We start from the raw sequence: 56,687 nt of genomic DNA, 5'->3' as shown, positions 1-56,687 counted from the left end.
ATCTAACTCATGTTCTAATAGTTCATAGCCAATAAGTTCACTGATTGTAGCAGTCAGTTTGTCTATCATTGATTTCACTTCAGGCTTTTCACTTAACTGTAGTTCTAAATCAGCATAAATTAGCTTCAGTACTGCAGCGGAGTTAATGTCATAACCAAGTATATCTGAAACTACCATGATTTCAGCTGCTTTTAGATTTTTTTGGTTATCACCAAAAAATTTCAGCTCACTCATTTCATTATATTGATAGACCATCTTGATAAGATCCGCAAAAGCGCGAATCTCTTCCACGACAAAAATCGTGTTTTTATCAATCTCAATTGCTTTATCTAATAAATCATAATTAAGAAAGATCATAGGCGTCACCTAAAAAAACCAATCGCTCATCTTGATTTGCCACACATTCATCCTTAGTTCCGCTTAGATATACCATTCGAGAAAACTGTTTTTCTGTAACGGTTAAAATATTTATTAACCCTTTTCGGGGATTATTCTGCTTTAAACGAGCTATCATCGCCGTCTTTGCGGTACCATTCAATAATATCTTACTATAAACTGAAAACTGGTGCATGATGAAACCTTCACTAATTAGAAATTTCCGGAATTTTCGATAAGCTTTTTTATCATCACTTGTATCAGTGGGCATGTCGAACATTACAAGCATTCTCATATAACGATAACTCATATCCTAAAGTCAGGAACTCCTTCCGCTTTATTATTTAACACACGAATCACTTTCTTCGTATAATCACTAATGATATTAGTCAAAAACATTGCTTGTTTATTATAGGAATAATTCTCCGTAAAAAGAGTAAATAGCATCCGTTTTATCACTGGAAAATCTTCCGTGCGATGTTGATAGACGATTTGATCCACCAGGGGCCGAAAAGGCTCCATCAAATCACTGGCAAGATTAAAGTCGTTGAATTGGTTTGAATGTTTAAGCCCTAACTGGGTTAGGCAGCCTGATTTTGCGATTTCTCTAGCAAACATGCTCATTATCAAGGTGTAACCGTAGTCTAATCCCGCATTCACCGCATTACTAGATTCACGAGTAAAGTCATTCCCAAAGAGTGTATTAAAATAGATGCGCGCTGCATGTCCTTCTCGATTTGTTGGATCAAATATTTCCAATCCTTCCAACAAGTTCTTTAAGGAATTCGCTTTTTCTTCAAAACCGCATGCCCTCAAATAGATCATTTGGTTACTGATTTTTTGAGCAATGATATTGGTCCATACGCTTCCTTGCAGCTTCTTATCCCATTCAATCTGCTTCTGCAATTGTAAAGTACTATCATGGCGACCATAAAACGAGGAGATTCTTCCGATAGGCAAACGCTTATCATCGCAGAAAATTAGATCGATATTTTCATCTGTTAGTCGTTTGATTAGCATGGTTGTGATTGAGATATCGGTTGTCTCCAACAACAAAATATCTATTTCCGACAAATGGATCATCTCACTCTGACTAACTGTTTTATAAATTAGATGATTATTTTTGTACGACAATTTCGAATGTTTATTAACCACCACCGTTCGCCAACCCATTTACTCACCTAGCTTTCTTCTAGTCTCATAGAGACCTGTAATAGAGTAATCAATAAGAATAGATTCACCAATTCGCAAAATATCTTTTTTAGCTCTATATCTCGTTCGAGGAATAAGTGTAATCTTTTTTTCATGCTCATTCTGATACGTTCCTGCCTCTGTTGTTCCCTTACTAGCGATATTGAATAGCACAAATAATATATCTCTTTCTTGAATAACTGTCCGATTGATAGGGATAGACAATTTAGAAATATCCGCTAATTGGTTTAATTGAATAAACGTATAGATTTTTTCTCGAATTAAATCAAAGTAGGAACGATTATTGTCAATAAAAGCTTTCTCATCCTCGATAAGCTTCTCGTACTGTTTTATAAAGTAAACGTATTTCACTAAATACTCTTCCAAAAAGAACTGATTCCATTTACCTGAATCAGTTAAACTGGAAACACTTCTATAATGTCCTTCCGGTTGATAGAAGATCTGATTACGTAAAATTCTAAAATCATATAACTCTTTGTCTAAGCTCGTTCTTTTTATAGAAAATAGTTCATTGTTTTTCAACGTAATAAATGCTTCCTTTTCTTCAGTATAGCCACCATAATTCTTGATAGCTAAAGGAATAATACTGCCATCACTTCTTTTGAACCTTGACTTAATTTGATTCTTTCCTGTACCGCCTCTACCACTAATAGTCTCCTTATATAGCAGTTTTCCTTCTTCATTTGAGGCTCTGTTTTCCAATTTTTTTGTAAAATTCATTTGACGATAGTTTAGGACATGTCTAATTTTCTTGATCATATCCGGTGACCACAGAATCTCCCCTGTTTCTGTGTCTGTAATGATTTCACCTGAGGCGAAGAAACGCATCAGGTTTGTCATGAATTGCTTGCGCGCTGTTGCTTTATTTTCTTTAAAGGAATTGTATTTACGATACTCTCCATAAACAAACTCTGGCTTTAACTGCGGGTAAACTTTAAGTAAGGATAGTGCCACTACCCCATTCAAGTATGCATCATGGGCATGATGGTAATCATTCACTTCACGAACTTTATAAATCTCAAATTCTCGTCTAAACTGACTTGTTAAAGCGGATTTTAGAGTGACAATGGAGACTTTTTCTTCGCCATTATTAAATCTCTGATTCAATATTTGTGCAACGTGTTTCGTAATCTGTCTGGTCTCAACTAGTTGCCGATGAATAAAGCCAGCTTTGTCTTCTTCCGTCAAAGAAAGACGAGTTAGGTTATCGAATTTTCTTTGACTAATTAGTCCTGATTTCAATAATGATTCCCACATTCTGCGCATGCGATTGACCACTTGTTCGCTAGGAACATCGTCTTTCTTACCACGATTCACAGCAGAACTTGTCAAAACGCGATTATCAATTGAATTATCTGTGGTAAAACTCCGAGGAATAATATGATCAATATCGTAATTAACAAGATTATTGATGTCCAGTGGTTGACCAGTATACATATCCTTGCCGTTTTGCAAATAGTACAAATAAATCCGGTCATTACGCAATTCTTGATTATCAGTAGGATATTCTGTCAGAATTTTACTTCCTAATTCGCGCATGGCAGTTTCCAAATTTCGTAACCGAGTATTTGAATTTCTGCGCCCTTGATCAGTCGTCTGATTTTCTCGAGCCATTTCCACTACAATATTTTTCGGTCGATATCCCATGATTTTAACTAATTCATCTACTATCATAAGGCTTTGTAGAATTCCCTTTTTAATAGCCGGACTACCTGGTATTTTTTGCACTAATTCATGTAGGCTGCCATGATCTTCTTTTTCCTGTGCCCTTTGAATAGACTCTTTAAAAGAAAGGCGCTCATCGTTGATTAGCTGCATAAAATTCCGATTGCGATTTTTAGGGATATCATCATCGTCCATCAGGTAGTCGAGAATAGTCTTGCCACTATGACTATCACGAAGCCCGTTAATCAGCTGACTTGATAAGCGACCCCATCCCGTATAATGACGTCTTTCTAGTTTCTTCATTGTCTTTTCCAAAAAATAATCATGATATTTTTCCAGCTGTTTACGAATCATCTGACGGTCCTCAAAAACAGTTAAAATTTTTACAATATCTTCCAGAATTTCCTCATTTGACTGCTCATCTAAAAATTGTGAATCGATACCAATCTTTAGGAAATCATGATAGGTATTATATTTCGCATTGAATTCTCGCTCAACGCCTACTATTTCAGCCGTCTCAATATTGTAATGATTACGTAAGAAGTGTTCTAAGTCAGCCTTGGTTACGCGTCGCTTTTTCTTAAATAAAGTTGCGAAAATTTGCTGCTTTTCTTCACTTGAGAAATTAGCTTCCACTCCACGATCATCGATATATTTCACTTTCGTTAGTTCGTTAAAAATTGCATATTTTTCATACAGCATACTGTGTTTGGGTAAGACTTTTTCATTTGGGAGATAGCTATCAAAATTTGTCATACGTTCAATAAAGTCGATTGCAGATTGGTCTGCATCAACAACCTCCGCAAAATTCCATGGTCTGATAGCTTCATCTGAATTTCTTGTAACCCAAGCAAACTTACCCTTTCCAGTACCCAAAGGACCGACATAGTATGGAATTCTAAAAGTTAAAAGCGATTCAATTTGTGCTTGAAACTCTTGCAAAAATGGATAGTACTTTTGTTGATTATGGATAATCGCTTTTAATTCTTCCAAATGAATCTGATGTGGAATTACGCCATTATCAAATGTCCGTTGTTTTCGAAGAAAATCTTCCTGTTCAATTTTTGCTAAGAAGTAATCCGCATTTGGTGTTTTTTCTATCAAATTTTTAACATATTTATAGAATTCTTCTTGTTTTACATTATTTCCATCAATATATCCAGCATAGCCTTTTTTACCAGAGTCATTAAATACTTCTGCGTATTTATCTGGCAAATTTTGTTTGACAAACAGCTTAAATCTTTTCAAATCTTCTTGATGCTGTTCATAACGTTCAATCATGCTGGCTGAAAGTTTTGCTTTCGTAGAGCGATCATTTACAGTTAAGATTCCTGCCAACTCTACTGCGTCATAAGCATTCTTAGCAGCGGCGAATACATCACTATACTCGTCTCCCACGAGGCTTAATAGATTTTCCAGATCCTCTTCATATTCTTCCTTAGAGAATTGCAGTTTTGCATCCTCCTCCAAGTTGAATGTACGTTTAAAATTCGCCTGGTTTCCTGCAATCAGTTTAAGAAATAACATGAAAGTACCATTGCTTTTTTCATTAGGGAATAATTTAAGTACATTCTCAGCTTTTTTGGATCTAGAAACTTTTTCCGTAAATGGAAATTCCACCTCTGTTGTTTCATCAAGATGATTAATAAAACTGCCATCATTTTGATAGGTAAAAGTCTGGTTATAGACTTGTAAAAATAGTTTGAATGTTTCGTTGATTGAAGAATTTTCAGTATTCAATTTACCTTCGATTAAGAAATTCCCACGATACTTAATGAGATGAGCAAGGGCCAGATATACTATCCTTAAGTCTCTTTTTTCGTCACTATCTGCTAATGTTTTCCGAAGATGATAAATGGTCGGGAACTCTTGATGATAAGCTATTTCCTCTTCAACTGTGGTGAAAATAGGATGTCGTTCATGTAACTTATCTTCGAGAACTAAAAAACTTTCATCTAATCGATAGAAAAAATTAGGATCTACTTTCACCATCTCTTCGGCAAAAAAAGCACGCAGATACTCAATACGATTTCTTCTCCGTCGTAACCGTCTTCTAGTGGTACGACTGCCTCGACGTTTTTCAGCTGTTTTGCCTTCATCAAAGAGACGAACTCCCCAGAAATTCTTCTTTATGTATGGTTTATCACTGGCACCTTTGATTTTCATTCTCTTTCTTACTAAACTGTAGTCATCTGTTAGTACCGCTCAACCTACGCTGTTCGTCCCGATGTCTAAGCCGATGGTATAATCTTTTCTCAATACTATCATCTCCTCGTACAATGTTTTTAATTGCAAAATCCTCATTTTCTGATATACTTTAGTTGTTGGTGACATTCAAATCAACATAGCAAGTTAAAATAAGGCTTTGACCGTAATAACCTTTTAAGTGGCGCTGTTTCGGCGCTTTTTTTGTGTTCTGTTTTATTAATCACAAAAATGCAACCGCTTTATATCTATCTTACCATATCAAGTTGTTTTTAATAAAATTTTAATAGTTCTAATATAGATGTTTTTCAAGTAATTTGCTGATACACTCTTACAAAGTCGTCTAGATTCAAACTTATGCTATAATTCTTCAAGAACGGAGGCGTGAAATGAATAAAAAAGAATATTTCGGTGCAGACGGAGATCTGCTTTGGATCAATTTTGATACAGATGAAACAAAAAATATTACTTTTCTGCAAGAGTTTGGTGTGGATGAAGAGATACTGGCTTATTCATTGGATATCAATGAACGAGCACGGGTGGAATATGATGATTTGAGTGATACGTTTATTTTGATTTTTAACGTGCCTAAGTTAGAAAAAATCGACAATCACTATGAAACGATTCCGATTACCTTCCTAATTCGTAATAGTCAGTTGGTGACGATATCTAACAGCAAGAATGTCTATGTAGTTGATTTAATGACTCGCTATTTAGAGAGTCACCGCAGTAATTCGCTGTTTCAATTTTTATTCTCTACCTTGTTTCTGATTGCTGACAGCTACTTCCCTTTAGTAGAGGAAATGAATAGCGAGCGTAATCGAACGAATGATAAGTTGAAGGAAAAAACAACCAAGCAAAACTTGTTAGGTCTGTCTGACTTAGAAACTGGACTTGTCTATTTCGTTTCTGCCTCTAAGCAAAATGCGATTTTATTGGAGCAAGTCAAAACGCTCTCAATTTACCGACAATTGGACCAAATAGAAAAGGAACAGTTAGAAGATGCGATTATCGAGGCGAAACAGCTAGTGGAAATGACACAATTAGCCACACAAATTTTAAAACAGCTATCCGCTACTTATAATAATGTTCTAAACAACAACCTGAATGACACTATGAAAATTTTGACTACCTTGTCCATTCTTTTAACAGTCCCCACGATTGTTACAGGCTTTTTTGGAATGAATATGCCCTTGCCGCTTGAACATAATGTTACGGGTTGGCTCATTACGATTGCTATCAGTATTTGCGGTTGGTTAGGATTATCTTTTGTTTTAAGTAAAATCATGAAATGAAAAAACGGATTGGCTGTTATGCCGATCCGTTTTTCTTAGGTATTATGCTCATCTTGTGGAATTTCACCATGGGCATGGTAGATTTTCGTCGCTTTTGCTGCAGCCAAGGCTTGCCAGCTTGCTTGGCCAGCATAGTCCTCCGTCGTAAGCCATTCTTTTTTATATAAATCGCCGACAAACGCAGTACCATCCTTGAAAACGATAGATATGCTGTCTTCTGAATGACCCTTTGTAGGTATTACTTGGGCAGGGATGCCTTGATCCAACAAAAAATCATTCAGGTCTTGCAGTGAGAAAATTTTAGAAGTCTCTAAATCAATGGGCTGATAACCTGGGCACGTACCACTGCGTGCGATTTGTTCTTCCATTGGTTGGATGAAAGGCACTTGATCAGCCAAGACGAGAAATTCAGTACCCAGATTTTTCAATTCTTCTACTAGGCCGGCATGATCCATATGAAAATGAGTGACCAGTAAATAACGAATTTTCTTCGGCTCTAGTCCGGTTCTTTTCATTTCTCGCAAATAATCGTATAGATGGCATGGCCATGAGGCATCAATAGCAAAATAAAAATCATTTATTTCTACTAAAAAACTATGGGCTTGCTTAATGGTGATAGGATAAACCTTCATGCTTTGCTCCTTCCGACTATTCTCCTGCGGGAAGTTTCTCAACTGCGATTATTTCTTGAAACTGCATAGGATAAGACTCCATAATAGCGCCGCGATAAGTTACTTGTACATAATCACCGTTCTCAAGTTGATCAGAAGGTAATTGATACCATTCATAGGATGCTATTTGTTGTCCTAAATCGTTAGTTTGAGAAGTCAGGCGTGGGCCAGCCGCAAGCTTTTGATCCCAAAAATAACCAGTTATTTCATGGGTATCATGTTTTTGACAAAGAACCACTATGGTAAGCAAAAGAACGGTTACGATGATTGCGAGTAGTCGTTTAAAAGATTTTGTCATAATGCCCTCCTTTGAGATAATTCTAGTATACCATCTCTCGCCAAAGTGGAAGAGAACCGGTACAATAAAATCGAGGAGGTCTTATGAATAAATTATTGATTATTATTTATTTTGTTTTTATCAGTTTGGGATTACCCGACTCTGTTTTAGGGACTGCGTGGCCCACCATGCATCAAGAACTGCATTTAGTCACTAGCGCAGCCGGTTTGATTGCGATGGTCGTTTCCGTTTGTACCATTCTTTCCAGCCTACAAACGATTCCCTTGATTGAGCGTTTTGGTATCGGTAAATTGGTTCTGTTCAGTGTACTAGCAACGGCAATTGGTTTGCTGGGGTATAGCACCGCAAATTATTACTGGATGCTGTTACTATTTGCGATTCCGTTAGGATTAGGGGCTGGGGCGATTGATACTTCAGTCAATGATTATGTGGATCTTCATTACAAAGCGCACCACATGAATTGGCTCCATGCCTTTTGGGGAATTGGTGCGACAGTTGGTCCCATCATTATGGGTATTCTATTAAGTAATAGCTTAAGCTGGCGGATGGGCTATCTGGTATTGGGTATTATTCAGCTACTACTGGTTCTATTGCTGACTCGTTCAATTCCACTTTGGAAAAAGGTTCACGTTCCTGTCGCAGAGACAGGGAAACGTACCACTACCTTACGTCAAGTGATAACTAAACCTGGCGTCATATTTAGTTTATTAGCGTTCATTTTCTACGTAGGAACTGAGGCTAGTATTGGGCTTTGGGGTAGTACCTTTTTGGTGAATGCGAAAGGAATTCATGTAAATACAGCGGCCTTTATTACTTCAACTTATTATGCCAGTATCACGATCGGACGTTTGATAGCAGGTTTTATGACCTTCCGTTTTGGCAATCGCTTTATCCTATATGTTAGTGAAACTTTACTTGTTATCGGAGTCGTTCTGTTGATGATCCTTCCCGGTCAATACTCTTTAGTTGGATTTGCGTTAACGGGGCTTGGTTCTGCGGCTATTTTCCCCACGATGTTACAGGAGACGCCGCGCCGTTTTGGTACTGACGTTTCTACTCAAGTAATGAGTTTACAAGTTGGTTTAGCTTATGTAGGTACTACCTGCTTACCACCCTTGTTAGGTGTCATTTCACAATACTTTGGTATGGCTATTTTCCCTTATATTCTGGGCATTTTTAGCTTCATTTTATTCGCAGCAACGATTCTCTTGGAAAAAGGCGTTAGACAAACACATACTAGTTAATAATTACGAAAATCTTTTAAAAGACTGCTAGATAAAGCGGTCTTTTAAAAGGTTTTTTCGATAAGCCGATTATTTCTCGTTAACTCGCAGCTGAGTTGCGGAGACCACATAGGTTAAAGATTCTTCGCTACCAATATCTACAACATTGTTGGTGGTTATTGTCACACTTTCCCCGATGGAAACTTGATGTGCCATCCCTGACACAATCAGTTTGTCTCCACCGAATACATACAACGCTTCGATGTTTCGCGAATTTGCTTTGTTCTCAATTTTAATATAGTGATCATCTATTTCGCTGACTGTGCCGCTATAAGCAAAGGTCGCGCTGCGGGGTCTTGATTTCATAAAAAGAACACTCACACTAATAAGTAGCGTTAAGCAAAGTAATGAGAAAAATACTAGATAACCTTTTTTGATATACATATTGCCTCCTATAAAACCGTCTTTAAAAAGCGTTGTTTCTCTTATACTTATTATTAGTATAACATGGCAATGTTCTATTTCAATTACTAAAAATCAGCGTCATGAAACTGTCATAAAGGTATCTATCATGATAAAACGTAGATATTTCCATCTTATTAAATAACGATTGTGAAAAATGGATGGTCATGTAACGAGACAGTCCTTTTCAGAGATGTTTTTATTGATAAAAATCAAACAAAAAAGCTGTGAGGTATCTTCTCACAGCTTTTGCGCATTATGCAGTTTATGCCTTTTACGAAACTAACTTTTAACCGTTTGGTAGAACTGATGCAAATATTCTAAATCATATAAGTGATGGTTGCAGTTCTGACTATCCACACAAATGTAATTTCCTTTTTTAGTATAGGTTCCGTCGGCCGACGCCTTGGTCGTTGCTAGGAACAAGGCAACATTTTGCGTGGAGTGACAAATAGAACAAATACCTTTTTGTGTACCAGTAGCCAACTTGCCGTAGACGCCTACTAGTTTACCTTCCTCCCGTAACAGGAGATATTTTCGCTGGGTTGCTGGATCGTTCCAACCTAAATAGCTGGTTTCCTGCAAATCCATCTCTTCCGTAGGCAATTTCAATTTTTTAACCTTTTTAAACGTTTTTTCCAACTGTTTAGCGGTTGGCATCTCAAACGGGGTCACATACTTTTTAAAAGATTCAAAGTAATCTTGGGCTTTTGCTTTAGTTAAACTGGTATTTAATGCGAAATCGATTAAGTCTTTTAAAGGTTCAAACTCTGTTGAGACTGCCTGTGTCATTTTTTCTACAATCTGCGCTTGAAAGGTCGCAATTGTTTCCTTATCATTGACTGATTGATACGCGTTGATTAATTGTGCAACATTTTTCTTCAAATAAAAGTATTGGTGTGGTGCGATGTTTGTCATGGTGATTTCCTCTCTTTTTTGCGAATCGCTTTGAAGGAAATCCTTACAAAGCGTAGTTACTGAGCAACACCAATCGGTACTAATGATACGAAACGTATCATACTATCATCCCCTTAAAATCAAGTACTGCTATAATAGAACGCTAGCCGTAAGAAGTCAACTGCTTTTTATATCAATCATAATTTTATTATGTAAACTGAATAATTAGTCAAAAAGAAAAACCTGAAGCTAGTTTTCAGGTTTTTGCATTTTATTCCGGTGTAATGGCAAAGCCAATCGCCTTTTCACCTAAATGCGTTCCGATAACCGGACCAAAATAGCCGACTTCAATGGTTGCATTAGGGTAACGTTCTGCAAGTTTGGCTTTTTCTGCTTCTGCTACTTCAAGATTGTTTGCATGGATAACCCATAATTTACCAGGAATGCCGATTTCTTCTTGTCGCATGCCCAGTAGTTCTTCACAGCGGTTAAAGGCCTTCTTAGTGGAACGAATTTTTTCGTATAAAACGATCTTTCCTTCTTCAAAAGTCAATACCGGTTTGATTTTTAGCAAACCGCCAATCAAAGCTGCACCATTCGTCAAGCGACCACCTCGCACAAGATTATTCAAATCTTCGACTACTAAGTAAGCATAGGTGTTGTCACGAATCTCATCTAGTTTAGCAAAAATCTCTTCCAATGATTTGCCGCCTTCTGACATGTTTAGCGCGGTTTCTACCATGTGTCCCATCGGTGTACTTGTGATTTTAGAATCATACGGATAAATCGCAACACCAGGAACAGCATCCGTCAAAGCGTGTAAAGTATTGACGAAGCCCGAAATACCTGAAGATAGATGGATGCTAATAATCGCTTCATAACCATCTTTTGCCAGTTGTTCATATAATGCCAAAACCTCGCCCACTGCTGGTTGTGAAGTGGTAGGAAATTCTTGACTACTATTCAATAGAGTGTAGTATTCGTCAGCCTCGATATCAATGCCTTCATTGTAAATTTTACCATCTAAAATAACAGGAATCGGAATAATAAATAAATCTTTATGTTCTTTCACGCGTTCAGGAAGAAACGCTGTACTATCGGTTACAATCGCGGTTTTCATACTTACTTCCTCTCGTTTCGCTTTTTTACACGTACCATAACTATACCATAAATCATAAGGCTGTGAAATGTTTCAATGAAAAATGACAATGAAAACCTGTCTCGCAAGAGTCTCCGAGACAGGTTAGGGTTGTTATTCAGATAAAAACTTAGTAATCGCTTGTTGGTTCATCGCCATATCCAGCTCCAATACACTACCAGCATAATCAGAGGTGCCATATGCCCAGCTATCCTTGACCGGCACCGTCAGCCGATCAATACCATTAGCCGCTTTTAATAACGTGCCCACACTATTTTTTACCATGTAGCTTGTTGGGACATCCGTTGATAAATACCCCATTAAAGTTCCCGCACCTTCTGGCAAATGAATTAGATTCAGCGGATTCTTCATTTGAGATAAAACGGCATTCATAACTTGCTGCTGCCGGCGCACGCGACCAAAGTCACCCTCTTCATCCATCCGGAAACGTGCATACTGCAACAGTGTATGACCATCCATCTTTCGTTCCCCTTTTTTGATATCAGCATCAATGTTTTTACTCATATCTTTTTCAGCATCAATTTGCACACCACCAGGGAACATCGTGTCGATGACCTTTTCAAAGGATTGGAAGTCTACTTTGACGTAATAGCGGCATTCAATACCAAAGTTTTGTTTCAGGGTTCTTCGGACTAAATCCGCTCCGCCGTATGCATAAGCTGAATTGATTTTATTCATACCTACATCGGGAATATCTACAAAGCTATCCCGCATAAATGAGATCAATTTAGCTTTCTTAGTCTTGCCATCTAATTGCAACACCATAATCGTATCTGCACGACCTGCATCCTCGCCGCGACTATCACTACCCAATATCAAAATATTTGACGAGCCATCCGAATTTTTAAAGCCGTTGAAGGTTTCCTCCGGTTCAGGGACAAGCTCCTTATCATTTTTAGCCGTCAAATGACCTTTATAAAACATGCCCACAGCCAAAGCAAGCAATAAAAGCAGGACCAGCAGGATACGGCGCAGCCAAGATTTTTTTCGTCTTTTCTTCGGCTTAGGCGTTTTCTTTTTCTTAGGTGGTTGTTGCCCGCCGCGACCGTTACCACCGCCTGGGCCCCGTGGCTCACGATTATCATAATCTGGATATTCTGGCGCATCTTGTAGCGGTACCTGGTCTTCTTGATAGGCATGTTCCGTATTTGGTCGTTTGATTGTTTTTCGTATTTGTGGTGCTTTTTCTGGTTTCGCTTGTTTATGAATCTCTTTATAACGTTCCACTCGACTCATTTGATTTCCTCATTTCATACGTAATCCTTTATAAGGATACCGCAGATTGACACTTTTGTCCGCTACTTTATGGAATTCTTAAAGCTCTCAAAAAAATACCAATGGACTAGTAGTTACTACATAATCCATTGGTGTTCGGTTTTAGCTTTAAATCAAATGATTATCCCGCAGTAAATCACCAATATAGGTATGCTCAATCTTCTTCACGAAACGTTCCACGATTTTCCGCTCCACAAACGGCATATCCATTTCAGTCAGTTTCTTCTTATCTGATAAGTAATAAACCGCATTTGCTAGCGAACGCAGGTCATAGGCAGAAGCATAGACTTCGGGTACGCCCCGTTCTAAATCTAGGAAGCGATAAACAGCCTCCATCGCGGTACGGACCGAGTATTCGGTAGTGAAGACTGTATCCCGTTCTGTTTCCGCAAAGTTGCCAATAAAGGCTAGATTCTGGGAGCCGTTAGGAATCACTAACGGGCGATCACCAGGTTCTCGCAACATAAAGTAAGAGGTGATAAACGGCATATAAACGGGAATCACGACACATAATTCTTCCGACATTCGCTTAATTTCTGCTTCAGGAACACCTAGATGATACATCAATTCTTGGACAATCTCTTGACCGCTGCACTGCTCAATCGGCTTCTTAATGTAATTCCCCGGCGTATTGGATAATAGGCCATAAACCCAAGTTACCGTCTGTTGATCCGTTTGTTCTTTGAAATGTGGTTGTCGGTGCGTGGCAAAGCTCATAAGCCAATTAGAGTCTTTGATGGTAATAATCCCGCCAGTGACGATTTTTCCAGTCCGTAATTTTCGATGTGTTAAGCGCTCGATATAAGGCTCGATATCGAAGTTTTGCCACGTAACCGTTGCGGAAACAAACCAACTTTCGTCTGGTAGATTTTCACAAAAGACTTCGGGATGACCAAAATCTGGCGATTGTTGGGCTAAATTCTGCCACAATTTCCAGCTACCGCCTAACTCGTGAGTAATCGGCGCTGGAGTGTGATGATCTCCTTGGGTTGAGCTTTCTGTGATGGAGCCGTTCGTCACAAATACTAAATCCTGTTTTGTTAATAGGACTTCTTTTTTCTCCCCTGCTTTTATGAGAGAAAGTCCGCGAGCTACCTTTTCATCCATGGTGATTTCCATGGTGATATTCTCAACCTGGGTCTCATATTGGAAGTCGACACCTTCACCTTCTAAAAAGGCCAGTAAAGGTTTGACTAATGATTCGTATTGATTATATTTCGTAAATTTTAAAGCGGTAAAGTCTGGTAAGCCTTTGATGTGGTGAATAAAACGCATGATGTAACGGCGCATTTCAATAGCAGAATGCCATTTTTCAAAGGCAAACATGGAGCACCAGTATAGCCAGAAATTGGAGGCAAAGAATTCGTCACCAAAGACATCTTCAATTCGTTTTCCAATCAGCTGGTCTTCGGAAGTCATGAACAATTCTACTAATTCTTTTTGGGCGGTCTTACTCAAGGTAAACTCGCCATCATCGGCTGCCCGTTCTCCTTGATGATGAATAATCCGGCAATTAGATGAGTTAGGATCATCGTGATCCAGCCAGTAGAATTCGTCCAAGACAGAGGCATCTGCTACTTCAAGTGAGGGAACTGAGCGAAATAGATCCCAGAGACATTCAAAGTGATTCTCCATTTCGCGGCCGCCTCGTGTGACAAAACCATCGTGGGGAATGAACTTTCCATCTAGCGAACCGCCTGAAAGGGATAATTCTTCGTAAATGTGGATGTGATCGCCTGCCATTTGACCATCGCGAATCAGGAAAACGGCCGCTGCCAGTCCGGCTAGTCCGCCACCTACGATATGAGCCTGTTTATCTTCGATACCTTGCGGCTTTCTGGGCCGCGCAAAAGCTTCATAGTTTCCATTGGTATAACGCATCTTGTTCCCTCCATTTTCTCAATTTCTTACATATTTATAGTAGCAGTTGCGAAAAAATGGTGCAAAGAAACACCCTTGAAAGCGGTATTTTTTTTGCATCATTTTGGTTATTTAGATATATTTCATGTAAGAATGGGCGATACTTGGGAAAATGTAAATCAACTCTTCCTGCGACGGTGCTTTGATATGCTGATTCATGACATCCAGCAAGCCATTAACCGTTTCCACCGCATCAGGTCCGACATTTGTCACCCCTACTAGGTAGCCCTCTTGGTCATGGACAAAGGTAATTAGGTTGATGGGATCATTACCCACTTGATGGAACCAATCTTTATCGGCATAATCCACTGAAGTGATGGTATAACGGTCTGGGTCCTTTAAGGCCGCCATGGGTGAAATCCCCGCCGTAGCAATCCGTGGCGAAGTAAAGACGGTTTGCGCAATAATCGGGTACTGGATTGGCTCTGTTGTCTGCCCCGTAAAGACGCGCGCTAAATACTGAGATTCATACGCTGCTACTGGGGTAATCTTAGGCACTGTTTTTACCACCACATCACCCATCGCGTAAATATGCGCCAAATTCGTCTGCAAGTAGTCATTGACAGGAATCCCTTCTTCAGTCGTAGCAAGTCCAATTCCTTCAAAATTCATGCCCGTCAGTTGTGGCACCCGACCGGTAGCATCCACCACATAATCGGTCAAATGGTGGTACCCATTGGCCCCTAACAATTCGATTCCCGCGTTCGTTTCTCGGGCCTCCTGAATGGTCTCGTTATAATGAAATTTGACGCCTCGTTGCGTGAGGTCTCTCACGACAGCCTTGACGTAAGGCGGGTAAAAATCGTGCAAGACTGTTTGACCACGCAAAATGACAGTCACATCAGCTCCAAAAGCGTTGGCCACCGTCGCAAATTCTAGTGCAATATAGCCGCCCCCTATCAAAGTAAGTCGTTTCGGCATTTGCGCCATCACCATGAAATCAGTACTATCGTGGAACAACTCACTGCCTGGGATCGCCATCTGGTGAGGCAGACGTCCGGTTACTAACACGATTTTCTTGGCAGTATAGCTTTTTTCTCCCACTTTTAAGGTATGGTCATCTTGAAAGACGCCGTGACCGATAATCGTTGTCACCCCTGCGTCTTCTAATTTTTGTTTATTAGCCGCCGCTAAGTGATCAATGACCGCGTGTTTATGGGCCATAGCATCGCCCCAGTCTAATTTAGGTAAACCTGTTACACCTTGACCTTGTAGCGCTTCTAACTGTCTTAAAACGTCTACTGGGCGGTCTAAGGTGATTTTGGCGTTACAGCCTCGGTTCGTACACACGCCACCGAATAGTCCTTCCTCAATCACGCCTACCCGTAGGCCGGCTTTGGCCATCGGTATCGCGCCATTCCAGGCCCCTTGACCACTGCCTAGAAATAATACATCAAAATCCATCCGAATCCCTCCTTTCTTTTACCATACCACTTGCCTAACAAAAAGAAAAAGAAAGAGACCATCTCGGGATGATCTCTTAACGGGGAATATATTTGATATGAGTGATCGGGTAATAAACAAACTGGGCTTTTCCTAGAATATATTGACTATCGACAACCCCGAAGGAACGACTGTCTTTTGACATGCGCCGATTGTCGCCTAAGACAAAATAGCTTGAAGCAGGCAAATGGTTTTGACCAATCAGCTCCTCCAATTTGAAATCCGTAGTAAAGGGGGCAGATTCATCATCATGTTTCCGATTAGCTGTTAAGAATGGTTCGTCCATTGGTTCATCATCGATATACAACTGATCGTCAATATAATCGACTTTTTCACCAGGAAGACCAATAATACGCTTGATATAAATATTGCCATCAGGTAGTTGGAATACCACAACATCAAAACGCTGGATATCGGTAAATTTTTCCATCAGGATCATATCGCCCTGCTTTAGGGTGTCCTCCATCGAGTTTCCATCTACTGGTACTGGAATCAGGATAAACCCTCTAATGATGAAGACAAGTACGACCGCGACGAGCGCGTATTTCACAACCAGCCAAAAGCGGTCTAATAGTTTTCGGTTCAAAGGGGCCATTCCTTCCGTATTTTTTCAACATTTCTTATTATACTGATGAATCTACAAAAGGTCGAGTGATTTCACGATTTTTCCCGAGTTTCACTGAACATCTGCAACAAAAAACCGAATACCTCACTAAAGGTATCCGGTATTCAACTATTTCATTAACTCTTTGACGGCTGTTTCGTACGGTACGTCATGAGCTTGGATCTGTTTTACTAAGCCTTGTTCTAGAGCAGTGGCTGTTTGATTATCCACGACACCGGTCGGATCCAATTCAGCCCGCTTTTGTTCTTCCATTACAGCATCGCGTGTTACTTCTGTGAATTCTTTACCAGTGGTTTTATGCCCTAAGGCCGCCAAAACTTGATTTATTTTGCTCACTTCATCAGAGGTGTCGCCAATTCGGTAGCTATTCTCGCGGGAAATTGGTGCTAAATACGCATACTCGGGATAATCTGCTTTGATGGTTGGTTCTAAGCCTTTTTCATGTAGCCATTCGCCGTCTGGTGTCAACCATTTTAAAATCGTCAGCTTGATCTCGCCGTCTTCCTCACCATTTAAAGCTTTGACAGTTTGAACGGTCCCTTTTCCAAAGGTCTGGGTCCCAATCACCGGACGACCTGCCGATTCTTTCAAAGCAGCCGCAAAGATTTCGGCTGCACTGGCACTGCCACCGTCTACTAAGACTGCGACTGGCTCCGTGATTTTATAGCCTTTATCTAATGACTCACTCGCGGTAATCGCTTGACGGTTTCCTTGTTTATCCTCAAATTGAACCACCGTTTTGCCGTCTTCCAAAAACATACTAGCAATCTGTTGGACCTGATTTAAAAGACCACCAGGATTTTGTCGTAGGTCTAGAATGAATCTTTCCGCGCCCTCTTTTCGTAATTGATCCACTGTTTTGATCAACTCATTAGAGGTGGTTTCACCAAAGGTCGTGATGCGGATTTTACCAATCGTTGGATGCTCATGATCTAGCTCCCCAATGACGGTATCTACTGGAATCGTATCGCGTTTGATGGCTACGGAGAAGGTTTCGCCATCACGAGCAACTTCTAGTTTAACCTGTGTATCTTTAGGTCCGCGGATTTTTTTGACGACGTCGTTTAGGCTCAGACCTGAAACAGACTCATCATCAATTTTTTGAATGACATCTCCCGTGCGCAAGCCGGCTTTTTCAGCAGGAGAGCCTGAAACAGGAGCTTGTGAGACTGTCGGTCGCTCATTCTCCATAGAAAGAGAAGCCCCGATGCCTTCGAAACTGCCAGAGATGGTTTCATCCAGTTCCTGCGCTTCATCGCCACTTAAATAGCTGGAATAGGGATCGTCTAAAGCTGAGGTCATGCCCTTTAAGGCGCCTTGAACCAACGCTTTTTTATCTACGTCTCCTACGTAATTGCTTTGAATCTCTTCGTATAAAGATTCTACCTCGGCCAGCTCGCTGGTCGTTTTGACTTCGGCAGTCTGGTGTTGGTATTGCTGATCAAAATAGATGTAACTCGCACCTCCGACTAAAAAAGCAGTACAGGCGATGGAGATCAAATATTGATGTAAAGGAACTTGTTTAGACATGCAGTTCCTCCTTTCAACTTGCGATTTTTCCCAGTGTAGCATGAGAGCCGGGAAAGAAAAAGGGACTATTGATTATTTTCTACATATAATTCCCACACTTGATCGAACAAATGCATATTTTCGATGTAGTCGGCATCAAGTTCCAGGTGACTGGAAATTTCATCATAGTCCTCCGACTGCTTAGGAAATTGACTGTCATGACTAGCCGCATTCGCAAAGGCTTGGATTGCATCTGTCTTTTTAGGTCCCCGCAGTGTCATTAAATAGTGGTAAAAACTTCTTCTCATAATGCCTCCCAATGTTGTTGCTGAAATTCTTGGCGCGTTTCATGCTCCTTCTGGTAACGTGCCTGATCCTTTTTATAAAAATCTTGATGCTCTTCTTCGGCTAAATAAAAAGGCGCTGCCGGCTCAATTGTTGTGACGATAGGTTCCGTAAAGCGACCACTTGCCGCCAAACGCGCTTTGCTTGCTTCAGCCGTTTGTTGCTGTTCCTTAGAGGCGTAAAAAATGACCGGACGGTAGTTGTCACCTCGGTCTTGAAATTGGCCAAAGGCATCAGTTGGATCAGTCTGCTGCCAATAGATGGCCACCAGCTCTTCATAGGAAATAACTGCTGGATCAAAGGTGATACGGATTGCTTCTGTATGGCCAGTTTCATGGGCTTTCACTTGTTCATAGGTCGGGTTTGTTACATGACCGCCGGTATAGCCGGAAACAACCTCGATAATTCCCGGCTGCTGGTCAAATGGCTCTACCATACACCAAAAACAGCCACCGGCAAAAATTGCTTGTTCCTTCATTTTTGCACCTACTTACTTGGTAGATAAACATCAAAACGAATGTCATCATCTACCAGATTTATTTTTTCTGCTTTGACAAAGAGACCATTTGCTAGTTGGAATTGGTCTAAACGCAAGGTAATCGTTTTTTCATCTGGATCCACTACAATCCATTCGGGCAAGTCATATTCCCGTTGAATCCCTTTCATCACATCTCCAATAGGCAAGCCTAAGGCCCCAATGGATAAGCTCTTGGCCTTCAGCTGAACATTGCCATCTTCCATCACATAAGGATCAAAATAAAGATAGAACTGTACGGGAAAGCCTAATACCTTAAAGGTCCCATTCAACAAAGCTTCATTTTCTAAATAGAACTTCATCTTAACATTAGCGTCTTTTTGAAAATCTTCCAGAAAGAATTGAATCAACCGATTCACGTCTTCCTTATTCGACTCCATCCGCATAACCGAAGTACCTTCTCGACTAACTTCGGTTTGCGCCGGTGGCAAGTTAGGTTCGCGAATTTGTGTGACGCGATAGCCGATTACGGCAACGGAACCAATCACGAGGCCTAATAATATTAAAAAGGCGAGACGCCAAGGATTTTGCTTGATGTAATTTTTCATTTAGTCTACCGCTCCATTCTCCAACCACTCACCCTTGGTTTTTACCAGTTCTTCCTTGACGGCACGCGCCATCAACTGATAGCCAAGATTATTAGGATGGAAGTGATCTTCTTCATAAATCACATTGTTTTTAATATCCGGAGTTCCACTTGCAGAGGTTCCGTCACCTTCCCCTTCCACACCGATACTACCATCAATTCCTTTATACAATAGGTCATTGATAGGAATGAAATAGCTACGCTGTTCTTCTTTGACGACGGCTTCCGTCCCTAGATTCCAGTTGGTAACAATCGATTGCATTTGTGTGATTTCCGGAAAATAAAGATAAAAAGGGTTATAAATCCCCAGAATATACATCGGGGCGTTTGGGTTATATTTCCGCACTTCTTTTAGTAATGCTCGTACAGAGTCTTGATAGTCTACTAAGGGCTTATCAAAGGTTTGAACGGTCAGATCACCAAAAATATTTTGCTGGATGACTTTCATAAGGTCATTACCGCCGAACGTCAGCGTAATAATATCCGCCTTTGCCAAACTTTTTTGGATCTCGTCATTCTTCTGCAATCTTTTCAAAATTTGATCGCTGCGATCGCCATTTTTGCCAAAGTTGTCCACTTCCACTCCATTCAGCCGATAGGTGTCCGTCAAGTCTTGCACCACCATCGGTACAAAGCCGCCTTTAAGGGAGGCCCCGACGCCTTGCGTTAAGGAATCTCCTAAAGCGGTGTAATGGATCAATTCTTTTTGCTGCGAATTTTGCTGTTTGGCTGTCGAAATCAACGAGCCTTCTTCTTTCGGAAAGACTACCGAAATGGCCAATCCGCAAATAAGAGCAGTGACCGCTACGATCAAAAGAGGAAATAGCCAACGCTGGATAGTTTTCATTATCGTTTCCTCCAAACTAGTTGTTAATGCCACATTCTAACGATTTTCCAGTCTTTCGTCAACTGCGGCGCGGCAAAAAGACCCGAGGAACAAATTTCCTCAGGTCCAACTATCTTTCATTAGTCCGTATAGTACATGACAGCGAAAGCGCCTTTACCGGTGTGGGTCGCTATCACAGGATTAGTATGCAGTACTGGAATCGTCATTTCAGGGAACAATGGTTGTAACGCGGCTTTAATCTCTTGCGCAATTTCCAACCCATCAGCATGAGAAATCCCGATTTGGCGAATACTTCCGGCTTGCTGCAACTCCGTTTTCAGTGTTTCGATCCACTTAGTAAAAGTCTTGCCGCCACGTCCCTTTACTACAGGTACTAATTCGGTGTTATCAAAGGCCATGACAACCTTCATGTTGAATAAATTAGACAGCATCCCAGTTGCGCGACTGATGCGGCCGCCTTTGACTAAGTTGTCTAACGTTGAAATACCAATATACAGTTTCGAATGTTCCTTCACGAAGGCTACTTCCGCCAAAATCTCTTCCACAGAAGCACCATTTTCAGCTAGTTCCGCTGCTCGGATTACTTGGAAGGCTAAGGCCTGGTCAGTAAAGTCACTATCAATGACTGTCACCTGGCTACTGGAAAGATTGCTAGCTTGTCTTGCTGCTTCTACCGTACCGCTTAAGCCTTTTGTCATATGGATAGAAACGACGGGTGAACCATCTTTGCCTAATTCATCATAGAGGTCAACAAATTGGCCGATTGGCGGTTGGCTCGTCTTGGGTAATGCTTTGGCGGTCGCCATCATTTCCATGAATTTTTCGCCTTCTAGCAGGTCATCATCCGCATACACGACGCCATCAATCATGACCGATAACGGCATGACGTGGATATTTAAACGATCGCGGACTTCTTTTGTCATAGTACAGGAAGAATCCGTTACGATTTTCACTTTCGACATTGATTTCATCACTCTCTCTTTAAAAAGGACCCCGATTCATGGTAGAATGAATCCAAGGTTTTCTCTGTTTTTAGTATAACAGACTTATCTCATTTTTTCATCAAATTAAGAGGAAGGATGGGGATTTCATGGAAAAAGCAAAATTTTCTAAAAAGTATCTCATCGTCAATGAAGTGTTGAACGCCGTCACACACGGTATCGGAACAGGTCTCAGTATCGCCGGCTTAGTCGTGCTATTAGTCAAGGGTGCGCGTCTGGGTTCAGCGGTCCACGTCGTATCTTACGCCATCTATGGTGCTACTATGATTTTATTGTTTCTGGCATCGACACTTTTCCATAGCTTGATTTTCACCAAAGCCAAAAAGGTATTTCAAGTTTTCGACCACAGCTCAATCTTTCTATTGATTGCGGGTAGCTATACTCCTTTCTGTTTGTTGAGTATTCGTGGTTGGCAGGGCTGGACGTTATTCGTTGTCATTTGGCTGTTAGCTATTTTAGGTGTCATTTACAAATCCATCTGGCTGCATAAAACTACGCGCTTCTCCAAAATTTCAACGATCATCTATATCATCATGGGGTGGTTATGTCTAACGGCAGCGCCTGCTCTATACAGCTCACTAGGGCCTAAAGGCATCCTGCTATTAGTCTTAGGTGGCGTATCCTACACTCTGGGCGCCTTGTTTTATAGTTTGAAAAATGTTCGCTTCATGCATGTGGTTTGGCACTTGTTTGTCATGCTAGGCGCGGGGCTGATGTATTTCTCCGTTTTATTTTATACGTAACAAAAAGAGTCCGCTGAACGGGCTCTTTTTTAATTCAAAAAACCGGCGCCTTATCAAAAGGACGCCGGTTTTTCAGTTATTCTTGTGTTTTTCGTTGATAGGTCTCAAATTGATAAAGATAGGGATTTTCTTCATCTTGCTCCCCTTGGCTGATATTGATCATACTCCATTGATCCCAATCCACCGGTGGAAAATAGCTATCGCCTTCAAAAGCTTCATGAATCACCGTACGGTACAGGACATCTGTAATTGGCAAGAAGTCCTCATACACTTGCGAACCTCCCGCAATAAAGGTGATACCGTCAAAAGTCTCAGCGTAGGCGGTCACATCTGCAACGCTATGCATTACCAGGACACCTTCTGCCTGATATGCCTTATCTCGCGTTAACACGATAGTTGTGCGGTTCGGTAGTGGTCGTTTGCCCATTCCTTCAAAGGTTTTGCGGCCCATCACTAACGTATTGTTCTCGGTCATCTGCTTAAAAAATTTCAAATCATTGGGAAGACGCCAAGGCAAATGATCATTTTTGCCAATCAAGCCATTCTCATCTTGTGCCCAGATTGCTGCTAACATATTGTTCTCCTTTAGACGGCGATGGGTGCTTTGATGGTTGGATAAGGATCATAGTTTTCTACCTTGATATCCTCCATATCAAAATCAAAAATCGACGTTTTTTCTTGGTTCAGTACTAAAGTCGGCAACGCACGCGGGGTCCGGGCCAACTGCTCTTCCATCTGTTGGATATGATTATTATATAAATGCGCATCGCCTAAGGTATGCACAAATTCACCAACCTCTAAGCCAGTTTCATGAGCAATCAAATGCGTCAACAAAGCATAGCTGGCAATGTTAAATGGCACGCCAAGAAAGACATCGGCGCTCCGTTGATACAACTGGCAGCTTAATTTGCCTTCGTTCACATAAAATTGGAACAAGGTGTGACAAGGTGGTAACGCCATAGATGGCACATCTTCAGGGTTCCAAGCGGAAACAATCAAACGACGTGAATCAGGCGTTGTTTTAATCATATCAATGACATTTTGCAGCTGATCAATAAAGCTACCGTCTTTGGTTTCCCAATGACGCCACTGAGAACCGTAAATATTACCTAATTCACCATACTGGGCTGCGAATTCTTCGTCATCTAAAATTCGCTGACAGAAGTCCTGCATCTCTTTTTGGTAGACCTCATTGAAGGCTGCATCGGTTAAGCTGCGATGACCAAAATCTGTCATATCAGGTCCTTGGTAGTCTGAGCTTTGAATATAGCGTTCAAAGGCCCATTCATCCCAAATGTGGTTATTATGTTGTAATAAATAGCGGATATTGGTATCGCCTTTAATAAACCACAATAATTCGCTTTTGATTAATCCAAAAGGTACTCGCTTAGTGGTCAATAGCGGAAAGCCTTCAGCCAAATCAAAACGCATTTGATAACCGAATAAACTCCGGGTACCGGTTCCCGTGCGGTCACCCTTTTGGTGTCCTTCCAACAATAATTTTTGGCCTAGATCTAAGTATGCTTGTTCCATGTCAGCCTCCTAATCCGCAAACTCGCTGAGGTATTCCCAACGTGCCAGCTTTTCTTCCAGTGTTTGTTCATTTGTATCCACCTGCTGTTGTAAATCCTGCAGCTTGCCGAAATCAGAGCCAGTCTTATTCATGTCCGCTGTCAGCTGGGTGATTTTTTCTTCTAATTGGGCGATATCTTCTTCAATGGTAGCCCACTCCTGCTGCTCTTTATACGTAAGCTTTTTCTTTACTTTCGCAGTAGCTTCAACTGTTACGGCCGCCTTGGGTACTTCTTTAGATGCTTTAGCAACTTCTTTCGTTTGTGCCAGGTACTCTGACATCACTCCAAAGAATGTTTCAATCACACCAGCGCCCTTAAAGACTAGTAATTTTTCCATCGTTTTATCTAAGAAATAGCGGTCATGGGAAACGGCAATTACCGCACCCGGAAAGTCTTCTAAATAATCTTCTAAAACCGTCAACGTCTCGATATCCAAATCGTTGGTGGGTTCATCCAGCAATAAGACATTGGGTTGACCAATCAAAAGTTTCAATAAGTAAAGGCGGCGTTTTTCACCACCGGAAAGCTTGCCAATCAAGGTACCGTGCATCGAACGAGGAAATAAAAAGCGTTCCAACAATTCTGCCACACCAATCGTGGTCCCATCTTGTCGCCGCACTTCTTCTGCAGCCTCTTGCAAATAAGCAATCATGCGTTTATCTGGCGCCATAGCCTCATTCTGTTGCGTGTAATAAGCCAGCTTGACGGTTTCACCAATCGTATAAAGACCACTATCTAACGGTAAACGCCCAGCTAAAATATTCAATAGTGTTGACTTGCCGGCACCATTTTCGCCAGTGATGCCTAAGCGTTCCTGCTTTTGAATCAATAAATCAAAATGATTCAGCAATACTTTTCCTTCAATCGCATAAGAGCCGTCTTTGATTTCTAAGACTTTTTTGCCAAGGCGTTGCGTCGCAAAGTCTAGCTCAACAGCCTCAGTATTTTTGACTTGATGAAGATTGTCCTTCAAATCTTCAAAGCGATTGATCCGTGCTTGTTGTTTGGTGCCCCGCGCTTGGACCCCCGCGCGCATCCAAGCCAATTCTTGTTTGAACAGTTGCTTGCGTTTCACTTCTTGATCCGCTTCAACCCGTTCCCGTTCAGCCCGTTGTTGGATATACGCCTGATAATTGCCGAGATATTCAAAAAGGCGACCAAAGGACAACTCAAAAATACGATTCGTGACTTTATCTAAGAAATAGCGATCATGGGTCACCACCATGACGGCGCCCCGGTATTGGGCTAAATAACTTTCAAGCCACTCGATAGCCGCATAGTCTAAATGGTTGGTGGGCTCATCTAGAAGTAACAGGTCCGGTGATTCAATCAAAACTTGCGCTAGGCTGACTCGCTTTTGCTGACCGCCGGATAAAGAGCCAATTGTTTGATGCAACTGACTGATGCCCAGCTTTTGTAAGATGATTTTCGCATCGGTGTCAGCTGTCCAAGCATCCGCTTTGTTCATTTGTTCTTCAGCCTGAGTATACATCCGTTGCGCTTCTGGATCGTCACCAGACTCACTTAAGCGATGTAGCGCCAATTCATAATAGCGGACTGCTCGTAAAATCGGCGTATCGCCTTGGAAAACAGCCTCAGCTACCGTCAACTGCGGGTCAAACGTTTTACTTTGTGAAAGATAACCGATTTGATAGTCAGTTGAGGTCACAATTGCCGGTACATCACCATCACCGCTGTCTACGCCAGCTAATATATTTAACAGACTCGTCTTGCCGGTTCCATTGATACCAATCAAACCGATGCGGTCTCGTTCTTTGATCATAAAGGAAATATCTTGAAATAAGGTCTTCTCCCCATAGGTTTTCGTTAAATGCTCTACCCGAAGCTCTTTCATCACATTCCCTCACTTTCATCTTTGCTATTTTAACAAAAAATGACAGCGATTGAAAGTCGTTTTCCTTTTTACACGGGCATACGTCTCTTACGACCACTTTTTAAGCGCAACAAAAAAGCTCAGTTCAAAAGAACCGAGCTAGTCATTATACTTAAAATTTATCGCTGTAAACAGCTTCTACTGTTTGAGTTGGGTCAATCACGATATACAACGTATTCGTTGTTTCGTTGACTTTTGTTGATTGGTATTCGTTATCCAAGCCTTCTTGGTGTGGTGTTGCTTTGTCTTTGTATGGGAAGTAAACCAAATCAGGATTGCCAGATTTGTAGAGGATTTCCATCCGTTCAATGTCTTCGTATTTCAATGCCCGTGAGAACATTCCTAATTCCAAACCACCTAAGTTAATATCATCTGTTTGAACGTGATCGGCTTCTTGGAAGATTTCAATTTTCAAGCCATCACAAGGATGAATTTCAACAAAATCGCTTCCTTTGATACGTCCAAAACTTGTTGTAATGTGTTTGATCCACAAATCACCAATAAATTTGCGGTCGATCGTCCAAGTTTCGCCATTACGGAAATAAAATTTTAATCCTGTCATTTCTCTTGCCATGAGACATTCTCCTAACCTATTTTATTTACAATTAAAAGTGTAGCACAAACCTAGAAAAAGGTCATATGTTTCATTTCGCATCTAGGCTTTTTTCAACTTTTCCATAAAGCGTTTTTGATCCACGACAGCGCGCTTATGCGTGCCTTGCCCAATCAAGTGCCCATCGTCATAGGCTTTAAACGTAAAGGTAGCTATTTTACCTGTGCGTTCGCCTTCTATACGAACAATGATCTCCGCCTCTGGTAAAGAAGCCCGTTCGTGGGTGGTCTGAATCTCAATACCTACGGAAGTCTCCGTTTCCGCTATTTGTTCATCCAACCATTCTTTTGCTGTGTTTTCCACCATAGCAATTAAAGCGGGTGTCCCTAAAACATCCAGGAAGCCCGATCCTAAAGCACTGGCTAGGTCTGTAGTTCCGACTACGAATTTTTTTGCATATGTTGCCATGATTTAGCGCTCCTTTGCAAAGGCTAAAATAGCCTCGGTATTATTTTCCAACTGACTCAATAAAACCATTTCTTCAATTTCTTGTAATAACTGCCCCAACCAAGGTCCCGGCTTAGCGTCTAAAGCCGTTAACAAGCGGCGGCCGTCGATGGCCAGCTCTTCTCTCTGATGGATTGGCAAGGCATCATAAAATGCCTGAGCCTCGTTTAATTGCGGTTTCTGGTCATAGTAGTAGAGTAAAGCCTCTACTAATTGGATGTTCCCGCCCATTTGGTAAGCTGACAGCGGATCCCAAAAGCCTGTTAGTCGCCGTGTTAGACCATTTGCTAATAATTGCACCTTAGCAATTAAATGATTTGCGCATTTCCACTCTTTCATAAATTCTTTGATTTCATCCCGTGATAAACCCATTTCATGGACTAACATCGTCCAAGCTTGGGCTTCTTCCTGTAAAGGTCGTAGCGGCTTGTCAGCAAGGCGTAAAAGGGCGTCACCATATTGTCGTAAGCCTGGGCAGTAAATGTAACATTCTGTTTCTACGAAGGGAATCAAGCCCTTCGCCCGGTCGACTCCCATCAGCAGTTTTACAAATTCGATTTGAATCCGTTCTACTGAAATCTTACCTAACAAGGCGTGGTTATCTGCAATCGCCGCTAAGGTCTGTGGTTCCAAATCAAATTCCAGCTGTGAGGCGAAACGTAAGCCGCGCATCATGCGCAAGGCATCTTCGTGGAAACGTTCTTGTGGCGCGCCTACCGCCCGAATCGTCTTGTTTCGTAAATCCTGTAGGCCGTCAAAAAGATCAATCAACTCCCCATCGCTGGCAATCGCAAACGCATTGATGGTAAAATCACGGCGTTTTAAATCTTCCCCTAAGGAGCGCACGAAGGTGACTTCATCAGGACGACGAAAATCTTGATAGGTACTTTCCGTCCTAAAAGTGGTGATTTCATATTGTTGTTCCTCTTCTAGTACCATGACAGTGCCATGCTGAATACCCACATCAATAGTGCGCGGAAAAATCTGTTTGATTTCTTCTGGAAAGGCGCTGGTCGCAATATCCACATCATGAATCGGCTTATTCAGCAAAACATCACGAACGCTTCCGCCGACAATATAGGCCTCAAAACCAGCTGCTTTAATTGCTGCCATCACCGGTTGTACTTCCACAAACTCCGGTGGCATTTTTTCTAACTTCATCCCTACTCATTCCAATCTGCTGCTCCCATGAATTAGGTGAGCTGTTAATTTCCCGATTCCTTTTGCCCGTCTTTGCGCTCAAAGCGATAATGGTCGCGGGCGTTAAACTTCTCCATATTTTTATGGAAAGTTTCCGTCAAATCAATATCCAACGAATTAGCCATGATCATGGTGACAAATAGCACGTCGCCTAATTCTTCAGCTACGGTATTAGCAGCCTCAGTAGTCTTCTTCGGTTTCTCACCATAGTAGTGATTGACCTCCCGCGCCAGTTCGCCGACTTCCTCTGTCAAACGGGCCATTTGAGCCAGCGGTGAAAAATAACCTGCTTTAAATTGTTGGATATACTCGTCCACGATTGCTTGCATATCACGTAAACTTTCTGTTGCCATTCGACTTCCCCCATTCTATCACCTTCATCTTACCAAAAACATCACTAAAGTAAAAATCAAAGTCTTGTTGTTTTCATTTTTCAATGATAAAGTGAGAAGGGACTTGAAGGAGGTTATGTTGTGAAAAAAATACGCTATTATACATTAGATATCATTATGATTTTATTAGGGACTTGTTTGTACGCTTTTGGGTTGGTGGCTTTTAATATTGCCAATCATTTAGCAGAAGGCGGCGTAACAGGGATCACCTTGATTTTACGTTACTTGTTTAACATTGACCCTGCCTTATCTACTCTCCTGATCAATATTCCCCTGATTTTGATTGGCGGCAAGATTTTAGGTCGCCGTTCCCTTTTCTATACTATTTTCGGGACGGTCTCACTTTCCTTCTTTCTGTTTATCTGGCAGCGGGTACCTTTTGACATCAGCGTTGATCACGATTTGCTGATTGCTTCGCTATTAGCTGGGATGGCTGGTGGTTTTGGCAGCGGACTTGTTTACCGTGCTGGGGGCACTACCGGCGGAACCGATATTATCGCGCGAATTTTAGAGAAGAAGATTGGCGTCTCCATGGGGCGCTCTTTGCTAGCCTTTGATGTTTTCGTTTTGACGATGTCGCTGGTTTACTTAGACTTAAAACATATGATGTATACATTAATCGCCTCTTTCGTTTTCGCGCAAATCGTTGATTTTGTTCAAGACGGTGCTTATGCCGCTAAAGGGATCTTTGTGGTCTCAAATGAATCTGTGGCGATTGGCGAACAAATCATGGAAACATTAGAGCGCGGTGTCAGTTATTTCGATGGTGAGGGCGGCTTTTCTCACGAACCTAAAAAAATCCTTTATGTAGTAGTCAGTCCTCGAGAAGTGATGGAGGTACGCCACATCATTGAGGAAACGGACGCCTATGCCTTTGTCTCCGTCATTAACGTCCACGAGGCAATCGGCGAAGGCTTCACCTATTTGAAACCACCTCGAAAACTAATGAAACGACTCCAACGAAAATAAGAAGCGTCTGGGATATAACTTTTTGAGTTATGTCCCAGACGCTTTTTTTCCAACCTCTTAGCTATGCTGTTTTAACTGTTCAGACAGGCGAATAAACGTTTCTTGATCTCCAGATTCCAAGGCCTCGTCAATCTCTCTTAACAGGTCAGCCTTTTCATGAGCTTGCGCTTCTTTTTCTAAGAAAGCGGTGATTTCCTGGTCAATTTCTTCGTCTACTTCATTCCATGAAGCAAAGGGATTATCTTCCAATACCTTCAAATAGAGAGGTTCCTGCCAAGCTTCGGGAAAACGACATTCAAGGAAAAGATCTTTTTTCCAATTCATACGAATTTCATGAAAAATTTGATCTGGATCATGAAACTCTTTGCCTTCTAACGAAAGAATCATTGGGCGATGATTATCGCCACTTTGAATCATTAAGCCTCGAGTTGTCTTATCCGCCTTCTCAACGATCCGGACATTCATCAGGATCGCCTCATGGTTGATCAAGTAATTCAAGATCCAAATAATTTCCCGCCGAGAAAATGCCTGTTGATTCACTAGCCAACTTAAAAATTCCTTTTTGTCTTTTACCGCCACCATGACAGTCACCCTCTTTCTTTGTTTACATTTCGTCTAATAACGACGCCACTTCTAAATCACCAGGTTCATGGGCTAGATAGTGGGTCAATAATGCCTTCGCTTTGTCGAATTGGCCCTCTTCCCGTAAGAAAATGCCATATTCCTTCATAAATTCCGGTTCATGCTGCAAATCCTCAGCCGCATTTTCGTAATGAAGGGCTGCTTGTGTAAAGTCTTCTAGTGCATTATAGGATTGCGCCAGATTCCATTCAGCCTGCGCGTCACCTTCGACACCGGCTAACGCATCGATAGCCTCTTCGTAGCGTCCCTCACTAAGGTAGAGGTTACTTAAGGTCAAACGTGCCTCTTCAGTCTTTTCCCCCAGCGTTAAGGCTTCTTGCAGCCATTTTTCCGAACCTTCTGGATCATGGAGTCGGTAGGCAACTTCTGCCGCTAATAGATACAAATCCACTTGATAAGGATCTTCGCTGATGCCTTCGCCTAAGACCGTCGCCGCTTCTTCCAACTGCTCTTCTTCCAACAAGGCCTCGCCTAAATAGTAATAGAGCGAACCATATTGTGGATTTAAAGCGCGCAATTGTTGCAAATAGATAATGGCTTTTTGATTATCTTTTAGTTGAAGATAAGTAAAGGCCAATTGGAATAGACGATCATCAGTCTGTTCGTCCGCCAACGCTTGTTCCAAATAAGGAATTGCCTCTTCAAATTCCCCCTCCATATTAAGGGCGTTGCCGATTCGTTCATTCAAAGAAATCCCTGTTACTTCCTCTAAACCACGATTTTGCAACTGTTCATATAGACGCAGTGCCTCCACAAAATTGCCATTGCTGAAAGCCAATTCCGCTAAAGCAAACTGGATCAATGGTTCGTCCGGTAAAATTGCCTCAGCTTCTTTCAATTTTGCCTCACTGACTTCTGGAATCCCTAAAACTTGATACAAATCCGCCATCACTAAGAGTGCTGAAGGATAGGCATCACTGTCGGGTGCGATTTTTTCTAAAAGATCAAAAGCCTCATCTGTTTTCCCATCTTCGATTGCGATCTCTGCTAAGGGCAGATACAACTCTTCTGCCGCTGGAAAACGTGTTAATAGTTCCTCAAAAGTTCGGCGAGCTTCTGCTAAAAAGCCTAAGGCCATCAAATTTTCGCCTAAGTCTGCTAAAATCTCTGCCTCATCCTTGCGTAAAGCCTCTTCAAAAAGTACTTGAGCCTCTGCTAGATCTTCATTATGTAAGGCATCTAACATTTGTTCACTGAAATTCATGCTGTGCTCCTTCTGGCAAATAGTGCTGGAAGCGGGCGATCATCTCAAAGACCGTCGTTTCCGTCAGCTGCTGCCGTTGAAATCGATTGCTGCCAATTTCTGACAAAGCCGGCAGCCAATCGCGATTTTGTAGTAAAGTGACGCCATAATCACTAAGTAAGAATTGGTTTGGTAAATCTAGTGGCACACCTAGTCGTTTCAACCAAGTAAAAAAGTTACCCGTTTGAAAGGTAAAATCATTGACGACTTGTGCCCAGATAAAATGAAATAAAATCCCTAACCATTGCTTTTGCTCGTCAGCCAAATATTGACCATTAGCTGTTTGGTAAAAGGCCTGTGTAAATGGTTGACCGAAATTCTCCAGCTCATCCAGACTGCTAAGGCGAATCAACGGTTCTAAGAAAGGCGTCAAGCCCTTTCCTAAAAGCGCCTCTTGCTTAGGGTAGTTCTTGTAAAGGGTTTGAATTAAGGCATGATCCCCCGTTAGACCTAAGCGAATCAAAGGCAGTAAGTCATTAGCAGTAAAGCGAGCACTCTGCTGTAAGGTCGTATCAAAAAATACTTGCTGCGGCAGTGTTGCCACTTGTAAGGCCGGTTCGCCTAACGGACCTTCAATCACGGCAGTACCACTTAAAACCTGCGCTAACGCCCGCATATTGCTAGGAATCAGCCACAAGCTGCCTTTCATAGTAGAAAGCGTATGGAAAAAGTTGGCTAAGTGCATGATACCGATATTTCCTAAGCCAATCAACAAAAACGGCTCATAACGAGTTTCTTCCTGCATATAACGAATAAACTCTCGCAGCTCGTTAAATTGATTGATGTGAGGATCATTACCGCAGACATACCAGCGGGCTTTTCCTTCAAAAGTCATTTGTGTCGATAGACGATCATAAAAACGCTGGTTGGTAACGATGTAGACACGGACATCATCAAAATGCTGATCCTTCAATAAAACCGGCAGTGTTTGGCCGTAGCGTAAAAGCGCTGTTGCGGTCCCTTTTTGATACCGTTGCTCCATCATCATCACCTCATAGATATTTTATCATATTCTCATTTTTAAACCTATCGTTACGCTGTTTCTTTTGAAAAATCGATGCCAAAAGAAAAGAACCCTTGATGAACAAGGGTTCCCGTCAGCTAAAAATTATTTAACTGCATCCTTAAGAGCTTTACCTGGTTTAAATGCAGGTACTTTGCTTGCAGGGATTTCGATTTCTTCACCAGTTTGTGGGTTACGTCCTTTACGAGCCGCGCGTTCGCGTACTTCAAAGTTACCAAAACCGATTAGTTGAACTTTTTCACCTTTAGCAAGAGCGTCTTGGATTGTAGAGAAGACAGCGTCAACTGCTACAGTTGCATCTTTTTTAGTTAAGTTTGTTGCTTCAGCAACTTTTTCGATCAATTCTGCTTTGTTTGCCATGGAATAGTTTCACCTCCTCAACAAGAAGTATGATGTTTTGACATCGTTACGTGACACTTTTTGAGTGGTCCAAAAAGCGCCCGTCAAATATTGATTGCCTCAATATTCTGTTATCACGATAGCACACAAAGGTTGTAATAGCAAGGTTTTTACGGTTTTTTCGCGTCTTTTTAGATAAAAAAGTTTTTTCTATGAATTTGGGTTGTCTTCATTTGAACTTGCGAAAAAAGTGTGGTAAAATGCCTATTTTCTGCGACGAGGGATGATCCGAATCGGGGTTCCTTCAAAGGTGAAAGCTTTCCGAATTTGATTTTCCAAGAAACGTGCATAAGAAAAGTGCATCAACTCTTCTTCGTTTACGAAAATAACGAAGGTTGGCGGTTTGACTGCCACTTGAGTCGCGTAGAAAATCTTTAATCGCTTCCCTTTATCAGTTGGTGTCGGGTTAATCGCCACCGCATCCATAATGATTTCATTCAAGACGGCTGATGGAATCCGCAGGTTTTGGTTCATGCTGACCGATTCAATCAATTCTGGCAGTTTATTTAAGCGTTGTTTGGTCTTAGCAGAGACAAAAATAATCGGTGCATAGTCTAAGTAAGCAAACTCTTCGCGAATTTCTTCTTCAAAATCTCGCAGCGTGTTGGTTTCCTTTTCAACGGTATCCCATTTGTTCACGACAATAATCAGACCACGGCCCGCCTCGTGGGCGTAGCCGGCGATTCGTTTATCTTGCTCACGAATCCCTTCTTCAGCGTTCAAAACCATCAGAACAACGTCTGAGCGGTCAATTGCACGCATCGCACGCATCACACTGTATTTTTCTGTGTTTTCGTAAACTTTTCCACGTTTCCGCATGCCAGCAGTATCGATCATCAAAAAGCCTTGACCGTCTGGTGATTCAAAATAAGTATCAATAGCGTCACGGGTTGTTCCAGCAATATCAGAAACAATCACGCGATCTTCACCTAAAATAGCATTGATTAGAGAAGATTTCCCAACATTTGGGCGTCCAATCAAGCTAAACTTGATCAAGCTTTCATCTTCCTCTTCCACCTCTGTACTGAAGTGTTTCACCGCTTCATCTAAAAGGTCGCCGATTCCTAGACCATGACTTCCTGAAACAGGGAATGGTTCGCCCAGACCTAATGAATAAAATTCATAAATATCATTACGCATTTCAGGATTGTCGACTTTATTGACGGCTAAAATCACCGGTTTGTTACTGCGATAAAGCATTTTCGCTACCATTTCATCGGCATCGGTCACGCCTTCGCGTCCACTAACGACTAAGACAATGACATCCGCTTCATCAATCGCGATTTCTGCTTGATGTTTGATTTGATCCATGAATGGTTCGTCGCCTAGATCGATCCCACCAGTGTCAATTACACTGAATTCACGGCCTAACCACTCGCCAGTTGCATAGATTCGGTCACGGGTCACACCTGGAGTGTCCTCGACGATCGAGATCCGCTCCCCAGCAATACGGTTAAAAATAGTTGATTTGCCCACATTTGGGCGTCCAACGATAGCTAGTGTTGGATTGGCCATTATTAACGACCTCCTTTGTTTTCAATCTTACCTAGTTTACCGAAAATGACTTGATTTTTCAAGCTTTCATTTTCTTTTTTCACTCTTTGCTTCTTTTCCGCCCTCAATCAGCTGGCATTCTCACCAGATAGTTAGTGGCCAGCGAAGACAAAAAAAGACCGTAACGCCTACACGCTACGGTCCTAATAGCTTATTCTTCGTCAGAATTTTTCAAAGCATCGCCTAAGATATCACCCATAGTAAAGCCGGTATTTTCTTCCGGTAATTCATATGTTTCGATATCTTTTGGTTCTTGTTCAGATGCTGGTTTTTCTTCTAACGCTTTGATGCTTAAAGCAATCCGGTGTTCAGTCGGGTTCACTTCTAACACTTTCACACGTACTTCATCGCCTTCAGTCAATACTTCATGCGGTGTTGCAATATGTTTGTGTGAAATTTGTGAAATGTGGACTAACCCTTCTACGCCTGGGAATACTTCCACAAAAGCGCCGAAGCTAGTCAAGCGTTTCACAACACCATCTAAGACTGCTCCAACTGGTGCCTTGTCTTCGATATCAGTCCAAGGTCCAGGCAAAGTATCTTTGATAGACAATGAGATACGTTCTGCATCTGGATTGATAGATAAGATCAAGACTTGTACTTCGTCACCAACGCTCAACACGTCACCTGGTTTTGCCACGTGGCTGTGAGAGATTTCAGAAACGTGTACTAAGCCGTCGATTCCGCCTAAGTCAACGAATGCACCAAAGTCCGTTAAACGAGCAACTTTACCCGTTACCACATCACCTTCATGCAATTCTGATAACAATTCTTTTTTCTTTTCTTCTTTATCCGCTTCTACCACTGCTTTATGTGATAGGATCAAACGGTTTTCAGAAGGTTCGATCTCAATGATCTTGAATGCCAATGTTTGGCCTTTGTAATCAGAAAAATCAGCTACGAAATGATCTTCTACCATTGAAGCCGGTACAAAACCACGTACGCCAACATCCACTACCAAGCCGCCTTTTACGACGCCAGTAACTGGTGCTTCGATGATTTTTCCTTCTTGGAAGTCTTTCTCGATATCTTCCCAAACCTTTTTCGCATCCAAGCGACGTTTGGAAAGCAGATAGCTCCCGTTTTCTTTATCTTTGCCAATCTCGGTAATCACAACTAAGTCTAAAACGTCCCCAACTTTTACAAGTTCGTTCACGTCGTCGACTGGTAAAGTAGAAAGTTCTTTCGCAGGTACGACGCCTTCAACGCCCGCTCCTTCGATTCCTACGATCACTTGTTTATCTTCGACCGCAAGTACTTCACCTTTCACGATGTCGCCAGCTTTGACTTCTTGCACGCTGTTCATTACATCTTCCATCGTTTCGTTGCCATTATCCATTTGATTTTGATCAAATTCTGTCATGACGATTGTCCTCCTAACCAACAAATAATTCTATAGATACGAATATCCTTATTTTATAGTAAGTTATTATTCCGAAAAAATAAAGCGATTTCTCCTACTTTTCGGAAATTTCTTCTATTTTGAGGTGTTTTCTTTCGTGTTTACGATATTTTCGATTGCGGCAACCACGGACTCAATGGTCATCCCCGTCGTATCTAGTAAAACGGCATCTTTGGCCTGGACCAATGGTGATACTTCCCGCGTGCTATCCAAATAATCGCGACGCTCTATTTCCTTTTTCAAGGTTTCGAAATCTGTCGTAATCCCCTTTTCTTGGTTTTCTTTATATCGACGCTCAGCGCGTTCCGTCACACTGGCTACCAAGAAAATCTTAACCTCAGCATTTGGCAGAACCTGTGTCCCAATGTCGCGACCATCCATCACAACACCGCCGGCCTCGCCAATTTTTTGTTGCAGGCGCACCATTTCTTGACGTACTAGCGGTTGTTTTGCCACGATAGAAACCGCATTGGTGACATCTGGCTGGCGAATTTCTGTGGTTACCTCTAAATCTCCGATAAAAACCCGTTGCCCTGTCTCAGCCGCTTTAAAGGAAATAGGTTGCTCCGCTAAAAGCGCCACTAAGCCGGCATCGTCTTCAAAGTCGACATCAAAGCGTAAGGCTGCATACGTCAAGGCGCGATACATTGCGCCAGTATCGCAATAAATGAAGCCATATTTTTTTGCTAAGATCTTTGCTACCGTACTTTTGCCGGACGATGCGGGTCCGTCGATAGCAATACTGATTTTTTTCATTCTGTTAACTCCCTCTGTCCGATTTACCTCGTATATTTTAACTCAAAAAAAGGAATAAGCAAAGAATATCCCACATTTTCCTTACAAGCAGGGGACTCTCTGTTACTCCCAATAAAAAAGGAGCAGCCATCGCCACTCCTAAAAATCCTTATTTAACACGTAAAGATTGACCTGGATAAATGACAGAGTCAACTGTCAAACCATTTAATTGTAGAATCGTTTCTACTGGTACACCTGTTCGCGCTGAAATTTGGTTAAATCCTTCACCCGCGATAACTTCTGTGTATTCAGCCGCTTGCTCTGCCGGTTGGCTAGAGCTTGGGGTCGTTGCTTCATTATTTTGGTCTTGCCCTTGGTTTTGATCTTGATTTTGGTTGTCTTGCTGATTGTCTTCAGCCGCTTGACTCTCTGAAGAAGATTCTGCTGGCTCAGAAGATTCGCTGGTTGCCTCACTACTTGCTTGACTTTCTTTCGTGCTGGCAGTAGTTTCACTTGAGGCAGCACTACTGGTCATCGTGGTAGATTCTGATGATTGTGGTGATGCAGCCCGTCCACTGTTACGCGTTGCCCATAAATAGGTTCCCGTTGGTACAGCCGCAATCAATAATAGCAAGATGACTAGCGCAACTAAAAACTTCGTATTTCCTTGTTTTTGCTGACGTTGCTCCACTCGAGAGGAACTGCTGTCATATTCCGTATCATAAATGGGTTGTTCCCATGGTTCCTGCGTATTGTCTGTTTGCTGTTTCTTATCTTTGCGTTTTTTACTCACACTAGTGACCTCCTAGAATTATCTCAAAAAGTATTATAGCATAGGTTTTCTGAAACTGTCTTAAAAATAGGTAAAGATTCATTCTTGCTCCATCAATTTTAGCAGAAAATTCCGTTTAACTGGTAGTGATTACGTATTTTAAGAAAAAAATAAGGTTTTTAAAATCGCTGACCATTCAGTCGGACCTTCAGGAATTGCGGCGGGTTCTTGGTAAAAAGCCGTTAATTCTAACCCGCAATTATCACAACAAACTTCCTTCGGCTGGCTGATTTCCGGGTCACCGAAATAGCGTTGAATCACGCGACGACGGCATTCCTTGGTTTCAATATATTGAATCATCGCCTGCAATTGCTGTGAACGTTCAACTTCCTTTTGCCGAATCCGCTCAATCAATTCTGACAGCTCATACTCCCCGTGCAGGTAACCAAGTAACCATTTTTGTTGCAATTCGGGTAAATTAGGGACTAATTGAGCTATCTCTTCACGAGCAGAAGTCTGCAGCGCCTCTAACAATAGTCGATTTTGCTGTGTTTCTTGCTGGAAAAAGTGATGGATTCGTTCATCCTGCTTTTGATACAGCAAAATTGCCAGTGCTGGCTGACCATCTCGACCAGCGCGCCCAAACTCTTGTACATAATTCTCTAAACCTGATGAAAGTTCATAATGTAGGACGAAGCGTACGTCTTGATGGTTAATCCCCATCCCAAAAGCATTGGTGGCACACAACAACTCTGCTTGTCCATTTTGAAATTGCTGTTGAATCCGTAATCGCTCATCACTGGCAAGTCCGCCGTGGTAAAACATACTGGCGTAGCCCGCTTCTCGCAAGGCTTGATTCAATTGCTCGACCTTTTTACGAGTAGCGCAATAAATAATACCGGGTCGGCTAAGATGAGGGAGCAGCTGAACTAGAGTTTCCCACTTATTAGTTGTTTCCTGAACCATCAAACCAATGTTGGATCGATCTACTGAGCCGCGTTCTGTAAAGGGCGTTTGTAATAGGAGCTCTTGAATCTCCGCTTGAACTGGTGGGCTAGCGGTAGCGGTCAAAGCTAAGGTCTGTGGTTGGCCGAGTGCCTGCTGAATACGTGGCAGCTTTAAATATTCCGGACGGAAGTCCACGCCCCACTGGGAAATACAATGGGCCTCATCTACCACAAAAAGGGCCAGTTGCAATTGCTTAAGGGTTTGTAAGACTTCCTCTTGTTGTAGTGTTTCTGGACTTGTAAGAATATAGTGGTAATCACGAATATGCCGTAACGCATACTGCTTTTCTTGAAACGACAGCTGACTATTCAAAGCCAAAACTTTTCGTTCCCCTAACAATTGCAGCTGTTGTTGCTGGTCTTCCATCAAAGAAAGCAGCGGCGAAACAATCAGAATGGCACCAGTTAGGAGCCGCCCAGGAAATTGATAGCAGAGGGATTTCCCTGTTGCAGTTGGCAGAATCCCCAATACATCTTGCCCGGCTAATAACTGCTGTATGATATTTTTTTGACCGGGACGAAAAGCAGCGAAGCCAAATTCGCGCTGCAAAATAGCCTCTAAATCCATTTCGTCTCCTCCCTTTTCTGCTTGATTTGCGCCAAACGGAACCAAAAATAATCTTGTGGTTCTTTTGTCGTAACAAACTGACGGTAATCCAGCTCCCGCATTGGCAGTTTCGCCTGTGCCACTACCTCGTCATAAATCGAAGCAGGATAAAAAGGTAATAGATCCAGCATGGCTAATTCCAATAGATGGTCACGAATCGTGCTTTCTTTCACACGTCGTCTAGTAGCCAATTCTGTCAAAGTTGCCGTAGGTGCTGCCTTTAAGAGCTGACGTGTTTCCAGCATGCTTTGGTTTAAGCCGTTCTTTAAGGTTGCGCCGACTAGTCCCAGTAAAAGTGGCGTTGTCTCCTTTGAAAGCAGGGCAAACAACTGATGCCAATCATTCCAATACTGCAGTGTATGCCAAGGAGCCGTTAACGGGTACAGCTGCTGCTGAGAGGCTCCCGTCGTCTGCCAGCCTGTAAACTGGCGCGCCAATAGGTCCGCTTGCGAATGTTTGAGAAATAGCGACTGCCACTCTTCGTACAGTAACTCAGACCCTGAGGCCGGTACTTGACGGAGCCAATTTCGAATCTGCTGGGTATAAAAGGGACTCGTTTCCAGGGGCAAGTAGCGCTTTTCATGATGAAGTCCTTCTGAAATCACTTGAACGGAAAACAGCAGCAAACGCCGCCCTTCGTCTTGACACTTCTGATAACGGTAGCCATCTAAAGTTGCTAATTGCGGTAGCTCTTCGGCCTCTAAGCGCGCTAGCCCTGCTGATGTGATCTGATACGACTGATGGACTGCCAGAAAGCCTTGATTAACTAGCGCATCGATTTCTCGCTGAAATACTTGTTCTGTCAATTGAGGCATGACGCCCAAAAACGGTAGTAAATCATTAAAATAGCCAAATAATAAAACAGATAATGTCCGTTTACCTTTCAAAAGCTGGAACAGGGTCGTTGCTTTCAGGTTGTATTGTGATTTAAATAAAGATAAAATAAACATAATGGATTCTCCTAGAAAGAAGTGATCATGATGCAGTGTGAACTTATTCCAGAACGTTGTATTGCTTGCGGTCTTTGTCAAATCGCCGCACCGGAGATTTTTGATTATGATGACGAAGGGATCGTCTTATTTAAAAACGAGCCTGAGGCCCACAAACAATTTGTGACAGCTGCCGACGAAGCATCTGTCATCAAAGCTTATCAGAAATGTCCAACACGAGCAATATTACTTCACGAATAAACCGGTTCCATTTTTAATAGAAGCAATTTAGACCAATCAAAGAAAAAACGTGCAGATTCTTTTCTGCACGTTTTTTTCTTATGGCGTCGTATGGTAGGCTAAATAATTGGGAACTTCAGCCGCTTGAACCGCAGCAAGTTCGTAATTTTGTTGATTCATATGCAAGAATAGTGTACTTCCCTTTTGGGAAACAGCTACTGGTTTTGTTAGCTGATACGGCTGTGTTTTTCCACCTTTTCGCATCCGCATACTTGTGACATTTAGCTCGCGTTGACCAAAAGGTTGGTTTTTAACTGTGCCGTAATAAATAGCATCTTGCCCCAGCTCTTTGGTTACAATAGCCACTTGGCTATCCTTCTGATAAACAGTCCCGACAACTTGTTGATCTTCTTTCACTTCATAAATATGTACAGGGGCTGGCGGCATAGTCCGTAGCGAACTCGTTTCGCGAATAAATAGACCCCCAACTAAAATCGCCAATACGATTAAAAACACCCCAAATATTTCCTGCAGCGAACGTTGCTTTTTCCACATAAGCCTCGACACCCTCTCCTTTTCATTGAAAGGAAGTATAGCATCTTTTCATTTTTTCAGAAAATCCCTTTTCTTGAGTCTTAATCAACTTAATAAAAAATTAAAAAACGCAGCTGTGCGTCTGCGTTTTTCAGTAAGTTTATTTGGTTAATGTTTTGGTTTGACCAATAAATCCTTGCTTTTTGCGTAACCAAGGAAGCAATTTAGCATGTAACACCAAGAAAACAGCGCTGACGATTCCGCCCTTGATCAAGTTAAAAGGAACAACTCCAATCAAGACATAGTTCATAAGTGGCATACCTAGCATTTGCATTGCATCAAGACCCAGCACTTTCAAGTAGATTGGCGTAATCACGAAGTAGTTCGCGATACTCATAAAAGTGGTCATGGAAATGATTCCTGTACCGACCCCTAAGATTTTGTTCTTCAGTTGGCTGCCACCATGACGGAAAAAGTAATACATTGGCATGGTAAAGAGTGTAGTGGCAAAAAAGCTCGCAATATCCCCTACCAAATTATCAGGCGAAAAGCCTGTTGCCAAAAGATGGACTAGCGAACGCACGAAGGCGGTAGTAATACCAGTGACCGGTCCGTATAGAAACATCCCGATCATAACCGGAATATCACTAAAATCAACTTTCATAAAAGAGAAAGCAGGGATGACCGGAAATGAGATCATTTGTAAGACGAAAGCAATTGCTGCCAGCATGGCAACGGCGACCATTTTGTGAACACGACTATTTTTCATATGAAATCCTCCAATTTAAGGACCCATCTTCAACGAACCTCTTTGACTCTACTCCAATAAAAAAACTCTATTTTTCTGCACAGGGAAAAATAGAGTTAGGATTATCTGAGTCGAAATCAAATAAGCCCTATCTTCTTTATCCAGACTTTACTGTCGGTATTGGAATTACACCAATTCAGCCATATCAAAAGATATGGTTCGTGGACTATCACCACCGGTCGGGAATTACACCCTGCCCCTGAAGACGAACCTTTATTTAGTTTTACAACTTTATTATACAGGCTGACTAAGAAATTGCAACCATTCGGTTTGTTATTTTGTGATATTTCACACAAAAGGACCTTATTTTGCGTCTTCTAGTAAAGTCGTCACTTCTTTTTTATGCAGCGGACGATATTGTCCTGGACGCAATCCTGCCAATGTTAGCGCACCATAGCGTTCTCGTTTTAATTTCTGGACAGGCAGTCCCACTGCTTGCAGCATATTCTTCACTTGATGATTTCGGCCTTCATGAATCGTCAGCTCGACAATACTCGTTTCTTTTTGATGGTCAACAGAAAGAATCTCAAAACGAGCAGGTGCTGTTTTACGACCTTCAATGCGGATACCCTTTGTTAAAGGCATTAATTTTTCTTTGCTGGCATTTCCTTTAACTTTGGCTACATATGTTTTCTCTACCTCATGTTTCGGGTGAGTCAGCTTTTGAGCGAAGTTACCATCATTCGTTAATAATAATAAGCCGCTCGTATCGTAATCTAGACGGCCTACTGGATAAATCCGTTCAGGTACACCAGCAAAATAATCGGTAACTACTGGCCGTTTCTTGTCATCCGTCACGGCCGAAATCACGCCCCGCGGCTTGTAAAAAATATAATAAACAGGCTCTTCTTGATAGATAGGTACATTATCGACTTCAATCCGGTCTTGTTTACTAACTTGGGTTCCTAGTTCACGAGTCACTTGGCCATTCACTTTGACCCGTCCTTCGGTAATCATCGTTTCAGCCTTCCGTCGTGACGCGATACCAGCGTGGGCGATGACTTTTTGTAATCTTTCCATTATTCTGCTCCTTCTTGATAGCGATCAAAGAAAAGATCGAGGGGCATCTCTTCACTGATATCCGCCTCCATTTGATCGATATCCGGTAATTCATTCAAATCTTTTAGACCAAAGTAATTCATGAAATAAGCGGTAGTTCCGTAAAGAATCGCCCGCCCGGGACCATCCACTCGACCTTTTTCTTCGATCAAGTTTTTAGCCACCAGTTTTTGAATCGAGCCGCCTGATTGCACACCACGGATCATGTCGATCTCAGCGCGTGCCAATGGCTGTTTGTAGGCTACGATTGCCAACGTTTCAAGTGCCGCCTGCGAAAGCGACTGAGACATTGGTGATTGGGCATATTTTTTCAGCAGAGGGGCTAACTCTTTTTTGGTAGATAACATAAAGCGATTGCCCGTCTCTAAAACATGCAGACCACTATCACCGTTTTCTTCATAGCGCGCTGCCAGTTCCTGTAATGCCGCAAACGCTTCGTCGGTAGGGACACCGATTAAAAAGCTGATTTCTTCCAGCTCAATACCTTCTTCTCCGACAACGAACAGAAGGGCTTCTAATTGCGCCGTTATGCTCATTGCTCTTCCTCCTCTGTTGCAAATAACATGATGGGTTCAAAAGGCGCGCTTTGTTTCACGCGAATCGTGCCTTTTTTCATCATTTCCAGCATGGCCATAAATGTCGTAACGACTTCGGACTTTGTGGCCGCGTTGAAGAAATCTTCAAACTGTAAACCCGACCGGTTCAGTCTCAATTGAGATTGAATCAAATGGATTTTGTCGTCGATTGACACATCTTCACTCGCCACAGTCGTCTCCAAAGGACCTTGTTGTTTCCGTTTTTCCAGCATTTGATGAAAGGCTAAAAAGAGATCAATCGTATTAAAGCGATTCGGATCCAATTTAGGCACTTCACTCTGATACGGAGACAAGTTCATGGGTTCCTTCGTGTAAAAAAGACTGCGGTCCTCTTCTTTGGCATGCAAAGTCTGCGCCACATATTTATATTTGCGATACTCCAGCAATTGCTCCACTAAGGCATCACGAGGGTCTTCTCCCTCTTCCAGTTCCTCAATTTCCGGCAATTCTGGTTTAGGCAGCAACATTTGACTTTTAATGGCCATCAAAGTCGCCGCCATCACGAGATATTCGCCAGCTACTTCTAACTCTAACGTTTGCATCGTATCGATATAGTGCAGATATTGTTCTGTGATAGTGGCGATGGGAATATCATAAATATCTAATTCTAAGTGTTGGATCAGATGCAATAAAAGGTCAAGGGGACCTTCAAAAACATCCAATTTTACATTGATTTCCTGCATCGTCCTACTCTTTTCTAGAACGGTCCCGCCATTTAGCGAGAAATGCCGCCGTATTCGGCGTTCCAACTAGTGTCTGTTCAGGATATAGTTCTTTTAATTGATCTAAAACCTCAAAGCCGGCCCCTTCACCACGATAAGACGGCACAATGGATACGTCATGCAAAACCAGCCGGTCTGGCAGTTCTTCAACTCCGACGATTCCTTGAATATTACTACCACCCTCAGGCTGCCATAAATAAAGTCGTAAGTTGCTGTCTGTTTCATAACGTTCTAACGAATACAGGACATGCTGCGAATCGCTCAAATGATCGTGAAAGCTTAATAACCCCATCGCAATTTTTCGATGCTCTTTTCGATAGGTCTTTAACATGTTGTTCCTCCTTATGCACGCGGAAAATGTTGTTTATAAACATCCGCCATGCGCTGCTTGGTAATATGCGTGTAAATCTGCGTAGTAGAAATGTCCGCATGACCTAATAATTCCTGGACGATTCGCAAATCTGCCCCATTTTCCAACAAATGAGTCGCAAAACTGTGCCGCAAAGTATGAGGAGTGACGGTTTTCGTAATGCCCGCCTCTCGCACAATTTGCTTCAGATTTTTCCAGATTCCCTGACGTGAAAGTCTACTGCCGTGGTGGTTCACAAAAAGGTGTTCTTCTGCCCCTTTGACTAAAAACGGACGAGATTCTTCCAAATAAGTGTTGATCCACTGAATCGCCAAATCACCCAAGGGCAAGATTCGTTCTTTGTCGCCCTTGCCTATCGTTTGCAACAATCCCAATGATAAATGGAGATCCCGCATCTTCAGCTCCACCAATTCACTGACACGCAACCCAGTCGCATACATAACTTCTAAAATCGCCCGATTGCGGATACCCAGAACAGTCGTTGTATCTGGTGTTTCAATCAGTAACTCCACTTCCTCAATTGAAAGCGTACTTGGCAGTTTTTGCGCTTTCTTAGGTGTATCAATATGTTGCATGGGATCATGATCAGTGTGCCGCTCTTGCCGCAAAAATTGATGGAACCGACGTAAACTGGTAATCATCCGCGTAATCGTGGCATTGGATTTTTGTTGGTCATGCAACGCTTGCAGAAAATCTAATACTAAAAAACGATCTACCTCATTAAAATCGGTAATCTGGTGTTGTCCTAGAAACTGTTGGTATTGGCTTAGATCGCGGGCGTAACTCTCCCGTGTATTCTTGGAAAGTCCCCGTTCGATCTGCAAATAATGAAGATATTCTTGAATCAGTTCGTCCATGGTGTCTCTCCCTTTCGAGCTCTATCATACCAAAATCACGTCTGAAAAAAAACCACTAGCAGGTGCAAAAAGAAAAAGCCGTGCTCAATCTGATTTAAGCACCGCTCTTTTTCTTCGCCTGACAAGCAGAACAGATCCCGTGGAAAGTCAATCGGTGATCCTTTACGATAAAGTTATAACGCTGTTCAACGATTTGTTCCACCTCACCTAGAAGGTCCTCCTCGACTTCTTCGATACTGCCGCAGTCCAAACAAAGAAGATGGTGATGAAAATGTTTGGCGCCTTCTTTACGGAGGTCATATCGCGCTAAGCCATCGTTGAAACTTACTTTGTCAACAATTTTCAGTTCCGTCAAAATTTCCAAGGTCCGGTAGACCGTGGCTAAGCCGATCTCTGGGCTTTTATTTTTAACTAACATGTAAATTTCTTCCGCAGACAAGTGGTCTTTCTCATTCTCCAATAAAACCAGAACCGTGGCTTCTCGTTGCGGTGTCAATTTAAACCCTGAATCATGAAGCTGCTGCTTCGTTTTTTTCAATGCCGCAGTCGCGTTCATCTCAACACCTCTTTATAATCATTCTAATCAAGAAAAGGAATCTTTCCTTTTAAATTAAAATAAGTATAAAATAAGACAGTTATTTTTGCAAGTAATTCTCAATTAGAATTCTTATTTAATGAAAATTGTATAGCCATCTTCTTGCTTGATTGCCTTCTGCTTTAGAAGATTTCCAATTGCTCGCTTAAATTGACCTTTGCTGATACCAAAGGTGGCCTTGATTTCTTCTGGTGAAGATTTATCTGTTAAAGGAATTTTGCCTTCTGCCGAGCGTTCCAAAACGGCTAAAATCATCTGTGCATCGTCTCCGATTACTTCATGTGCCCGTGGTTTCAATGACATATTCAAGACACCATCTGGGCGGATACCAATAACCCGCGCCTGTACGATTTCACCCAATCGTGGTTCATTAAAGCGTTCAGAAGGATGAACAAAGCCTAAATAGAAGTCCTCTGTCAGCAAATAAGAACCCGCTAACTTCAAACGGAAAATCGTGCCTGTCATATTTTTGTTTAAGAGGGTTTCGCTCCCTTTTCGGGATAGAGAACGGAAGATTTTTTCATCCGCTAACTGTGCCCACAAACGTGATTTATGGTCTACTCGTAAGCTGACCATCAATTGATCACCTTTTTTGGGCCACAATTCTTTCATTGTTGGTAATTCATCTAATGACACTACCATGTCTTTATCAGGCAGTCCGATATTCACGAAAACGCCTAAGTCTCGTCGGACATCCGTGACCGTTGCGAAAGCATAGTGCCCAATTCGGCTTTTAGGAATCATGGTTGTAAAACGTCGTTCGTGTTTTTGGTCTATATAGGCGAAGCCTTCAATCGCATCACCAATTTCATGGGCTCCTTCAGTTTTAGCTAACTGATAAGTAATACCCGCTTTTTGTACAGCGTAATCTTGTGGATTTTCATCAATCACAAGGGCTGTAAATACATCTCCTAGTTGTTCCATCATAGTCTCCTTTTAAAAAAGCAAGCGCAAAAGCGCGATTGCTGCAATTCCAGTTACAACAGTTTTCATCAAATCTTGGGTCCGAATCGCTACCAAAAGAGTTGGAAGTGCCGCGAGTGTTTCTAACTGTTTAAAGCCGATCCAGCCGTTCGCTTGAACTTCTAAAATACTCTGAAACGTCAACGCCGTCAAGATAGAAATCGGTAGAAACTTCAAAAAAGCTAAAACCGGTTTTGGAAAAGCCACGGATTTTGCCAAGGCAAAAGGCAACACGCGGGGAATCCAAGTAACGATACTGCAGCCAATAATCAATCCAATCATTTTTCCATCACCACCCCTACTCCACAACCAATTAAGGTTGCCAAGATCACACTCATCTCGGGACTGAACCAATACATGAAGCCGTATAAACTCAAGGCGACACTAGCCATTACCCACATTACTTTTGGCTGCTGCTTCAAAGCAGGAGTCGCCTGCAAGACTAATAAACCAATAAACATCCCCGTCAGTGCAAAATCCAACCCTAATAAATGTGGATCTGGCAACCAATTTCCCAGCAGTCCTCCCAGAACCGTCGCGCAGATCCAAGTCAAATACGCTGTAAAATTCAATCCTTGGACCCAAGGAAAGGCGATCTTTTCTCTCGCAGCCAAAGGTAAGACTAGGACGCCGTATGATTCATCTGTCAGTAACGTACCAATGGCAATTCCTTCTTTTAAGGGGAGTGAACGAAAATAAGGTGCCACCGACATACTCATTAAAAAGTGACGTAGATTCACCAAAAAAGTCGTAAAAATAATAGCTGAAACAGGTGCTTGGAGCGCAATCATCCCGCAGATAATAAATTGCGCGCTTCCTGCATAAATTAAAATTGACATCATGGCAATCTGCCAAACGGCTAAGCCGACACTCTTTCCCACCACCCCACAAGCGATACCGATACCTACATAGCCCAAAACGGTAGGAAGACAAGCCGCGACACCTTGCCGAAACGTTTGATAAGTTGTTGTTTCCATAAATCAGCCTCCTTTTTCCTATCTTACGAAATTTCTACAGAAAAGAACAGAAATATATAGAACTTTCTGAAAATTAACAGCTTAACTATCTACTCCTGCAAAAAAACGACCTTCAAAAAAAATTGAAGATCGTTTCTTACTTTATTAATTATTACGTGAGGCATTTCCTTGAAACCAACCTGTTTTACAATTGATTGTGACCAAGTAAACCGGCAATTGGGAATCTGGCGTTCCTTTTAATAAAGAGGATGCGCTAGAAGTCCCATACAAATTATAATAGCCTTCACCATTTTCAATCGCGACTGGCTCTAGCGTATAGCCACCGGCCACGATATAACCACGATCAATACAGGTTTGAATCACTTTCGCTTGCACGCCAGGTGCCCAATCCCACGCCGCATTCGCTGTATCAGCTACCTGGGCTTGATTGGTTGCCATCCAGGGCTGATTCGTACTAGCGTTAGCACTAGTAGGCTGATCCTTGGCTGCTTCCGCTGCGGCTTCTTTTTCTGCCGCGGCTTTTTCTTCGGCAGCCTTAGCCGCTGCCGCTTCTTCTGCTGCCTTTTTTCCCGCTTCAGCCTTGGCTTGCGCCTCCGCCTTTTTCGCAGCGGTCAAAGCTTCTGCAAAGTGCTCATTTTCCGTTTTAACTAGCGCTTGATTTTTCACGGCCTTCAAGGCTGTTTCTGCCACGGCTAGTTGTTCAGATGTCGCAGAGGCGACTACCTTATCCGTATAAATGGCCTTCATTTTTTCTTGTGCACTTTTAACCATCGCTAACTGCTCTCTAGCAGCTGCTAATGCTTGATTAGCCTTCTTATAAAAAGCATCTGTTCCCGTAAAATCTTCAGGGATAGCGGCAGTGGCGGATGCTAGTAAGCCATCTTTCACATCCGAACCGACTAAGACAGGTTCCGTGAAAAGCTTGTTCACAGTTTGTGAAGCGGCTTGCTTTTCCTCAAGCTCGTCCATGGCCGGCTGTTGCGCCGTTTGTTGCGTCTTCGTTAATTTAGTAAAGTCTTGTTGCAACTCTGCTAGGGAAGGTCCATTTTCTCGCAAATAGACACCATCCGCAGTATAAAAAGAATTCAGCAAGGATTGGAAGGTCTCTAGCGCTTTCGCCTCAGTGGCGGCCTGCTGTTGCTGCGCTTGATGTTGATGGGCAGCCCAACCAATTCCGCCGCCAGCTAGGACCACAACAGCCAACCCGATATATAACCCTTTTCGCACTTTTTTAGGCTTTTCAGGTTGACTTGGCTCTGTGCGCTCGGATGCTGAGGTCAAAGTTGCTGCCGGTTTATCAATCGCTTGTGCGGTTTCATTCGGCTTTTCTGCAGAAGCTGCGACCACCTCAGTATTATCATTTGGTTTCTCAGGTGCGGCTACTTCAGCGGTTATGTCACTCTTTTCCGACGCAGGAGGTACGGGAGATTCGATTGTTACTTCATCTTGATGCTCTGAAACAACCGTTTCATTTGCTGATTGTACAGGAACTGGTGCTGGAACTTCTGCGTCCTCGTTCACTTGATCTAATGGGGTAGCGCTATTCTCGGAGGTCTCATCAGCTAGTTCTTCATTAGCAGCCGTTTCCGGCACTTTAACAGGTTCCTCTAGTTCAGCATCTGCCGATGGTGTACTTGTTTTTGCTGACTCAACTTCATCCGTTGGTGGTTCCTCTTCAGTGAGGGAGGCTTGGTTTACTTCTATCGGCGCTTTCGTTTCAGCAGAATCGTCTTCCTGTGCTAAAGGCAGTTCTGTGGTTGTGGGTGTCTCATTGGCTGTTTCTGTTTCAGCAGCAGGTTCTTCTGCTGGCTCAGCTTCCTTTTCATCAGAGGCAGCCGTTGCTTCGACTTCCGCCTCTTCTGGCATAGCAGATTCGTCAGAAACTAACCCTTGGGCCTTTTCAGCCTCCTCTGCTTCCACTTCGGCTTCCTGCTCCGCATATTGTTCCAAAACTTCCGCAACAGTCATTTCTTTTACTTCATTTATCGCAAGACCAGGCGCCACTGCACCATCGGCCTCTTTTGTCTCATCATTTTTCGTAGTTTCAACTGGCTCTTCTACCTCCGGAACTTCCGGCTCGGCAGAAACTCGGGAAAAGTCGTAAAGCTCTTGTAAATACGTATCGTGATGGCCGGGGATACGCTGTCCCGCAAGATCGAAAAGATCACAGTTGGGGCAATAGATTTCATTGTCTGCTAAGTGATAACCACAGGTAGGGCATCTTTTCATTCCTATAATCTCCTCTTTCTTCAATAGTACAAATCTAACACAAAGCTGGTTGAGAAAAAAGAGTTCCTTTTTGTTTTTTTGTTAAGTTTTTATAACAAAAGAAACGAATGAACCCGTTATATGACAAGTTCATTCGTTTCTTGACTAGTTTAAGGCAGCCCGCAAAACAGCGTTTGCAGCTTGTCGATGAATGCGGCGATAATCTTCATCGTTGGTCCATTTCTCATTGTGACGACTAACATGTACAACTAATGAGTTGGCCACCGGAACTTGATAGAGACTGCCTAATAAATACAAAACGGCCGTTTCCATCTCACAATTAAGAATCCCACGGTCAATCCAGTTTTGCATAAAATCAGCGGCAGGTTTTAAAGGTGTACCAATCATCGAACTACGTCCCTGACCTAAATAATAGGTCTCAGAAGTTAAGCCGATTCCTGTATGAACCGTCATACCTGACTGGATCATTTCTTGATGGATTGCCGTTAATAAGAATGGGTCAGCTACTGCTGGAAACTGTTCAGGCACATAGGCGCCTAACATCCCTTGCGAACGAGCCATCCCGTTATTTAGAATCATATCACCCGGTTTGATGCCTTCTTGCCAAGCGCCACAACCACCACAGCGAATAATCTTTTTGGCCCCATTTTCAATCAACTCTGTCACAGCAATCTCCGTCGAACCAGAACCAATGCCAGTCGAACAAATGGATACGGCATGCCCCTCAAAGCGACCCACTACTACGACAAATTCACGGCTATCCACCACCGTCCGTTTTTCTTCCCAGTTTTCCGAGATAAGGGCTACCCGACCTGGGTCCCCGACAATAATTGTCACCTCGCCTAAATCGCCCATGTTGAGACCTTTCAAATGAATACTCACGTTTTTATTCCTCCTATTTAACTTTCAACGATAAAACGCACGCTAACGAAATCAAATAAAGCACCGACAAAAATAGCATTGCAACTGTTAAGGAATAGTGATCGAGGAAAAAACCAATAAAGACGGCTGAAAAGCCACCAACTGCCCGACCAATATTGAAGATGATATTGTTAGCTGTTGCGCGAATATGTGCTGGATATAAGTTTCCGACAATGGCCCCATAGCCGGCATTCATACCATTACAAAAGAAACCTACGGCAGCGCCACCGATTAGAATCAGTAAAGGCGTTGCAGCGAATGAATAGACGAATACTGCAACTGCTGAAGCAATCAGAAATGTCGCATAGGCTACTTTCGCTCCAATTTTATCCATAATCTGACCAAAAAACAACATACCTAACGACATTCCCGCAATTGTCACGATCATCCAATAAGAGGAGCCTGAAACAGATAAGCCAATTTTTTGCTGCAGAATCGAAGGCAGCCAATTCATTAGACCAAAATATCCCGCAACCTGAGCAATCGCCATGATCGTCAAGCGAATCGTGGTGGAAGCACGTCCTTCAGTAAATAACTCTTTAATAGAAGGCTTGGTTTCAGCCACCGCTTCTTTCCATTCCGTACTGTCTTCTAAATTGAAATGAGCATAGATGGCTAAGAAAATTGGTAAAGCGCCAAAGACAAACAAGCCACGCCAACCAAATACTGGAATGATCAAAGCCGCCGCCACTGCCGCAACGATGCTACCTAATTGCCCTGCAATCGTAACATAAGAATTGACCCGGCCTCTTTTTTCAGAAGAAAAAGTGTCTGCTACCATTGACATCACAACGCCATATTCGCCGCCACTACCGACACCGACAAGAAAACGCAGCAGATAAACGACCCAGATATTGGTAGCAAATGCCATTGCCCCTGTTGCGATCGCAAACAATGCCACCGTCACAACAAAGATTTTGGCACGCCCTTTACGATCTGCCAATGTACCAAAAATAATACCACCGACTAGCATCCCCATGTTAGTGATGGTCGAAATAAAACCGCCGGCAGTTCCACTAATGCCAAAGTCTGTAATCATGGTTGCCAAGACAAATGACAGTAGCATTGTACTCATACTTTGCAGACCAAGTCCTGACATCGCCATTCCTAAGATTTTTTTCTGCTGTTTGTCTGTCCCTTTAATTGATGTTTCCATTATTAATCCCCTTTCAATCACGCTCATTATTACGCTTTCACTTTATCATGCTCAACTCACAACAACTATTGGATGTTTCTACAAAAGGCATGTTGATTTACATGGAGCTTTCACTAAAAAAGTGCAAGTTTTTTGAAAGCGATTGACTTTGTGAGGTGAAGATTTAACATAAAGCAAAGAAACATCTTTTAAAACCTTTACAAAGACTTAAAAAAGATATCGTTTACAATCTTACAAAATCCTAATGTTTCTTGTTATTTATAGAGTGATTGGCTATTCTCTGGAAAGGAGGTTTGCTATGTTAACACTACGAAATCTATTTTCAAATACGGAGCTGCCCTTGATTCCGTTAAATGATGATTTTAATCAAAACCAGCTGATTCGTTCCGTAACCGTTATTGAATCAACCAATGTAGCAACTTGGCTGCAAGGTGGCGAATTTCTATTGATTACCGAAGATACGCTGCTCCACAAAGTAACTGATTCGGTAAAATTATTGCAAACGCTGATTTCTTTTCGTTGTGCTGCCCTCGTTATTAAAGGTGATCCTGCGCAGCTGTCACCAGAATTTGTTCAAGAAGTTGAAGCATCTCATTTTCCCGTTTTTCTTTTACCGCAAGACGTGACCTACTTAGAAATTATGAATCCGATCAATGAACAGCTTTTTATGTTAAAGCAGGCGTTGTATTTAAAACAAAATTTAGGTGCCTACCTTTTGCGGACACCTAACCCCGTACTGGATACACTCTATTCTCCCACGCTGGATTTAAGTACCCCGTTATGGGTCAGTGTGCTAGTCGCCGAAAAGCAATTGGCGGAAACTGCTGCTGATTTCAAGGAACAAGAACGTATGCGGCTACAATTGATTGAAAAATTAGAGAATTTAGTCCAATTACAGCAGCTAGACGATTACATTTTATTAGAAGAAATATCAGGTTGGAACCTGTTGTTAATCCATCGTCAAAAAGAAAGCCAAGGCTTATTAAAAATTTGGCCGACCTTTGATGAAACCATGCCGTTTCACTGGGGCGTCAGCGATTGTCTGCCACTAACCCAGACATACGAAGCCTTCCAACAGGCACACTTTGCCCAGCGAATGGAACATTTGATTCCTCAACAAAAAGTTCTCTGTCATTTTACCGAAGTGGAGTTTTATCAGCTATTGGATAAAGTTTCACTTGATGAATCACTGCAGCATTTTTTCCGATTCACTAAAATTTTACAGAAACACCCTCAGTTATTGCAGACATTGGAAATGTATTTTCGTTCCAATGAACAGCTAAAAACTACCAGTGATCAGTTGTTCATTCATATCAATACGCTGCGTTACCGCTTAGAACGGATCCATGAGCTGACCGGCTTGGATTATACAAAATCGTCTGATAAGGTCAAGCTCTTCCTAGGTATCATCCATTTAAAAAACCAATTGAAAGTGAGCAAATAATATGACTTCTCTTATTACGATCCAAGATGTTGGAAAAACCTTCCAAACTGCTGCCAACGAAACCATCAATGCCTTAGCTGGCGTAAACCTAGAAGTTGAACAAGGCGATTTCATTTCCTTGATTGGTCCCAGTGGTAGTGGTAAATCAACGTTGCTACGAATCATCAGCGGTCTCGAAACTTATGATACTGGAACTATCACCTACCACACGACGGATGAAAATAATGGGTTTGTTTTTCAAGATTCCGTCTTGTTTCCTTGGAAAACAGTCTATCAAAACATTGTATTCCCCTTAGAAATCAAAAAGCAAAAGACACCGGAAAATCTAGCTCGTGTCGATGAATTGCTTAAAATGGTTGGCTTGGACGCTTTCCGCAACTCACTGCCCAAGGAACTGTCAGGTGGGATGAAACAGCGAACTTCTATCGCGCGCTCCCTTTCCTATGACCCAACAGTACTGATGATGGATGAGCCCTTTGGTGCTTTAGATGCCATGACCCGTGACAGCCTAAATTTAGAATTATCCCGTATTTGGAAAGAGTCACAAAAGACGATTCTATTCGTAACACATGATATTGACGAAGCGGTTTTTCTTTCCACAAAGGTGGCCATCATGAGTGCGCGTCCAGGAACTATCAAGGAAGTCTTACCAATTGATCTTGGTGCTGAGCGCGATCTAAGCGTGCGTTCTTCAGAAGCCTTTGCAGGCTACACAAACTACTTGAGAGGAATGTTGGAACATTGAAAAAACACTGGTTAAAGTGGCTTGACCCCATTATCTCAACGGCCCTACTGCTGATTATTTGGCAAGTCTATATCACCCAAGCAAATGTCCCAGGCTTTATGCTGCCGAGTCCTTTAAAAGTCTTACAGGAAATCGCGCGACAGTTAACCGGCAGCAGTATTTGGTATCATATCGCCGTCACCAGTATTGAAACTTTAAGCGGTTTTTTATTAGCTGTTCTATTGGGCATTGCCAGTGGCTACGCTATCTATAAATCAGAAAATCTACGAATCACAGTTATGCCCTTCCTAATCTTCTTTCAAGTAGCACCCAAAATCGCATTAGTCCCAATTTTTATCATTTGGTTTGGCTTGGGCTTCTTTTCCAAAGTCATAGTGGTTTTCTCTATGGTTTATTTTCCAATTGTGCTGGGAATGTTAGACGGTCTTCAGGCCATTCCTAAAGATATGCGCGATTTTATGAAGATTTTAGGCGCCGATCGTAAACAGCTTTTTAGAAGTCTTGAGATTCCCTACGCCTTACCTGCGCTCTTTGCTGCATTTAAAATAGGAATCGTTCAAGCCTTGATTGGTGCAACCGTTGCGGAATGGATGAGCGGACAAAGTGGTCTCGGTTATTTACAGACCTTCGCCTCTTCAACTTTCAATACACCGCTTTTGATGGCTGGTATCTTCTTTACTATCGCACTAGGCTTATTGTTCTATGAAGTGATTCAACTGTTAGAACGCCGACTATTGTCTTGGAAGGAGGAGTAATGATGAGAAAAATCGTAGGATTACTACTTTTGTGCGGCTTACTTTTTGCGGGATGTGGCACTAATCAAAATAGTCCAGTAGAAAAATCGGCTGGGAAAAATAAAGTCGCCATTCAAATCGATGGCGCCGCTACTCCATACTATGCCCCGCTATATCTGGCTCAGGAGAAAGGATACTTTGCCGAAGAAGGTTTAGATGTCGAATTTTACTATGCTTCTGCAGCTGAAATCGTAAAAAATGTGGCAGCTAACAACGTCGCTTTTGGGTTTCCTAACTCTGATCCAGTTGTAATTGGTCGTGCCAATGATGTACCCGTCAATATTATCCATACTACTTACCAAGAGGGTTTGGGTTCGGTCATCTTTAAAGACAGCAGCGGCATCAAAACACCTCAAGATTTAAAAGGAAAAACGATTGGTATTACTTCATACGGTAGTCCCAACTACATTCAACTGCAAGTTATGCTGGAAAAAGTCGGGTTGTCTATTAATGATGTGGACATCAAAATCATCGGGACCGGCGCCATCGTCAATGCGCTTGTTTCAGACCAAGTTGATGCAATCTGCTTCTCAATGTTACGAACGTATGATTTGCGGGCCCAAGGCGAAGCCGTCAGCGAGTTCCGTTCAGAAGATTTCATGCCAACTCAAGGAAATGTGTTGATTACATCCGAAACTTTCCGAAAAGAACATCCTGAAATCTGTACGGCTTTTATTCGCGCACTAGATCGAGCTATTGGTTATCTAGTAGATGGCCATGTCGAAGAAGGCGTTGCGCTGGCAATTGAAAAATACGCGCCCGGCGCCAAAGGAAATGAAGCAAAAATCGTCGAAATCATGGAAAAAGAATTTGTGCCTCACCTATGGCAAAGCAGTAATACCGCTACTCATGGCTTTGGTTATTCTGATCTGACCCGTTACGAAGAATACATCCAACTGCTGACAGATTACGGACTGATTGAAAAAGCGTACCCGGCGGTAGATTTAGCCGTGAATATGGAGGTGGAGAAATGAAAAATCATCGTGTTTGGCTCTATCCATCCTGCTTATTAGTCTTCATTCTACTCTGCTGGGAAGTCGCAGTTAAGGTCTTGGCGGTACCTAGCTACTTGTTACCCGCCCCAACTGCATTAGGCAGCTACTTCTGGAATTATTTGCAGACCGGAGATTTGCTCCTCAATCTTTGGACCACGTTAAAGGAAATCTTCATCGGAACGATCTGGGGCATTTTGGTAGGACTCCTATTAGGCTACTTAATGGCAAAAATAAGCTTGATTGAGCGTTTGCTGATGCCGCTGATTTTAGTCATTCAAATTGCGCCCAAGATTTCCTTAGCACCGCTATTTATCCTCTGGTTTGGCTTAGGTATTGGTTCGAAAGTCGCACTAGTCATTTTAGTTGTTTCCTTTCCAGTCATGGTAAATGAGCATATGGCCTTGAAACAGATTGATCAAAACTACCGTGATTTTTTGACGGTCCTAAAAGCAAACCATTGGCAGCGATTTAAAACATTAGAATCGCCCTTTGCCTTTGCGGCCGTCATGTCTGGCGTTAAACTGTCCTTGACTCAAGCCATGACCGGGGCCGTAATCGGTGAGATGATGGGGGCTAAATCAGGACTCGGTTACTTGTTGACCTACGGAAATGAGATGTATGACATCAATATCATTCTAAGTTCAGTCATTGTATTATCTGCTTTAGGTTTGATTCTTTACTATTTAGCCGAGCTGATTGAAAAAAAAATCTTATATTGGCGCTAGTTAAGTCACTTGGCAAATCAAACAACGCCTCCTCTTGCACAGTAATAGGCAAGAGGAGGCGTTATTTTGTATTGAATAAACACGATAGAATCTCAGTCTTTTAGAAGATTATGAATGGTTTCCACGAAATCTGCTCTACCATAAAAATTCGTTGCAAGTAAATCTGGAAAGATTTTTTCGAAAAAGTAAGTAACGGATGGTCGCTCGCTAAAACTTTTGATTGTACTCACCGCTTCTTTAAACATCTCTTGGTAAACAGGCTC

Annotated in this window: 60 protein-coding genes, 1 pseudogene and 1 riboswitch (2 of these 62 only partly in view); of the genes and pseudogenes, 10 read left to right on the top strand and 51 right to left on the bottom strand. The window is 42.2% G+C overall.

The window, feature by feature from the left end:
* The 4 genes and pseudogenes from csn2 to cas9 all read right to left on the bottom strand — a co-directional run.
* Nucleotides 1–357, bottom strand: partial view of a type II-A CRISPR-associated protein Csn2 gene (csn2, locus tag ECA01S_RS00640; RefSeq protein WP_373277532.1) — the 5' portion only. The gene continues 306 nt to the left of window position 1, outside the view; 357 of the gene's 663 nt are visible here — the first part of the coding sequence; its start codon is at nt 355–357; its stop codon lies off the left edge, out of view.
* Nucleotides 344–685 (bottom strand): CRISPR-associated endonuclease Cas2, encoded by a 342-nt coding sequence (gene cas2 / locus ECA01S_RS00635; RefSeq protein WP_067389547.1) that lies wholly within the window; start codon nt 683–685, stop codon nt 344–346. Before cas2 ends, csn2 begins: the two co-directional genes overlap by 14 nt.
* Nucleotides 682–1,548 carry a type II CRISPR-associated endonuclease Cas1 gene (gene cas1, locus ECA01S_RS00630; RefSeq protein ID WP_067389545.1) on the bottom strand — a complete coding sequence of 289 codons (867 nt, stop codon included), beginning with the start codon at nt 1,546–1,548 and terminating at the stop codon, nt 682–684. Before cas1 ends, cas2 begins: the two co-directional genes overlap by 4 nt.
* Nucleotides 1,549–5,511, bottom strand: a pseudogene (gene cas9, locus ECA01S_RS00625) (type II CRISPR RNA-guided endonuclease Cas9).
* 335 nt (nt 5,512–5,846) lie between these two features.
* Here cas9 and ECA01S_RS00620 point away from each other — a divergent pair.
* Nucleotides 5,847–6,752: a magnesium transporter CorA family protein gene (locus ECA01S_RS00620; RefSeq protein ID WP_067389543.1), complete on the top strand. Its 906-nt coding sequence runs from the start codon at nt 5,847–5,849 to the stop codon at nt 6,750–6,752.
* Between the two features lie 35 nt (nt 6,753–6,787).
* Here the strand turns inward: ECA01S_RS00620 and ECA01S_RS00615 are convergent, their stop codons facing one another.
* Together ECA01S_RS00615 and ECA01S_RS00610 are read right to left on the bottom strand one after the other, a co-directional pair.
* On the bottom strand, nt 6,788–7,384 hold the full coding sequence (locus tag ECA01S_RS00615) for an MBL fold metallo-hydrolase (protein ID WP_067389542.1): 597 nt from the start codon (nt 7,382–7,384) through the stop codon (nt 6,788–6,790).
* A 16-nt stretch (nt 7,385–7,400) separates the two neighbouring features.
* Complete coding sequence (locus ECA01S_RS00610) at nt 7,401–7,721, bottom strand: hypothetical protein (RefSeq protein WP_067389541.1); 321 nt, start codon at nt 7,719–7,721, stop codon at nt 7,401–7,403.
* A gap of 83 nt (nt 7,722–7,804) precedes the next feature.
* On the opposite strand from ECA01S_RS00610, the gene ECA01S_RS00605 reads away from it, so the two are divergent.
* Nucleotides 7,805–8,965, top strand: a complete 1,161-nt coding sequence (locus ECA01S_RS00605; protein WP_067389540.1) for an MFS transporter — start codon at nt 7,805–7,807, stop codon at nt 8,963–8,965.
* A 69-nt stretch (nt 8,966–9,034) separates the two neighbouring features.
* Here the strand turns inward: ECA01S_RS00605 and ECA01S_RS00600 are convergent, their stop codons facing one another.
* The 13 genes from ECA01S_RS00600 to fakB (ECA01S_RS00540) form a co-directional block, all read right to left on the bottom strand.
* Nucleotides 9,035–9,310 (bottom strand): hypothetical protein, encoded by a 276-nt coding sequence (locus ECA01S_RS00600; RefSeq protein ID WP_143139556.1) that lies wholly within the window; start codon nt 9,308–9,310, stop codon nt 9,035–9,037.
* A 378-nt stretch (nt 9,311–9,688) separates the two neighbouring features.
* Nucleotides 9,689–10,324: a FusB/FusC family EF-G-binding protein gene (locus tag ECA01S_RS00595; RefSeq protein WP_067389536.1), complete on the bottom strand. Its 636-nt coding sequence runs from the start codon at nt 10,322–10,324 to the stop codon at nt 9,689–9,691.
* 250 nt (nt 10,325–10,574) lie between these two features.
* Nucleotides 10,575–11,423 (bottom strand): DegV family protein, encoded by an 849-nt coding sequence (gene fakB, locus ECA01S_RS00590; RefSeq protein ID WP_067389535.1) that lies wholly within the window; start codon nt 11,421–11,423, stop codon nt 10,575–10,577.
* A 132-nt stretch (nt 11,424–11,555) separates the two neighbouring features.
* Nucleotides 11,556–12,698, bottom strand: a complete 1,143-nt coding sequence (locus tag ECA01S_RS00585) for an LCP family protein (protein ID WP_067389533.1) — start codon at nt 12,696–12,698, stop codon at nt 11,556–11,558.
* 147 nt (nt 12,699–12,845) lie between these two features.
* On the bottom strand, nt 12,846–14,618 hold the full coding sequence (locus tag ECA01S_RS00580) for an oleate hydratase (RefSeq protein ID WP_067389531.1): 1,773 nt from the start codon (nt 14,616–14,618) through the stop codon (nt 12,846–12,848).
* Nucleotides 14,619–14,729: 111 nt separating this feature from the next.
* On the bottom strand, nt 14,730–16,061 hold the full coding sequence (locus tag ECA01S_RS00575) for a dihydrolipoyl dehydrogenase family protein (RefSeq protein ID WP_067389529.1): 1,332 nt from the start codon (nt 16,059–16,061) through the stop codon (nt 14,730–14,732).
* A gap of 76 nt (nt 16,062–16,137) precedes the next feature.
* Nucleotides 16,138–16,686, bottom strand: coding sequence for a signal peptidase I (gene lepB, locus ECA01S_RS00570; protein WP_245631177.1), 549 nt, complete (start codon nt 16,684–16,686; stop codon nt 16,138–16,140).
* Nucleotides 16,687–16,833: 147 nt separating this feature from the next.
* Nucleotides 16,834–18,255: a S41 family peptidase gene (locus tag ECA01S_RS00565; RefSeq protein ID WP_067389525.1), complete on the bottom strand. Its 1,422-nt coding sequence runs from the start codon at nt 18,253–18,255 to the stop codon at nt 16,834–16,836.
* Between the two features lie 65 nt (nt 18,256–18,320).
* Nucleotides 18,321–18,542, bottom strand: a complete 222-nt coding sequence (locus tag ECA01S_RS00560; protein WP_067389523.1) for a YozE family protein — start codon at nt 18,540–18,542, stop codon at nt 18,321–18,323.
* Nucleotides 18,539–19,057, bottom strand: a complete 519-nt coding sequence (gene msrA, locus ECA01S_RS00555; protein ID WP_067389521.1) for a peptide-methionine (S)-S-oxide reductase MsrA — start codon at nt 19,055–19,057, stop codon at nt 18,539–18,541. Before msrA ends, ECA01S_RS00560 begins: the two co-directional genes overlap by 4 nt.
* An 8-nt stretch (nt 19,058–19,065) precedes the next feature.
* Nucleotides 19,066–19,662, bottom strand: a complete 597-nt coding sequence (locus ECA01S_RS00550) for a YpmS family protein (RefSeq protein WP_067389519.1) — start codon at nt 19,660–19,662, stop codon at nt 19,066–19,068.
* The gene (locus ECA01S_RS00545) at nt 19,663–20,547 is read right to left on the bottom strand and encodes an SGNH/GDSL hydrolase family protein (RefSeq protein WP_067389515.1); all 885 of its coding nucleotides are present in this window, start codon (nt 20,545–20,547) and stop codon (nt 19,663–19,665) included.
* A 119-nt stretch (nt 20,548–20,666) separates the two neighbouring features.
* On the bottom strand, nt 20,667–21,509 hold the full coding sequence (fakB, locus tag ECA01S_RS00540) for a DegV family protein (protein WP_067391054.1): 843 nt from the start codon (nt 21,507–21,509) through the stop codon (nt 20,667–20,669).
* A 128-nt stretch (nt 21,510–21,637) separates the two neighbouring features.
* On the opposite strand from fakB (ECA01S_RS00540), the gene trhA reads away from it, so the two are divergent.
* The gene (gene trhA / locus ECA01S_RS00535; protein ID WP_067389511.1) at nt 21,638–22,291 is read left to right on the top strand and encodes a PAQR family membrane homeostasis protein TrhA; all 654 of its coding nucleotides are present in this window, start codon (nt 21,638–21,640) and stop codon (nt 22,289–22,291) included.
* A gap of 76 nt (nt 22,292–22,367) precedes the next feature.
* Here trhA and ECA01S_RS00530 read toward each other — a convergent pair whose 3' ends face one another.
* From ECA01S_RS00530 to ECA01S_RS00500, 7 genes are all read right to left on the bottom strand, one after another.
* Nucleotides 22,368–22,865, bottom strand: coding sequence for a dihydrofolate reductase (locus tag ECA01S_RS00530; RefSeq protein WP_067389509.1), 498 nt, complete (start codon nt 22,863–22,865; stop codon nt 22,368–22,370).
* 11 nt (nt 22,866–22,876) lie between these two features.
* Nucleotides 22,877–23,824, bottom strand: a complete 948-nt coding sequence (locus tag ECA01S_RS00525; RefSeq protein ID WP_067389507.1) for a thymidylate synthase — start codon at nt 23,822–23,824, stop codon at nt 22,877–22,879.
* 9 nt (nt 23,825–23,833) lie between these two features.
* Nucleotides 23,834–25,720, bottom strand: coding sequence for an ABC-F family ATP-binding cassette domain-containing protein (locus ECA01S_RS00520; protein WP_067389498.1), 1,887 nt, complete (start codon nt 25,718–25,720; stop codon nt 23,834–23,836).
* Between the two features lie 151 nt (nt 25,721–25,871).
* Nucleotides 25,872–26,333, bottom strand: coding sequence for a hypothetical protein (locus tag ECA01S_RS00515; protein ID WP_067389496.1), 462 nt, complete (start codon nt 26,331–26,333; stop codon nt 25,872–25,874).
* Between the two features lie 81 nt (nt 26,334–26,414).
* Nucleotides 26,415–26,780, bottom strand: coding sequence for a thioesterase family protein (locus ECA01S_RS00510; RefSeq protein ID WP_067389493.1), 366 nt, complete (start codon nt 26,778–26,780; stop codon nt 26,415–26,417).
* Between the two features lie 3 nt (nt 26,781–26,783).
* Complete coding sequence (locus tag ECA01S_RS00505) at nt 26,784–27,980, bottom strand: CCA tRNA nucleotidyltransferase (RefSeq protein WP_067389491.1); 1,197 nt, start codon at nt 27,978–27,980, stop codon at nt 26,784–26,786.
* Between the two features lie 44 nt (nt 27,981–28,024).
* Nucleotides 28,025–28,372 carry a nucleotide pyrophosphohydrolase gene (locus tag ECA01S_RS00500; RefSeq protein WP_067389482.1) on the bottom strand — a complete coding sequence of 116 codons (348 nt, stop codon included), beginning with the start codon at nt 28,370–28,372 and terminating at the stop codon, nt 28,025–28,027.
* A gap of 120 nt (nt 28,373–28,492) precedes the next feature.
* On the opposite strand from ECA01S_RS00500, the gene ECA01S_RS00495 reads away from it, so the two are divergent.
* A complete protein-coding gene (locus ECA01S_RS00495) occupies nt 28,493–29,380 on the top strand; it encodes a YitT family protein (protein WP_174519956.1) in 888 nt (295 codons plus the stop codon).
* Nucleotides 29,381–29,437: 57 nt separating this feature from the next.
* Here ECA01S_RS00495 and ECA01S_RS00490 read toward each other — a convergent pair whose 3' ends face one another.
* The 10 genes from ECA01S_RS00490 to ECA01S_RS00445 all read right to left on the bottom strand — a co-directional run bounded on the left by ECA01S_RS00490 (nt 29,438) and on the right by ECA01S_RS00445 (nt 39,715).
* The gene (locus tag ECA01S_RS00490; protein ID WP_067389478.1) at nt 29,438–29,962 is read right to left on the bottom strand and encodes a YpiB family protein; all 525 of its coding nucleotides are present in this window, start codon (nt 29,960–29,962) and stop codon (nt 29,438–29,440) included.
* Nucleotides 29,963–29,984: 22 nt separating this feature from the next.
* Nucleotides 29,985–31,226, bottom strand: a complete 1,242-nt coding sequence (locus tag ECA01S_RS00485; protein WP_067389476.1) for a tetratricopeptide repeat protein — start codon at nt 31,224–31,226, stop codon at nt 29,985–29,987.
* Nucleotides 31,213–32,247 (bottom strand): hypothetical protein, encoded by a 1,035-nt coding sequence (locus ECA01S_RS00480; RefSeq protein ID WP_067389473.1) that lies wholly within the window; start codon nt 32,245–32,247, stop codon nt 31,213–31,215. Before ECA01S_RS00480 ends, ECA01S_RS00485 begins: the two co-directional genes overlap by 14 nt.
* 126 nt (nt 32,248–32,373) lie before the next feature.
* Nucleotides 32,374–32,649, bottom strand: a complete 276-nt coding sequence (gene hbs, locus ECA01S_RS00475; protein WP_067389470.1) for a non-specific DNA-binding protein Hbs — start codon at nt 32,647–32,649, stop codon at nt 32,374–32,376.
* A 243-nt stretch (nt 32,650–32,892) separates the two neighbouring features.
* A complete protein-coding gene (der, locus tag ECA01S_RS00470; protein ID WP_067389467.1) occupies nt 32,893–34,203 on the bottom strand; it encodes a ribosome biogenesis GTPase Der in 1,311 nt (436 codons plus the stop codon).
* A 190-nt stretch (nt 34,204–34,393) separates the two neighbouring features.
* Nucleotides 34,394–35,605, bottom strand: a complete 1,212-nt coding sequence (gene rpsA / locus ECA01S_RS00465; protein WP_067389464.1) for a 30S ribosomal protein S1 — start codon at nt 35,603–35,605, stop codon at nt 34,394–34,396.
* Nucleotides 35,606–35,719: 114 nt separating this feature from the next.
* Nucleotides 35,720–36,400, bottom strand: a complete 681-nt coding sequence (cmk, locus tag ECA01S_RS00460; RefSeq protein WP_067389461.1) for a (d)CMP kinase — start codon at nt 36,398–36,400, stop codon at nt 35,720–35,722.
* A gap of 148 nt (nt 36,401–36,548) precedes the next feature.
* Nucleotides 36,549–37,172, bottom strand: a complete 624-nt coding sequence (locus ECA01S_RS00455; protein ID WP_067389458.1) for a LysM peptidoglycan-binding domain-containing protein — start codon at nt 37,170–37,172, stop codon at nt 36,549–36,551.
* Between the two features lie 138 nt (nt 37,173–37,310).
* A complete protein-coding gene (locus ECA01S_RS00450) occupies nt 37,311–38,726 on the bottom strand; it encodes a RecQ family ATP-dependent DNA helicase (RefSeq protein ID WP_067389455.1) in 1,416 nt (471 codons plus the stop codon).
* Nucleotides 38,717–39,715, bottom strand: a complete 999-nt coding sequence (locus ECA01S_RS00445; protein ID WP_067389452.1) for a YpbB family protein — start codon at nt 39,713–39,715, stop codon at nt 38,717–38,719. The genes ECA01S_RS00450 and ECA01S_RS00445 overlap by 10 nt, the downstream gene beginning before the upstream one ends.
* A gap of 30 nt (nt 39,716–39,745) precedes the next feature.
* Between ECA01S_RS00445 and ECA01S_RS00440 the strand changes: the two genes are divergently transcribed.
* A complete protein-coding gene (locus ECA01S_RS00440) occupies nt 39,746–39,955 on the top strand; it encodes a ferredoxin (RefSeq protein ID WP_067389449.1) in 210 nt (69 codons plus the stop codon).
* A 78-nt stretch (nt 39,956–40,033) separates the two neighbouring features.
* On the opposite strand, the gene ECA01S_RS00435 is transcribed toward ECA01S_RS00440, so the two are convergent.
* From ECA01S_RS00435 to ECA01S_RS00370, 14 genes are all read right to left on the bottom strand, one after another.
* Nucleotides 40,034–40,489 (bottom strand): hypothetical protein, encoded by a 456-nt coding sequence (locus ECA01S_RS00435; protein ID WP_067389446.1) that lies wholly within the window; start codon nt 40,487–40,489, stop codon nt 40,034–40,036.
* A 139-nt stretch (nt 40,490–40,628) separates the two neighbouring features.
* Complete coding sequence (locus ECA01S_RS00430) at nt 40,629–41,237, bottom strand: ECF transporter S component (protein WP_067389444.1); 609 nt, start codon at nt 41,235–41,237, stop codon at nt 40,629–40,631.
* A gap of 125 nt (nt 41,238–41,362) precedes the next feature.
* A riboswitch (FMN riboswitch) is annotated at nt 41,363–41,487 on the bottom strand.
* Nucleotides 41,488–41,579: 92 nt separating this feature from the next.
* On the bottom strand, nt 41,580–42,296 hold the full coding sequence (locus tag ECA01S_RS00425; RefSeq protein ID WP_067389442.1) for a pseudouridine synthase: 717 nt from the start codon (nt 42,294–42,296) through the stop codon (nt 41,580–41,582).
* On the bottom strand, nt 42,296–42,871 hold the full coding sequence (gene scpB, locus ECA01S_RS00420) for an SMC-Scp complex subunit ScpB (protein ID WP_067389440.1): 576 nt from the start codon (nt 42,869–42,871) through the stop codon (nt 42,296–42,298). The genes ECA01S_RS00425 and scpB overlap by 1 nt, the downstream gene beginning before the upstream one ends.
* Complete coding sequence (locus ECA01S_RS00415; protein ID WP_067389438.1) at nt 42,868–43,614, bottom strand: segregation/condensation protein A; 747 nt, start codon at nt 43,612–43,614, stop codon at nt 42,868–42,870. The genes scpB and ECA01S_RS00415 overlap by 4 nt, the downstream gene beginning before the upstream one ends.
* Before the next feature lie 4 nt (nt 43,615–43,618).
* Entirely contained in the window at nt 43,619–43,984 is a 366-nt protein-coding gene (locus ECA01S_RS00410) for a GNAT family N-acetyltransferase (RefSeq protein WP_067389429.1), read from the bottom strand.
* An 11-nt stretch (nt 43,985–43,995) separates the two neighbouring features.
* Entirely contained in the window at nt 43,996–44,880 is an 885-nt protein-coding gene (xerD, locus tag ECA01S_RS00405) for a site-specific tyrosine recombinase XerD (protein ID WP_067389427.1), read from the bottom strand.
* Nucleotides 44,881–44,974: 94 nt separating this feature from the next.
* The gene (gene fur, locus ECA01S_RS00400; RefSeq protein WP_067389426.1) at nt 44,975–45,436 is read right to left on the bottom strand and encodes a ferric iron uptake transcriptional regulator; all 462 of its coding nucleotides are present in this window, start codon (nt 45,434–45,436) and stop codon (nt 44,975–44,977) included.
* Nucleotides 45,437–45,547: 111 nt separating this feature from the next.
* Complete coding sequence (locus ECA01S_RS00395) at nt 45,548–46,402, bottom strand: CvfB family protein (protein ID WP_067389424.1); 855 nt, start codon at nt 46,400–46,402, stop codon at nt 45,548–45,550.
* Between the two features lie 9 nt (nt 46,403–46,411).
* Entirely contained in the window at nt 46,412–46,720 is a 309-nt protein-coding gene (locus ECA01S_RS00390; RefSeq protein WP_067389417.1) for an AzlD domain-containing protein, read from the bottom strand.
* Complete coding sequence (locus tag ECA01S_RS00385; RefSeq protein WP_067389414.1) at nt 46,717–47,415, bottom strand: AzlC family ABC transporter permease; 699 nt, start codon at nt 47,413–47,415, stop codon at nt 46,717–46,719. Before ECA01S_RS00385 ends, ECA01S_RS00390 begins: the two co-directional genes overlap by 4 nt.
* A 144-nt stretch (nt 47,416–47,559) precedes the next feature.
* Entirely contained in the window at nt 47,560–49,644 is a 2,085-nt protein-coding gene (locus tag ECA01S_RS00380; RefSeq protein ID WP_067389412.1) for a cell division site-positioning protein MapZ family protein, read from the bottom strand.
* A gap of 144 nt (nt 49,645–49,788) precedes the next feature.
* Nucleotides 49,789–50,499, bottom strand: a complete 711-nt coding sequence (locus ECA01S_RS00375) for a nucleoside phosphorylase (protein WP_067391048.1) — start codon at nt 50,497–50,499, stop codon at nt 49,789–49,791.
* 40 nt (nt 50,500–50,539) lie between these two features.
* Nucleotides 50,540–51,670: an MFS transporter gene (locus ECA01S_RS00370; protein WP_373277531.1), complete on the bottom strand. Its 1,131-nt coding sequence runs from the start codon at nt 51,668–51,670 to the stop codon at nt 50,540–50,542.
* 349 nt (nt 51,671–52,019) lie between these two features.
* Between ECA01S_RS00370 and ECA01S_RS00365 the strand changes: the two genes are divergently transcribed.
* The 5 genes from ECA01S_RS00365 to ECA01S_RS00345 are packed head-to-tail and all read left to right on the top strand — an operon-like array spanning nt 52,020 to nt 56,424.
* The gene (locus tag ECA01S_RS00365) at nt 52,020–53,165 is read left to right on the top strand and encodes a PucR family transcriptional regulator (RefSeq protein ID WP_067389407.1); all 1,146 of its coding nucleotides are present in this window, start codon (nt 52,020–52,022) and stop codon (nt 53,163–53,165) included.
* 1 nt (nt 53,166) lies between these two features.
* Complete coding sequence (locus tag ECA01S_RS00360; protein ID WP_067389404.1) at nt 53,167–53,910, top strand: ABC transporter ATP-binding protein; 744 nt, start codon at nt 53,167–53,169, stop codon at nt 53,908–53,910.
* Nucleotides 53,907–54,665 (top strand): ABC transporter permease, encoded by a 759-nt coding sequence (locus ECA01S_RS00355; RefSeq protein ID WP_067389401.1) that lies wholly within the window; start codon nt 53,907–53,909, stop codon nt 54,663–54,665. Before ECA01S_RS00360 ends, ECA01S_RS00355 begins: the two co-directional genes overlap by 4 nt.
* A 2-nt stretch (nt 54,666–54,667) precedes the next feature.
* On the top strand, nt 54,668–55,678 hold the full coding sequence (locus ECA01S_RS00350; RefSeq protein WP_067389398.1) for an ABC transporter substrate-binding protein: 1,011 nt from the start codon (nt 54,668–54,670) through the stop codon (nt 55,676–55,678).
* Nucleotides 55,675–56,424, top strand: coding sequence for an ABC transporter permease (locus ECA01S_RS00345; protein WP_067389395.1), 750 nt, complete (start codon nt 55,675–55,677; stop codon nt 56,422–56,424). Before ECA01S_RS00350 ends, ECA01S_RS00345 begins: the two co-directional genes overlap by 4 nt.
* 92 nt (nt 56,425–56,516) lie before the next feature.
* Here ECA01S_RS00345 and ECA01S_RS00340 read toward each other — a convergent pair whose 3' ends face one another.
* On the bottom strand, nt 56,517–56,687 hold the 3' end of the coding sequence (locus ECA01S_RS00340) for a YfbR-like 5'-deoxynucleotidase (protein ID WP_067389392.1). It continues 462 nt past the right edge of the window; the window shows 171 of its 633 coding nt (coding positions 463–633); its start codon lies off the right edge, out of view; the stop codon is at nt 56,517–56,519.

It is taken from the genome of Enterococcus canis NBRC 100695 (assembly GCF_001544375.1).
Classification (GTDB): Bacteria; Bacillota; Bacilli; order Lactobacillales; family Enterococcaceae; genus Enterococcus_H; species Enterococcus_H canis.
The sequence above is the reverse complement of the archived record's forward strand: the minus strand, read 5'-3'. Positions and strand labels throughout refer to the sequence as shown.

Excerpts from the sequence above, each read along its gene's own strand:
- ECA01S_RS00505 (WP_067389491.1), bottom strand. The coding sequence starts at position 27,980 with ATGAAGTTAGAAAAAATGCCACCGGAGTTTGTGGAAGTACAACCGGTG.
- ECA01S_RS00390 (WP_067389417.1), bottom strand. The coding sequence starts at position 46,720 with ATGATTGGATTGATTATTGGCTGCAGTATCGTTACTTGGATTCCCCGC.
- hbs (WP_067389470.1), bottom strand. The coding sequence starts at position 32,649 with ATGGCAAACAAAGCAGAATTGATCGAAAAAGTTGCTGAAGCAACAAAC.
- ECA01S_RS00615 (WP_067389542.1), bottom strand. The coding sequence starts at position 7,384 with ATGAAGGTTTATCCTATCACCATTAAGCAAGCCCATAGTTTTTTAGTA.
- ECA01S_RS00560 (WP_067389523.1), bottom strand. The coding sequence starts at position 18,542 with ATGAGAAGAAGTTTTTACCACTATTTAATGACACTGCGGGGACCTAAA.
- ECA01S_RS00500 (WP_067389482.1), bottom strand. The coding sequence starts at position 28,372 with ATGGCAACAGAAAGTTTACGTGATATGCAAGCAATCGTGGACGAGTAT.
- ECA01S_RS00415 (WP_067389438.1), bottom strand. The coding sequence starts at position 43,614 with ATGCAGGAAATCAATGTAAAATTGGATGTTTTTGAAGGTCCCCTTGAC.
- ECA01S_RS00595 (WP_067389536.1), bottom strand. The coding sequence starts at position 10,324 with ATGACAAACATCGCACCACACCAATACTTTTATTTGAAGAAAAATGTT.
- ECA01S_RS00620 (WP_067389543.1), top strand. The coding sequence starts at position 5,847 with ATGAATAAAAAAGAATATTTCGGTGCAGACGGAGATCTGCTTTGGATC.
- msrA (WP_067389521.1), bottom strand. The coding sequence starts at position 19,057 with ATGAAGGAACAAGCAATTTTTGCCGGTGGCTGTTTTTGGTGTATGGTA.
- ECA01S_RS00450 (WP_067389455.1), bottom strand. The coding sequence starts at position 38,726 with ATGGATTTAGAGGCTATTTTGCAGCGCGAATTTGGCTTCGCTGCTTTT.
- ECA01S_RS00530 (WP_067389509.1), bottom strand. The coding sequence starts at position 22,865 with ATGTTAGCAGCAATCTGGGCACAAGATGAGAATGGCTTGATTGGCAAA.
- ECA01S_RS00440 (WP_067389449.1), top strand. The coding sequence starts at position 39,746 with ATGCAGTGTGAACTTATTCCAGAACGTTGTATTGCTTGCGGTCTTTGT.
- der (WP_067389467.1), bottom strand. The coding sequence starts at position 34,203 with ATGGCCAATCCAACACTAGCTATCGTTGGACGCCCAAATGTGGGCAAA.
- cmk (WP_067389461.1), bottom strand. The coding sequence starts at position 36,400 with ATGAAAAAAATCAGTATTGCTATCGACGGACCCGCATCGTCCGGCAAA.
- cas1 (WP_067389545.1), bottom strand. The coding sequence starts at position 1,548 with ATGGGTTGGCGAACGGTGGTGGTTAATAAACATTCGAAATTGTCGTAC.
- ECA01S_RS00430 (WP_067389444.1), bottom strand. The coding sequence starts at position 41,237 with ATGAAAAATAGTCGTGTTCACAAAATGGTCGCCGTTGCCATGCTGGCA.
- ECA01S_RS00480 (WP_067389473.1), bottom strand. The coding sequence starts at position 32,247 with ATGGAGCAACGGTATCAAAAAGGGACCGCAACAGCGCTTTTACGCTAC.
- ECA01S_RS00485 (WP_067389476.1), bottom strand. The coding sequence starts at position 31,226 with ATGAATTTCAGTGAACAAATGTTAGATGCCTTACATAATGAAGATCTA.
- ECA01S_RS00365 (WP_067389407.1), top strand. The coding sequence starts at position 52,020 with ATGTTAACACTACGAAATCTATTTTCAAATACGGAGCTGCCCTTGATT.
- ECA01S_RS00350 (WP_067389398.1), top strand. The coding sequence starts at position 54,668 with ATGAGAAAAATCGTAGGATTACTACTTTTGTGCGGCTTACTTTTTGCG.
- ECA01S_RS00605 (WP_067389540.1), top strand. The coding sequence starts at position 7,805 with ATGAATAAATTATTGATTATTATTTATTTTGTTTTTATCAGTTTGGGA.
- ECA01S_RS00575 (WP_067389529.1), bottom strand. The coding sequence starts at position 16,061 with ATGGATTTTGATGTATTATTTCTAGGCAGTGGTCAAGGGGCCTGGAAT.
- ECA01S_RS00375 (WP_067391048.1), bottom strand. The coding sequence starts at position 50,499 with ATGGGCGATTTAGGCGAGGTGACAATTATTGTCGGGGACCCAGGTCGG.
- fakB (WP_067391054.1), bottom strand. The coding sequence starts at position 21,509 with ATGTCGAAAGTGAAAATCGTAACGGATTCTTCCTGTACTATGACAAAA.
- trhA (WP_067389511.1), top strand. The coding sequence starts at position 21,638 with ATGGAAAAAGCAAAATTTTCTAAAAAGTATCTCATCGTCAATGAAGTG.
- ECA01S_RS00370 (WP_373277531.1), bottom strand. The coding sequence starts at position 51,670 with ATGGCGATGTCAGGACTTGGTCTGCAAAGTATGAGTACAATGCTACTG.
- ECA01S_RS00490 (WP_067389478.1), bottom strand. The coding sequence starts at position 29,962 with ATGGTGGCGGTAAAAGACAAAAAGGAATTTTTAAGTTGGCTAGTGAAT.
- ECA01S_RS00385 (WP_067389414.1), bottom strand. The coding sequence starts at position 47,415 with ATGGAAACAACAACTTATCAAACGTTTCGGCAAGGTGTCGCGGCTTGT.
- ECA01S_RS00360 (WP_067389404.1), top strand. The coding sequence starts at position 53,167 with ATGACTTCTCTTATTACGATCCAAGATGTTGGAAAAACCTTCCAAACT.
- scpB (WP_067389440.1), bottom strand. The coding sequence starts at position 42,871 with ATGAGCATAACGGCGCAATTAGAAGCCCTTCTGTTCGTTGTCGGAGAA.
- ECA01S_RS00345 (WP_067389395.1), top strand. The coding sequence starts at position 55,675 with ATGAAAAATCATCGTGTTTGGCTCTATCCATCCTGCTTATTAGTCTTC.
- ECA01S_RS00510 (WP_067389493.1), bottom strand. The coding sequence starts at position 26,780 with ATGGCAACATATGCAAAAAAATTCGTAGTCGGAACTACAGACCTAGCC.
- ECA01S_RS00600 (WP_143139556.1), bottom strand. The coding sequence starts at position 9,310 with ATGAAATCAAGACCCCGCAGCGCGACCTTTGCTTATAGCGGCACAGTC.
- ECA01S_RS00445 (WP_067389452.1), bottom strand. The coding sequence starts at position 39,715 with ATGTTTATTTTATCTTTATTTAAATCACAATACAACCTGAAAGCAACG.
- xerD (WP_067389427.1), bottom strand. The coding sequence starts at position 44,880 with ATGGACGAACTGATTCAAGAATATCTTCATTATTTGCAGATCGAACGG.
- fakB (WP_067389535.1), bottom strand. The coding sequence starts at position 11,423 with ATGAAAACCGCGATTGTAACCGATAGTACAGCGTTTCTTCCTGAACGC.
- ECA01S_RS00565 (WP_067389525.1), bottom strand. The coding sequence starts at position 18,255 with ATGTCTAAACAAGTTCCTTTACATCAATATTTGATCTCCATCGCCTGT.
- ECA01S_RS00580 (WP_067389531.1), bottom strand. The coding sequence starts at position 14,618 with ATGCGTTATACCAATGGAAACTATGAAGCTTTTGCGCGGCCCAGAAAG.
- ECA01S_RS00410 (WP_067389429.1), bottom strand. The coding sequence starts at position 43,984 with ATGTTAAAGACCTATCGAAAAGAGCATCGAAAAATTGCGATGGGGTTA.
- ECA01S_RS00425 (WP_067389442.1), bottom strand. The coding sequence starts at position 42,296 with ATGGAAAGATTACAAAAAGTCATCGCCCACGCTGGTATCGCGTCACGA.
- ECA01S_RS00585 (WP_067389533.1), bottom strand. The coding sequence starts at position 12,698 with ATGAGTCGAGTGGAACGTTATAAAGAGATTCATAAACAAGCGAAACCA.
- ECA01S_RS00515 (WP_067389496.1), bottom strand. The coding sequence starts at position 26,333 with ATGGCAAGAGAAATGACAGGATTAAAATTTTATTTCCGTAATGGCGAA.
- rpsA (WP_067389464.1), bottom strand. The coding sequence starts at position 35,605 with ATGACAGAATTTGATCAAAATCAAATGGATAATGGCAACGAAACGATG.
- ECA01S_RS00610 (WP_067389541.1), bottom strand. The coding sequence starts at position 7,721 with ATGACAAAATCTTTTAAACGACTACTCGCAATCATCGTAACCGTTCTT.
- ECA01S_RS00520 (WP_067389498.1), bottom strand. The coding sequence starts at position 25,720 with ATGAAAGAGCTTCGGGTAGAGCATTTAACGAAAACCTATGGGGAGAAG.
- cas2 (WP_067389547.1), bottom strand. The coding sequence starts at position 685 with ATGAGTTATCGTTATATGAGAATGCTTGTAATGTTCGACATGCCCACT.
- ECA01S_RS00550 (WP_067389519.1), bottom strand. The coding sequence starts at position 19,662 with ATGAAAAATTACATCAAGCAAAATCCTTGGCGTCTCGCCTTTTTAATA.
- ECA01S_RS00435 (WP_067389446.1), bottom strand. The coding sequence starts at position 40,489 with ATGTGGAAAAAGCAACGTTCGCTGCAGGAAATATTTGGGGTGTTTTTA.
- ECA01S_RS00395 (WP_067389424.1), bottom strand. The coding sequence starts at position 46,402 with ATGATGGAACAACTAGGAGATGTATTTACAGCCCTTGTGATTGATGAA.
- fur (WP_067389426.1), bottom strand. The coding sequence starts at position 45,436 with ATGAACGCGACTGCGGCATTGAAAAAAACGAAGCAGCAGCTTCATGAT.
- ECA01S_RS00380 (WP_067389412.1), bottom strand. The coding sequence starts at position 49,644 with ATGAAAAGATGCCCTACCTGTGGTTATCACTTAGCAGACAATGAAATC.
- ECA01S_RS00525 (WP_067389507.1), bottom strand. The coding sequence starts at position 23,824 with ATGGAACAAGCATACTTAGATCTAGGCCAAAAATTATTGTTGGAAGGA.
- ECA01S_RS00545 (WP_067389515.1), bottom strand. The coding sequence starts at position 20,547 with ATGAAAACTATCCAGCGTTGGCTATTTCCTCTTTTGATCGTAGCGGTC.